Raw genomic sequence first — 57671 nt, forward strand, 5'->3', positions numbered from 1 at the left:
GGCGTTCGGTCAGGTTGCGCCCGAAAGAGGCCCGCAGGCGGTCGCGGGTGATGAGTTCGCCGTAGGTCGAAGGCGACTCGGACCTGTCCGCGCTTAAGGTCAGTCTCCAGATTTCGTCCGTCCACGTGCCCGAGACCGATCCCGAGAACGTCAGCTGGCTGTCGCTCATGCTCTGGCCCCAGTCAAAATCCACGTTCGATTCGGTCTGGCTGACTCCGCCCAGAACCTGAAATTCCAGGGTCTCGGAGGCTTTCCAGGCGAAACCGGCCAGAGCGGAGAGGACCATCTGCTCCGTCTCGCCGTCGACACGGTCGAAGCGGTAGTTCTGGGCCCCGGCCTGGCCGATGATCCGCCACAGGCCGTCGCCCAGGGCGTGGCTCCAGGTCGTGGTCAGGCCTGTGGACAGATAGTCGGTGTACCCCGAGGATTCGTACTGCATGAGCCCCGCGCTGCCCTCCACGGACACGTCGTCACGCTCGCTCACGCGCAGGGTCAGCCCCGGGGTCGCGGAGTAATGGTTGCGCGCCGCCTTTTCCGTGGTGATGCCGGATTCGTCGAACTCGCTCTCGACACTGTGGTCGCGGACCCACTTCGCGCCAAGGCGCAACTCCAACCGCTCGCTGACACCATGGGAGACGTCGGCCCCGAGCTGCGCGTTTTCGCGGCTGTAGTCCTCGTGCTCGGCGTACTGATAGGCGTCCAGGCGTCCCTGCAGCCCCAGACGCGTCACCTCGGAGCCCCCTTCGACCTTGAAGGACGGAGAGAGCAGGAATTCCAAATCCGAGTCGCCCTTGCCGAGGGTGCTGTCGTCAAAGGTCGTGCGCACCCCGATGGATGGCGTGACCACGGTTTCGCACACGCCGCTTTTCGCGGCCGGACCAAGGATGAGAATGCCGGCCAGAAACGAGGCGGCAAGGCGTTTGATACAAGGCGTCATGGGAGCGGTCAGGGGACGATGACGATGTCGCCGGGTACGAGCAGGACGTTCTGCTCCAGGCTCTTGCCGCCCGCGACGTGGTCGTAGTCAAAGGGAAGATAGCTTTGTACGCCCGCCGCGTCCGTGCGCACGACACGCACCGAACCGGTCGAGGCGTAAGGCGTCATCCCCCCGGCCATGGCCAGGGCCTGCAGCACGGACATGGGCCCGTCCATGGGAAACACGCCGGGTTTTTGCACCTTGCCGACCACGGAAACCTTTGAGCTGCGCGACTCGATGAGCATCACGGTCACGGGCGCGCCATGGATGTATTCGCCGATCCTGGTCTCAAGCTCCGTCCGCAGATCCTCGACGCTGACCCCGGCGGCCTGCATGTCCCCGACCAGGGGAAAGGAAATCTTGCCGTCCGGACGCACCAGCACCTTACGCGCCAGGCTCTCGTCGCCCCACACGGAAATTTCGAGCACGTCTCCGCTGCCCAGGGGAAAGGTCGGGCTCTGGCTGGCGTGGGCTGTGGCGCAAAACAGAAAAAAAAGAATCGAGACCCGCATGAAAAAACTCATAACTGCTCCATTAACTACAGAAATTAATAATCCATTTCAATCCAGCCAATCAGGCCGGGATTCAAGGCCATGAAAAGAATCAGGGCGCGCTGGAACGTGGGACGGGGCAAACCCTTTCCGGGAAAGAGGGAATGCGCCCAAGCCATTTCAGGCAGCCCTCAGCAACTGATTTCAGCCAGTGATCCCAAGGGATTTCTGAAGACCGCGCCGATGATCACCCCGGCCTCGTCCAGCGCCTTGCGACAGGCGGTGCAGGCCATGTGCAGAGGTTTGCCCTGATCCGAGAACTGGAAAAGAACCTCGAACTCACGACCCTCCGTGAAACTCTCGGGTTCGGTCGAATTCAGGCGCAAACCGATGCCCGTAGTCGAGATGTCGCGCAGCTGCGCCACCCGATACCGCCCCTTGCGCCCGTCCGGGTCCAGCGTGTGGACAACGGCAAAGCCGGTCAGAAGCTGCCGGGTCGCTCTGCGCCGATCCTTCGCGCTGTCATCGGCAATGGTCTGAGGGGGGGCGCTCGGGGCAGCCACGGCCTCGCCGCCGGACTTGTCCTGGTCTCGCAAATAACGGTCAAGGTCGGTGTTCAACCAGAGGAGGGGACGTTTTTGTGTCATGGAAACTCCCATGCAAATTTTCGCAATCATATGAAAGAATTGTGCCATTTACAATTCAGCAGGCCATTTCCCTGACATCCTCCCACAGCGGGAGGTTTCACGCCTTCCTCCCCCTCCCCCGATTCAGTCCGACGAAACAGGACTACCACAAAGCCGCACAGATCAAGCGCCACTTATGTCCGATCGAGTCGGACATTCATCATCTCAAGAAGTTATGAAACATCCATGACATAACAGTTATCGCACCAATACATGCTTCACATTCATTATTGTTTCGTGTAGTCGCCCATTTTTAGGGATACAATACAAAAATTTACATGTCTTACATTGACGTCATACATACATGCAACAATTTTTAATGAAATTTTAATGTCATACGCTGGCGTCATACATTCCCGACTGTTTCGATCTGCATGACAGACATATTCCAGAGGCAAAAAGTATTATGGGATCAGTACTTATCATTCATGAGCGCAGTGATATCTGTCACATGCTGAGTCCGGCCATCGAAAGCCACGGACATGAATGCTTTTCCCTTGCCTCCTGTGCCGATGCCGTTCATGTCCTTAAAAGCAACGCATTCGACATCGCCATTCTTGATATCGACATCACGGAAAATCCCGCTGAAGCAGTAGCGGCACTGGCCAAATCCGAGTGCAGGCCGCACATCCTGGTCATCACAAACGGCTGCAATCCAGTGATACTGGAAGAGGCCATCCGGGCCGGGGCATGGGACGTCATCTGCGCCCCTTTCACCCAGGACGAACTCGGCCAGGCCATCAACCGTTGCCTGCACCATCGTCGCGCCAGAATGGGGATAAAGAGCCATGGCGACATCAAGCGCGATGCCATCATCGGGACCAGCCCGTGCCTGGAGCATTGCCTGGACCACATCGCCACCGCAGCGAACAGCAACGTCAACATCCTCATTCTGGGCGAGACCGGGACCGGCAAGGAACTCTTCGCCAACGCCATCCACGAGAACAGCACCCGGGCGACGAACAGCTTCATCGTCGTGGACTGCACCAACATCCCGAGGACCCTGGCCGAGAGCCTGCTCTTCGGTCACGAGCGCGGCTCGTTCACCGGGGCTGCCGAATCGCGGGACGGCCTCTTCCGCCAGGCCGACGGGGGGACCATTTTCCTGGACGAGATCGGCGACCTGGATCTTGATGTGCAGAAGTCCCTGCTACGGGTCCTGCAGGAACGCCGCTTCCGCCCATTGAGCTCCAAAAAGGAAGTCGCCAGCAATTTCAGATTGGTTGCGGCCACCAACCGCAATCTTGAAGGCATGGTCAAGCGGGGCGAGTTCCGCAAGGACCTGTATCATCGGCTGTGCACCAACGTGATCCAACTTCCGCCTCTGCGCGAACGAAAGGAAGATATCCTGCCCATTGCAAGCTATCATGTGCGCCAGATTTGCGCCGAACTCGGCTGCGAGGAAAAGGAGATCTCCTACGAACTGCACCACGCCCTGACCCTGTACGACTGGCCTGGCAATGTGCGTGAACTGATCAACGTCCTGCACGCCACGGCGCAGAACGGCACGGGCGAATGCAGGCTCTACCCCCAGCACCTGCCCGTGGACATCCGCGCCAGGGTGATGCTCAAGCGCTCCGGCAGGCCCCAGACCGGCGGCTACCTCGTGGTCCCCGAAGTATGCGACTGCACGTCCGGCGACGGAAGCTTCCCCTGCCCGCTCCTGCCGCAGGCAGCCGCCTCGGCTTGCCGGACACCGGGCTTTGCGAGCACACACCCGCATCTGCCAGCCAGGGACGTCGCCCAACCCGGGCCGAGCGCCGACAGCGGCCTTGCAGCGCCTCCGCAAGAGCGTCCGACACCCAAAGGGCTTGTGGGTTCGCCCACGGAGCACAAACCCGGGAACGGCTTCGCGCACATCGAGGGCCCCTACATCACCCTGCCCCTGGCCCCGGAAAACGCCATTAATGCGCAACTGCTCCCTTTGCGCACAGTCCGAGAACTGGCCATGCAGGAAGTGGAGGCCGCCTACTTGAAACGTCTGGTGGCCAGCAGCCAAGGCAACTTCCAACGCGCCCTGACCATCTCCGGCCTCTCCCGCGCCCGCCTCTACGACCTGCTCAGCAAGCACAGCATGAGCATCAGCGGGAACTGACCAACACCCCCCTCTCCCCATGGTTCAATTCTTGCTCAAAGCGGCCGGGATAGTTCATTTGTCTTGTCAAATCAGACAACTGGAATTCATGCACATAGCGTCCGGCCCAGAAAGCCGGAAAACTCAGATAAGGACACGTATGCAGATCAAGATGAAGGGACTTGTGCTGGCTATGGTTTTGCTTTTGTGCGCCGGGAATGTGTGGGCGTCGCTTGTAAATATTAATTATGGGAATGTATATAACTATACATTGCAAAATTGGAAATCTATCTCAACAACACAATTTTCAATAAATTTTGGCGATTTCAGCTCATACGGATTTTGCATAGATCCAAGCACAGAAATTTCAAAAAATAACTATTCATATACATTAACTGATTTGAATGAAAATTATTTTTCTGCAGCATATCTGATGCACACATTTGCAAAAGATCAAAATGAAATTAATACTCGAAGAGAAACTGTCGGACTTCAAGCAGCGATTTGGACATCTGTCGAAAACAATAATAATTACAAACCATTATTTAACTATCTAGGACAAAAAAATTACTATAATTATTACATCAATGATATACCATCATCTTTTTCTGAAGAACTTCAGAATATATTAAAAAATGAATACAAAATATTAATCCCCTATTTAACCAGCATTGATGGCAGTGAAATCTTTAAACAAGCACTTATAGTAAAATACCCTTCCTCCTCCGTCCCCCTCCCCGGCGCGGCCATTCTGCTGGGTTCCGGATTGCTCGGGCTGGTCGGATTGCGGCGTCGGCAGATTCGCTGACAGCGTCCCGGCGTCTTGCAAAAGCAAACGGCCATCCGTGTTTAGGCGGATGGCCGTTTTTTGTTGTGAGGAGCACGTGGAACGGTGCACAGTCCTTACCAGCTCCGCACCGCTCCGGTATCGACGTGCACGAATTTGTCCTGCGGGTAAAAGCCCACGCCGCCCCTGCGGGAGGCCTTGGCCGCATCGCGCAGGTCATGCAGCGAGACGCCCGAAATGCGAATGTCCAGCGCCTTGCCTTCCATGTGCAGGCTCCGCTTGGCGACCCCGCCCCTGCTTTTCTGGCGCAGTTTCGTGTTCGTAGCCGGGCAGCGGTAGCCGGAAATGACCTGAAACGGGGCATCGCTGCCAAGGGTTTGCTTGAGCCTGAACAGGTAGTCGAAAAGCTTCGGGTCCATGCGGCAGACCTGGCCGGAATAATGGTCGCGCAGGAGATGATTGAGTTTCTTGAGCGCCTCGGGAACATACTTGTCCCCCACTGCGTATACGATGCGCAGCTTTTCGCGGGTGTGCGTGTGCTCGAAGGCCAGGCTGCGCGCTCCGGTCTGAGAAGGCAGGGCGGCCAGGGCTGCGGGGGCTGCTGAAAGCACTATGCCGGCGGCGGCCAGATTGGCCATGCGGCACAGGAAATGACGGCGTGAATGGTTCATAAATTGGTCATTGGCTGGTTTGGACAGATCTGCGCAAGGCCTGATCAAGAAGCTTGTCCTGTCCGTAAATGTCTTGAAAAAAGTGGACGCGACCACCGTTTTTGACCTGCACCGTGTTGTAGGCCAGCACGACCTGCGGGGGCTCCCGCAGGCGAAGCGTGGAAGAAACGCCTGCGCTCATCGCTTCGCGGATGCGCTCTTCGCCCCAAACCTGGTCGTGTTGCAGGACAAATTTCGCCAGCCCTACCGGGTCTTCCACTCGAATGCAACCATGGCTCAAATCGCGCCGCTGCTTTTCAAAAAGATGCGTGGTTGGCGTATGATGCAAAAAGATGCTGTCTTTGTTGGGGAATATGAACTTGATGTCGCCCAGGGCATTCCTGGGGCCAGGACGCTGCCGAATCCGCATCTGCCCACTGCGTACGGCTTCCAGATCATCCATGGACAAGGTCGTGATGATCTGGCCGTCGGCAGCGACGAATTCAAACCCCTGCCGCACGAAATAGCTCGGGTCGCGCAAAATTTTGGGCACGACCTCGGAGCGCGCGATGGACAGGGGGACGTTCCAGTAGGGGCTGAACTCGATGGACCGCATCCGGCCGTCAAAAAGCGGCGTGCGCATATTGAGAGCGCTGCCGATGATAACCCGCATCGTCGTCTGAACCTGGACCGTGCCGTTCTGAACCTCGTAGGCCTCCAGGACGTGTTCCGGGATATTGACGGCGATCATGCGCGGCGCATGCAGGAGCGGCGTCCAGCGCAGCCTCTCCATGGACAGCTCGATCTGGCGCACGCGGGCGGATGGCGTGACCCCGAGTTGCGCATATGTCTTGCGGCCGATAACGCCATCCGGCTCCAGCCCGTGCCGGACCTGAAAGTCCATGATGCCCTTCACGATATGGCCTTCATAGCGTTCGGTCATGACTGTTTCGCGCGGCAGGTCGCCAAGGGCGATGAGGCGCAGCACAACCAGCGGCATCCCGGCGTAGGATTCCCCGATTTCCAGCTTACCGTTCGGCAGCGGGGGCAGCGACGACTGCCACAACTGGCTGAAAACCGGATCCTCGGAAAGTTGGCGGTATTGGGCCAGGGCCTCTCGCAAGCGTCCATATAGAGGCACCTGCGGAGCGGCCTCGCGCACGGCCTCACGCAGACGCTTTTCCCGCACCGCCCTCTGCAGGTGGGCGAGCGGATCAAACCTGTCGGGGGCAGGCGGTGTGAAATTCTCCTGGATCTGACGCGGATCGATCTGCCCGAAATGCAGATCTCTGAAATAGCGGACCATCGCCTCCGTCAAATCCTGCTCAAGGCGCATGATGACGCCCAAAGGCAGAGCCTCGGGGCCCTGCGACGCCTCCAGCGCCTGGCCAAGGGTGACTGCTCCGTATTTTCGCGGCGAAAGCCCTTCGGTGTCGGCATCCGCCAGGATCGCGACAGCCTCAAACGCCTCCCTGCCCGGCCTGCCATCCCTGAACCAGAACAGGCTGTCGTCGGCAAAGGCCGTCGCCCAGGAACCCGTCAAAAAAAACAGGCCCAGCAGCACGATGGACACAACGCCCGGACACGGCAGTGCGTGGGCCTGAAGGCACGCAGGACAAGCACGGTTGCGACAGCTCAAATCGAATCTCTCCATATGCATGTGTGAAAATCCAATCCTTAAAAGACACAAATCCATCCCACACCGCGATTGGAATCGAAAAAATATTCCGGCCGCGAGCGCGCAAATGAATACGCCACTCATGTTCCTTATGAAGGAACATGAGTGGCGTTATAGTGCCCAGCGCTCAGTAGTTCAAGACGAAAGAAACAGGACTCCCGGTGCTGGTGTGCTAGTTGACAGAGGCCTTGAACTCGTCGCGTCTGTTCTTGGCCCAGGCTTCCTCATTGGAGCCGGGAACTGCCGGATATTCTTCGCCATAACTGATGATCGTGATACGATCGGAAGCGATGCCCATGAGAACCAGATATTCATAGGCCGCCCGCGCCCGGCGTTCGCCAAGGGCCATGTTGTACTCGTTGGTGCCGCGCTCGTCGCAATGCCCTTCGATAAGCAGGCTTAAGGCCGCATGCGTCTTCAGCAGCTCCGCCTTTTCCGCCAGGACCTGGCGGGACTGGTCCGACAGCTCGCTTCTGTCGAAGGCAAAATAGATCCGATCGGCTCCGATCTTGTCGATAGCCTGGCGCTGCAGCTCGGCCAGGCGCTGCGCTTCAAGCTGTGCGGAGCTGAGGCCGCCCGCGTCCGGGCTTGAACTTGCGGCAGAAGTGCCGGCAGGGGTGGAGCTCACTTTCTTGGAACAACCGCCGGCCATTGCAAGGCTGAACGCCAGCACAATCAATACGAACATGCTTAATTTTCTCATGAAATCCCCCTGTGGTGAAGATGTTGAAAAATATTCTCATCCATTTTTACGTGCGTATATAACACATGTGTAAAACAAAGTGTAGAATAATTATTTCAAATGATTCGCCCCTTCAAAATAATCACGCGCCAGGACATGTCCCGGCCTGTAAGAATCACTCCTCACGTGCACCAATACCCGCCGAAATCTGTCGATTAAAGAGCAACCCGTTGACCTTTATCGCGTGAAGGTTAAAAAGAATGCTCAAATGTTTCGGCCTGATCGCTGGAAACAATTTTTTTTCGCAAACCGTTAACCCCTTCGAGGACGCCGGCGTGGAACGCTTTCAATTCGATTCTTCACGGCTCCCGGCCTTGCAATGTTTCCCATCTGTGCTAAATTTAAACCATGAAATCGACCTGATATGGAAATCAACCATCTGCCAGGAGGTAGAGTGATGAGCATGTTTTCCAAAATTCTCTGTCCTGTGGATTTTTCCGAATCCAGCGCGGACATAGCCAAGACTGCCAGGGAATTCGCCCTCAAATTCAATGCTGAAATTCTTGTCGTGTACGTTGCGCCCTCGATGATCCAGTACGAGATCTTCGACCTGCCTGCCGCCTCCCTGCCGCAGCTTGTCGGGGATATTGTCAGCGGGGCGGAAAAAACCATGACCGAATTCGTGGCCAAGCATTTCCCTGATGTAAATGCGACAGGAAAGGTGGTCAGCGGCGACGCGGCCGAAGCCATCGTCACCCTGGCCCAGGCGGAAAAAGCGGACATCATCATCATGTCCACGCATGGTCGCCAGGGCCTGAACCGCCTTCTTTTCGGTTCCGTGGCCGAAAAAGTCGTCAAGACATCGGCCGTGCCCGTCATGACCATCCGTCCACAATAACAATCCTCCTCCTGCGGCCCCTGAGGGGCCGCAGGAGCCTGCCATGTCAGCCAGACTTTTTTCCTTAAGGTGCCGTTGCGGCACACTGTGTTCCGTCGTCGCCTACGCGCTGACCATGCTGTGCGTGTTCTGGGTCGTGCTGCGCGGGGCGGAAAGCATGGGCTACAACTGGCAATGGTACCGGGTTCCGCGCTTCATCCTGCTCCCGGACGGCAGCCCCGGCCCCCTGTTGCAGGGCGCGGGCATCACCCTGCTCGTTTCGGCTCTGGGCTTTGTCGGCGCGGCGGTCCTGGCCTTGGGCACGGCGCTGCTGCGCCTCTCGGGTTCCGTGGTCGGCCAGGCCGCGGCCCGCTGCTACCTGGAGTTGATCCGCAACACGCCGCTGCTGGTCCAGATCTTCTTTGTCTATTTCGTTCTCGCCCCGGCCGTGGGCCTCGGACGACTGCCGTCCGCCGTACTGGCCCTGGCCCTGTTCGAAGGGGCCTACGCTTCGGAAATCATCCGAGCCGGTATCCTGGCCATCCCGCGCGGCCAATGGGAAGGCGCGCTGAGTCTCGGCATGAGCAGGGCCAGCGTCTACATGCAGGTCATCCTGCCACAGGCGTTGCGCAACATCCTTCCCCCTCTGACCAGCCAGGCCGTATCGCTCATCAAAGACTCGGCGCTGGTCTCGACCATCGCCATTTACGACCTGACCATGCACGGGCAGGCCATTATCGCGGAGACGTTCCTGAGCTTTGAAATCTGGTCTGTCGTAGCGGCCATCTATCTTGTATTCACAGTCACTCTATCGTCGCTGGCCAGGCTGCTGGAAAAGCGTTCATCATCACCACACTTGGAGGGATCATGTACAGAATAACCGCAATCTTAATCGTGTGTCTCAGCCTCAGCGCAGGGTTCATGCCGAGGGAGAGCTCGGCTGCTGAAAAAAGCGTACTCGACCAGGTCATGGAACGAGGGGTACTGCGCGTGGGATTCGACACCTTCGTGCCCTGGGCCATGAAGGACAAAAACGGTGACTATATCGGTTTCGAGATCGACGTGGCCCGCAAGGTGGCGGCGGACATGGGCGTCGAGATAGAATTGGTGCCCACCAAATGGTCCGGCATCATCCCGGCCCTGTTGACCGGAAAATTCGACATCATCATCGGCGGCATGGGCATCCAGCCCTCCCGCAATCTCAAGGTCAACTTCAGCAGCCCGTACGAATTCTCCGGCATGTCCCTGGTCGCAAGCATTGCGGCAGCGCCGAACCTGTCGTCGCTCGACGATTTCAACAAGCCGGAAATCATCCTGTCCGCAAAGACCGGAGCCTCCTCCGTGGCCGCAGCCAAGAAACACATACCCAAAGCCACCGTGCGCATGTTCGACGACGAGGCCCAGGCCCTGCAGGAGGTCCTGAACGGCCGGGCGCATGCCATGGTCGCATCGGCCCCCTTTCCCGAACAGCAGGCGATTCGCAACAAGGACACGTTATACCTACCGCTGCAGGGTGAAACCTTTGCCCAAGAACCCATCGGCTTTGCGGTGCGCAAGGGCGACCATGACTTCCTGAACTTTTTGAACAACTGGGTGCTTGTGGCCGGAACCGAAGGCTGGTTGGCCGAAAGATATGCATACTGGTTCAAGACCATGGACTGGGAAACCCAGATCAAGTGATTCCCGCAACGCGCCAGACCCCAGGCGGCGGACTTCAGGCTGGGAAAGTTCCCAGGCCGCCCCTGACAAAACTCGACGCTGTCCTGCTCATTTTGCTTGCAGGCTGTGCCTGGTACGTTGTCTGGCGCGTAACCACCCATAATGCAAAGCCCTGGGAGTGGGCGGTGCTCGGTCAGTATCTGGTGCGCGCGGACGGGGGGCCAGGCTTGCTGCTGCAGGGCCTCTTCACCACCCTGCGCCTGACCTGCTGGTCCGCGGTCATCGCCCTTTTCCTCGGCGTATGGGCCGGGCTGGCGCGCACCAGTCCCAGCCTGTACCTGCGGCTGGTGGGCAGCACCTATGTCGAACTGTGCCGCAACCTGCCGCCCCTGGTTCTCATTTTTCTGTGTTATTTTTTTCTGGCCGACCAGATCGCCCCGACCATCGGCCTGCAGGACGCACTGCGCACGGCCCCGGACACAGTCAAGGCCGTGGCCGGAGTCCTGATCGGCCGCCTGGATCAGGTCGACGCCTTTGTCACGGCGGCCTTCACCCTTGGGCTCTACGAAGGAGCGTATGTCGCTGAAATCGTGCGCGGGGGAATCCGATCGGTGGATGCCGGGCAATGGGAGGCGGGACGTGCGCAGGGGTTCCCGCGCTTTGGGCTCATGGTCTTCATCATCATGCCCCAGGCGGTGCGGAACATGATCCCCCCGCTGGCCGGGCAGATCATCTCCACCATCAAGGACTCGGCCATCGTGTCGGTCATCTCCATCCAGGAACTGACCTTCCAGGGCATGCAGCTCATGGCCACGACCTACCTGACCATGGAAGTCTGGACCTGCGTGGCGCTCCTCTATTTCGTGCTGACCTTCTCCTGCTCCATGGGCGCGGCCCGCCTGGAACATCGGCTGCGGCGCAGCTACACGGACTGATCAGAACTCGCAACGGACGCCGGCGTAATAGCCACGTCCGTATTCGGAGCGCGGGGCCGGCACGTCTCCAGACCCGATCTGCGACACTCCGACGTGCCCGTCTGCCGCGAACACATTGAAGACATCGAGCATGAGACTCATGGTGAAAAGTTCTTCCTTCACGACGTCGAGTTCGAGCGAGACGTCCGTGACCAGGCTGCCGGAGATGATTCCCGTCTTGTAGGCGTCATGATAGAGGCCATCCTCGTCAAGCCATTTGGAACTCGACGTGGTTTTCTTCTTTTCCGCGGTGCCGTAAGGCGTCTCGTCGAATGTCCGCGCATCGTTCTTGAGCCCGGAGGTAGAGTCCCTCCAACGGGACACGCAATTGACCCGAAACCTGTCATCAAAAAAAAGCCCCATCCAGCGCAGGGTCACCACGGCGGGCGCGTTGTAGTCGTCGGGCGGAAGGGAACTGCGATCCACCAGTTCCCCCTCGTAGAAAACCCTGTCGTAATCGTACTCGTAGCCATTTGATTCCTCGTACTCGTCGATCTCGCTATCGAAAGCGCCATTGAACGTTTTGGTTCTGGATTGCGAGACTCCGAGGGACAGGGAGTGCGATCCAAAACGCTTTGTCTCGAAAGAGCGGGCCAGGGTCAGAGAAATACCGTCGTAGGTACTTTTGCCGTCATTGGTCAGTTCGTACACGTCCTCTTCCCGGGCTTTGCTGATGATCTGCTTGCGGTGGTCCCGATGCACGAATTCCAAGCCGTATTCGAACCCGGCGACATCCCCGAGTAAGCCCCCCATGAGTTCATCGGAATAGGGGGTGTCCAGTCCCTTGGCCTCGTAGCTCTGGTCATCGCTCACCTTGACCGGCGGCAGGTTGTCGGGATCGGTATTGTACCGGATGAGCAGTGACGATGACGGTCGATACCGGTCGAAGGCATAGGCCCGAAGCTGACCGCCGTAGTATCGGTTGACCCCGGCCACCACGCGCAGAGCACCGTCCCCCATGGTGTCAAGTTCCATCTTCAAGCGAGTGGAGATATCAGTATTGTGCGAGAAGTCGTCATAATCGACACGCAAGCCGGGAGTGAGGGTGAACCGGCTCCATTCCATCTCGGCCTGAACGTACCAGCCTAGCGTGTTGAGTGTCCGACGCTGATCGCTTTCGGGATACGTCGTGAAAACCTGAGTCCATTTTCCAGAGGAAGGCAGCGTCAGAATTTCCATTCGAGCTTCTTCGTTCCACATGTCCGTAGTCACGTTGCTCAGAGTAAGACCCGAAGAAAGCCCCCAACTGAGGTCTCCGGTCTTGAACGTGGACAAATCAACGTCCAACCCGGCATCGATGCCCCGGTTGACGACCTTGGCATCGCCGAGCCCTCCTCGATAGTACCAGTCCTCTTCCGGCACCCCGGTTCCGGCATACGTTTCCCGCAAGTTGCTCATGGAATCCCTGCTGTACCCGTTCCGCGAATAGGCGACTCGTCCGCCGAGCTCGCCCCATGTTCCGCCTAGCGTGGCCGACCCGGCCAGACGAAAGGCTTCGTTTTGCGTTTTCCAATCGCTGTTCTCGTACAAGGGCTTCCAGCGCTCTTCGCTATACGGCGCGTAGGTGGCGTCCAGGGTCAATTTCAAGTCATCGTCAGGCGTGAAAAGCAACTTCGTAAAAAAATTCTCGCTGCTCCGCTTCTGATCCTTGTCATAGAAAGAATCCTCAGGCGTCTCCATCTTTAGCGGTATGACCGAACGCCGCTGCGAAGCCGCCACCAAAAGAGCGACGTTATCCGTAAGAGGACCGTCCGCGCCGGCCCGAAGAGCATAGGTCCGGAAACGCGGCTGGTTGGCGGACGTGGTTGAATCCTCGTTCACGCCCCGCAAGTCGAACCACTCGCTGCGGGAATGCCCGCCCGAAAAAACCGCGTGCCAGCGGTCGATGCGCGGATCAATAAGCTCCGCCCCCACGACTCCGCCCACGAACCCGCCATACTTTGCCGGAACATTGCTGGTATAGACCGTAACGGTGTCCACCAGGCTGGAATCATAAAAAATCGTCTGGTCACCGCCATTCACGTGCAGGTCATTGGGGCCGATACCGTCGCCGTCGGCGTCCAGCCCGCTAGGATTAAGCGTGTTCGTCACGCTCATGCCGTCGATGAGAAAATTGTTTTCGTAGGGTTTGGCTCCGGCGATGGAGACGCGGGGCGGGCGGATTTCACCACCCGTCAGACTGGAGGTATCTTCGTTGGAAAACTGGACGTTGGAGAAGCCCTTGATGGCTTCGGTGATAGACCCGGTATGGGAGGGCAGGGATTGCAACTCCGCGCCTTCGATCGTCGCCTTGCCGGATTGATGTTTGTCCCCCAGCACGTTCACCGGCTCAAGCTGATAAACAACATCGCCCTGGTCAGTCAGGAGAGCCTGCCACTGGTCTGCGGAACCTTCGGAGCGGCCACTGGCATTGTGCGGACTGGTCCCGTTTCCTGACCCGTGATCGTCCCTCTCTGCAACTGATTGCGAGCCATGGGGCACCATCGGGAAGGTTCCGTCCGTCAAGTTTTCTGCCCGGGCGCTGCCCTGAATCAGCAAGAACAACAGAAAAAAAAGAGAGTACGCGCCTCCCCTTTTTTTCCTGACTTTTTTCGAAGCCTGATGGTTGCTCTTTTTTCCGACAAATGCCACGCACCTGTTGCACAGTAATTATCTGACGCAGAAAACTACCTGAAGTATGTATTACAAAAGATCAAGTACTCCATGCGAACCCTGATTTTCATACTCACATTGCTACTTATCCCGCAACCAGCGCGTGCCATCCCGGATATTCCCCTTGATGTCAGTAAGTTGGATATTTCCTTCGAGCGGGGCAGCCACAACAGCGTCATCGCCTCCGCCCAGGATTCCCAAGGCTATATTTGGCTGGCCTCCATTCGCGGCCTGCATGTGTATGACGGTCGGGCGTTCCGTCCCGTGCTCAACGAAGTATTGCAGGGAAATAACATTCGAGACATTCGGATCGACGCCAACGACGTCCTGTGGGTGGGCACCAATTCTGGCGTGCTCGCCTACCCGCTGGCAACAAAAACCCCGCGCTGGTACCAGATGGCCAAGACACCCGCAGGGTTCCCCGCCACAAGCGCCAACATCATCTACCAGGATCAGAAAGGCTCTCTCTGGGCGGGAACAGGCAACGGCGGGCTGCACCGCTACGAGCCCTCCTTCGACAAATTCGAGAGGATCGACATCATCCCCCCGGATCCGGATACTCCCTGGACGGTTTTCGACATCGCCGAGAATGCCCAGCGCGACATGTGGCTGGGCACGGGACAGGGCGTACTTCGGTTGACAGGCACCAAGGGTCTGGCCACGGCCATTCCCTTGTCCACGGGCGAATCCTACTCTGCCAAAAAAATCACCTTTGACGGCGCGGGCAACCTCTGGGTCGGCGTAGCGGGTAAAGGCCTGTGGATTCTGCCGGCGCAGGCCTCGCAAAATGAACTCGTTGCCGTGGACGAACTGAAGACGGCACGCATCCTCGATCTCTACACCGACAGCAACGGCGACGTCTGGATTGCCACAGCCCAGGGGCTGTTCCGATATGGCTTTCGCCAAGGCAGCATTTTTCACCACCCCTTCCGCATACCCGGTTCGCAGGGCAAGACACCCCGCTCCATCGCATCCTTCATGGAAACAAAAGCAGGGACGCTATGGATCGGAACGTACAATCACGGGGTGTTGCACCGTCCGCCCTATCCCGGCGCGAAGCTGCTTGAACTGAGGATCAAGGGCCAAAGCGAACCGGTGCAAAACGCCGACATCATCTGCGCAACCAGCCCGGACTCCCGCGTCTATGTCGGTCTCAAGCAAGGCGGCGTTTATCGCTCCGCGCCGCTTGACGTTAATCAGATATCCTTGTCGAACAGTATCGAGATCGAACCATTTCTCGACGCGCCGAGAGTCAACGCGCTGGTCTGGAGCACCGACAATTCCCTTCTTTGCGGCGCCAAGAATGCCCTTTTGCGTGTCACTCCCAATGGTGAGGCGGAGCATAAGCAGCTCGTTTTTAACGACCCCGATCCATCATTGTCGACTCACTCCGTTCGTCACATCGCCCTCATGGATGACGGACGCATCTGGGTCTCCAACACCAAAGAGCTCTATTCCTGGAAACCCGGCGACACCGACGTGCGCAAAGAACTGACCTTCCCCCCGCAAGCGGGAGGTGCATCGGTCATGCGGTCCGGCGCCGAGCTTTGGGTCGCTTATGGGAGCACTCTTCACAAAATCGATCCCCGCTCCGGGCACCAGCGCATGTATGCGCTGCCGGAACCGGCAAACACGGAAGAGGCCATGAGCGTCAAGAGCTTGCTCATGACACGCTCCGAGGAATTGATTGTCGGGACAACGAAAGAGCTGCTCCGCTACAACCTGCGCTCAGGAACCGCCACTCCCGTCCACACGATAGGAAACGAGCACATTCCGAACGTCCTGTCGCTCTGGGCCGACAAGGACGGAGGTACCTGGATGCATACCCAGACAAAAATCTACCATCTTCCGCCCGGATCAAACCAGGCCCGGGAGATGGCTATCGGAGCAAGACACCCCGCCTCCAGCATCACCGCGTCGCCTGCGGTTCTGGACAAGATGCTTGTCTACGGACATTCCGACGGGCTGTTGCTCGTCGATCCGCAGCAACTTTTCTCCCGTCCGCCCACGCTCCCCAAAATATCCGAGATCCGCATTTACGAGCGCAAGGTGCCCGCCACCCCTTTAGGCCGCATGCCCAAAGCCCTGGAGCTCGACCATCTTCAAAACTTCCTGTCCTTTTCTTTTTCCATGCCCGAAATCAGCGCCTTGGACGCACCCCGTTTTGTCTACAAGCTCGAAGGCGTGGACTCCGCCTGGACCGACGCCGGAACGCAGTCGTCAGTCAGCTACGCGCACTTGCAGCCGGGTCGCTACGTGTTCCATCTCAAAGACGGCTTTGACGGCCCTGTCACCGAGTCCGTGAGCATCACCATTCATCCGCCCTGGTGGCTGACGGTGTGGGCCAAGACAAGCTATGCGCTTTTCCTTGCGCTCACCTTCCTGATCTCGTCGTTGCTGCTTGCACGCCTGCAGACCGCCCGCATCCGCAAGGACATGCTCGAAAACCTGGTCATGCAGGACCCGCTGACCGGAGTGCCCAACCGACGCAAATTCCAGGAAGTGCTTGCAGCCGAAAAAAGCCGCTGCAAACGCAGCAACCACCAGATCTCGGTGCTCATGATCGACATTGATTATTTCAAGGGGTTCAACGACCGCTTCGGCCATCAAGCCGGCGACTTGGCCCTGCGCAGCGTCGCTCAGACCCTGAACGCCACGCTCAAGCGACCGGAAGATTTCGTGGGGAGATACGGGGGGGAGGAATTCGTGGTGGTATTGCCCAGCACCAATCGGAGCGGAGCGGAGCGGGTGGCTCAAAAGATTCAGCAGGCCCTTTTCTTGACCAACATTCCCTATCCGGGCTCGCCGCTTTCGGACAGAATCACGGTAAGTCTCGGCATCTCGACATTCAGTCCGCAAACCGACCTGCACATCGATTCGGGACTCTTTTCAGCGGATCAGGCCCTCTACCAGGCCAAACGCAACGGACGGAACTGTTTCTTCTACAAGGACCATTGTCTGGCCCTAACGCCCCTGCGGCAATGACAGGAAGCGGTCCATCCCGCAGACCCGGCACTCATCGCAGCCCGACACGGGGCAGGGCGGGCTGACCATCCCGTGCCTGTACTTGGTCCACTCCGAGTACAGGAACTTTCTCGAAACCCCTATGTCCAGGCGTTCCCACGGGAACACGCTGTCCCGGTCCAGCGGACGATGCAAGACCTGCCGCACCAGTTCTTCAAAGTCCCTGACGGCTGCGGCAAGTCCTGTTTGGGCAGCCCGCTCAAGGCAGGGAAAAATCTCCTCGCCGCCCCTGGCCAGGAACATCTGCACCCGGGCCTGAGCGGGATTCTCTCCCGCGAAACGCATGCCCTTGAAACGTCCGACAGCGCCCTTGAAACGCCGCATGGCCTTTTTGAACCAGTCCTCTTCCGGAATGGCTGCCCACTGCAGGGGAGTCCAGGCCTTGGGCACAAGACAGCTGACCGAGAGGGAGATGAGCTCGACCCCTTTCTTGCGGTTCCCCTGCCCGAGCCTCCTGGCTTCTTCGATGCGGCCCAGGAAAGACTCGAATTCCGCCCAATCCTCTTCATTCTCGTCCGGCCAGCCGGTGATCATGTACAGCTTCAAGGTGCCGAACTGCAGGCGGCTGATGCGCGTCACGGCCTCCAGAAAGGCTTCTTCCGAAAAATGTTTGTTCATGGCCTGACGCAGGCGGCGGCTCGCCCCTTCCAGCGCCAGGGTCACGGAACGGGTGCCGGTATGGCGAAGAAATCCGAGCAGCTCATCGGTCAAGCCATCGGCGCGAAGCGACGACAGCGAAAATTTGACCTTGCGCTCCTGCAACCAACGCAAAAAAGGAAGCAGGTCGGGCCAGTCGGTCAGGGCCGTGCCGACCAGCCCCACTTTCTGCGGAACGCACCGCGTCACGATGTTTTGCAACGTCTCCATCTCGGCATGGCGGGGAGGCTTGTAGATGCTGCCTGCCGCGCAAAAGCGGCAACCGTAAGGACAGCCCCGGTTGACTTCCAGCAGCAGCATGTCCCGGAACTGCGCTTCGGAGCTGACAAAACAGGAATAGGCGGGTTCGCGCAGATTTTTGGACCCGGAGGTGTCGACCAGCCTGCGCACGGGTTCGGGGCTTTTGCCGGGAACCAGCATTCCGGGCAACGCTGCTATGCCTTCAAGAGCCGCGGCCTTCTCCCCGCCGCTGTTCCAGATCCGGACTATCGTATCGGTAACGGCCAAAAGGCCGGCCTCGGCCTCGCCGACAAATATCCCGTCCAGCGCGGGCAGGATCGGAAAAGGATTGAGAAACGCCAAGGGACCGCCTGCCAGAATCATGGGCCAGGAGTGGCGCTCCTCGGCTCTGACGGAAATGTCCGCATTCTGCAGCAGTCTGATGACCGTGGGAAAATCGCCTTCGAAATTGAGGCTGAAAAGAACAAGGGGGAAGAGGCCCAGGTCACGTCCGGAGTCAACGGACCTGGGCCTCGGGGAAGTGGGGTCCCAGAAGAAACGTTCGACGGCCAGCTCCTCGCAACTCGCGAGCAGCCGGTAAACAACCTGCCAGCCCAGGGTGGAGAGCGCGTGCTGCGCGGCTTCCGGAAAAACCAGAGCCACGGGCAGCCGTCCTCCCCATTCCTTCAGTTGCGGGACTGTTCGGCCTAGATAGAGCTCGGACACAGTTCCCTCCACGGGCGGGCTGACACGCCTTGAATACTGATAATTCTAGTCTGCCTGCATTCTGATGAACGACGGAATTTCAAACTCCTCCTCTTCGAACAGGAACTCGGCGTCCTCGCCACCGTTCACGATCTTGCGGGGCTCATGCCGCCGCTCTTCCACGCCGGGCTGGGTCTTGGCCCTGATATAAGCGGGCACGCTCAGATCGGCGCTTTCGTTGACCGTAATCTTGCGGGTGCGCGGACGGATGAACGTCCCCTCGCTTTCAGCGCCAAGCCGGCTCGCGGCCGGGTTCGCGGCGAACGGAGTGACCTTGGTTCCTTTTTCCAGGGGGGCATTGCCGTCCTGAATGCCGGTGGCGATGACGGTGATGCGCATTTCGTCCACGCAATCCATGTCGAAGACCGTACCGAAGTAGATCTTGGCATCCTCATGAGCGGCTTCATGCACGATGCTGGCGGCTTCGCTGACTTCTTCGATGGTCAGGTCGGGTCCGCAGGTGATGTTCATGAGCACGCCGCGAGCGCCGTCGATGGTCACGTCTTCCAGCAGCGGGCTGGTGATGGCCTTCAGCGCCGCCTCGCGAGCTCTGCCGTCGCCGGAAGCGATGCCCGTGCCCATCATGGCCAGACCCATCTCTTCCATGACCGCCTTCACGTCGGCGAAGTCGAGGTTGATGAGGCCGGGGACCATGATCAGGTCGGAAATACCCTTCACGGCGTGAAAAAGGACTTCGTCGGCCTTGCCCAGCATGTCGACGAACGAGGCCTTCTTGGAGGCCAGGGTCAGCAGGCGGTCGTTGGGGATGGTGATGATGCTGTCGACGATGTCGCGCAGCTCCTTGATCCCGCGTTCGGCCTGCTGCTGGCGGCGCTTGCCTTCAAAAAAGAAAGGCTTGGTCACGACGGCCACGGTCAGCGCGCCCATGTCCTTGGCCACCTGGGCGATGACCGGAGCCGCGCCCGTGCCCGTGCCGCCGCCCATGCCGGCGGTGACGAAGACCATGTCGCAGTCGCCCAGGATGTCCCGGATCTGGGCCTGGCTCTCCAGGGCCGCGTCCCGGCCCATGTCCGGATTGGCGCCAGCGCCGAGGCCCTTGGTCAGCTTGTCGCCGAGCTGGATCTTGTATTCTGCCTGCGAATGTTTCAGGGCCTGCATGTCCGTGTTCGCGGCGATGAAGGTCACGCCTTGCATGGCGGCCTTGATCATGTTGTTCACCGCGTTGCCGCCTCCGCCACCCACTCCGATGACTTTGATCAAAGCATTGTCTTCGCGTTCAATTTCTAGGAAATCCATACTTCCCCCCACGTTTGCATTGTTCCGTTCTCCGTTTCCCCGTGCTCGTCAAACCCGTCAACTGATGTCCACGAACCATTTCTTCATCCGCGCCAGGATGGAGTGAAAGATGTTCTTGTCGCGGATGCGGATCTTGCTGTCCCGCCCGTGCTTTTCCGCGCCATAGAGCAAGAGCCCCACCGCCGTGGCGTAGGTGGGGCTGTCCACCACATCCTTGAGCCCGCCCACTCCGGCAGGCGAACCCGTCCTGGTCGGCAGGTTGAAGACCTGCTCCGCCAATTCCTGAATCCCTTCGATGCGCGAGGCGCCGCCGGTCAGCACCACTCCCGCGCCGATAAGCTTTTTGTACCCGGAGCGGATCAGCTCCTGGTCCACCAAGGCCAGAAGCTCCTCCATGCGCGGCTCGCAGATCTCGGCCAGGACCTGCCTGGTCAGCTTGCGCGGCTCGCGGCCCCCGACGCTCGGCACCTCGATGATCTCGTCCTTCTTGACCAGCTCCGCCAAGGCGCAGCCGTACTTGATCTTGATCTTCTCGGCGGCCTGGGTCGGCGTGCGCAGACCAAAGGCGATGTCGTTGGTCAGGTTGGTCCCGCCAAGGGCGATAACCCCGGTGTGCTTGATGGAGTTGCCATGAAAAATTGCAATATCCGACGTGCCGCCGCCGATGTCGACCAGGGCCACGCCGATCTCGCGTTCCTCGTCGGTCAGCACGGCCTTGGAAGAGGCGAAGGCTTCGAGCACGATGTCTTCAACGTCGAGGCCGGACTTATGACAGCTCTTGACGATGTTCTGGGCGCTGGTCACGGCGCCGGTGACGATGTGCACCTTCACCTCAAGCCGCACACCGGCCATGCCCAAGGGATCGGCGATGCCGGTCTGGTCATCGACGATGTATTCCTGGGGCAGGATGTGGATGACCTCCCGGTCCAGCGGAATGGCCACGGCCTTGGCCGCGTCGATGACTCGCTCGATGTCGCGGGCAGTCACTTCGCCGCCCTTGACGGCGATCACGCCATGGCTGTTGAAGCCCTTGATGTGGCTGCCCGCGATCCCGGCGTATACGGCCCGGATCTCGCAGCCGGCCATGAGCTCGGCTTCTTCGAGGGCCTTCTTGATGGACTGCACGGTCTGTTCAATGTTGACGACCACGCCCTTCCGAAGGCCCGTGGACGGGCTGGTGCCGATGCCGATGATATCCACCAGCGAGTCCGTCCCCACCTCACCCACAACGGTACATATCTTGGTCGTTCCGATGTCCAGACCGACAATCAATTCAGACTTGGCCATACTTCCCCTCATCTCCCGGCCCTGGCCGGCATGCTTTCCCTAGAGTGTTTGATCGGCGTGTAGCCTGATCCATGCCCGCCCGGGCATGACAAACATGAATTCGGTGCGATCCAGCTCGCCCCGGCGCCCCAAATCAGCCCAAACCTTGGTCAGGCTTTTCAGCGCGGAATCCAGATCCGCACCATCCAACTGCACGAGCACCCGTGGCTTTTCCAGAAATATGCTGAACTGATCCGCGCTGTCCTGCCGCAGCCAGGCGATCTGGCTCATGCCGAACGGCAGAGAGTTCCGGGCAACCTCATCCAGCAGGGTCCTGATTCCGTTTCCCACCTGCACGCCCTCTTCCGTTTCCAGCAGCGGAAGCGAAATGAACTTGTCCACGCTCACGGCCGCGATGGTTTGCCCGTTCACGTCCGCGTAGTAGAGTTGTTCGTCGCGGCGCGTCAGAAAGGCCGGTTCACGCTCCTTCACCTCGATGATCAGGCCGTCGGGCAGAACCCTGGTCACGGCCACGCTTTCCACCCATTCACTGGCGGCGATGCGGCGCTGCACCTCCGCGATGTTGATGCTCAAGACATTTGATCCCGTGCTGACCCCGCCCATTTCCGCAATCTCGTCGCGGCCAAGCCGCTGGGAGCCTTCGATCTGCAGATTGGCGAGCGCGAAAAACTCATGGGTCGTGACCCACCGGTAGGCAAAAAGAATTCCGAAACTGACCACGACCACCGCGGCAATGCCCAACGTCCAGCGCGTCAGGAGGAAAACCGTGCGCCCCAGGCCAAGAAGAAGTCCGCCAAGCACCGCGCCCGTGTTCACGGGTTGCTTGCGCTCCTTGCGCCGGGCTACGTTCCGGCGAATCTTCTTGCCCATGACCGCAGTGCTCACGGATTTTTCACCTCTTCGTCCAGATAACCCTGGCCGACAGTCCAAATGCTGCCCGCGCCCAGCGTCAAAAACAAATCGCCTTCCTGCAGGATCTCGCCAAGAGCGGCCTGCATGGAACCAAAATCCTCGAAAAATCGCACCGGCGTGCTCGTGACCTGCCTGATGGCCTGAGCCAGACTCTGACCGCTGACTCCGGGGATGGGCGATTCGCTGGCCGGATAAATTTCGGTCAGCAGCAGCTGATCGACCCCTGCGAACACTTTGGAAAAATCACCGAACAGGGCCTGCGTCCTGGTGAACCTGTGCGGCTGAAAAGCCACCACCAGCCGCTTGTGCGGATAACAAAGCCTGGCGGTTTCAAGGGTGGCTGCGATTTCCGTCGGATGATGGCCGTAGTCGTCAACGACCAGAACTCCGTTCCGCTCGCCCTTGTGCTCAAATCGGCGCCCCACTCCGGCGAACGCGCCCAGCCCGTGGATGATGTCCTTTTTGGGTACCCCGGCTTCCATGGCCACGCCAATAGCGGCCAGCGCGTTCAGGACATTGTGCCGGCCGGGATGGGTCAGGGTCACCTCGCCCCAGAATTCGCTCTGTCGATAGACGTTGAATCTCGACCCCGCCTCGCAGCTGATGATCTCGGCACGCAAGTCGTTTTCTTCCCCGAATCCGTAAGTCATGACCGGGCGGCGGACCCGGGACAGGATCGATTGCACGCCCTTGTCATCGCCGCAGACCACGTTCAGGCCGTAAAACGGCACGCTGTTCATGAAGTCGACAAAGCTGTCCCGGATTTCGTCCAGATCCTTGTAATAATCGAGATGGTCGGCATCGACGTTGGTGACGATGGATATTCTCGGCAAAAGGCACAGAAACGATCCGTCCGACTCGTCGGCTTCGGCGATGAGATAGCGGCCCTGGCCGAGCATGGCGTTGGAGCCGTAGGCGTTGAGACGCCCCCCGATGATCACGGTGGGATCGAGATGGGCTTCCATGAAAATCGTGGCCAAAAGCGAGGTGGTCGTGGTTTTTCCGTGGGTACCGGCCACGGCCACGCCAACTTTCAAGCGCATCAGCTCGGCCAGCATTTCCGCACGCGGGATGATCGGCACGCCGTGGGCCCTGGCTTCCTCCAGCTCGGGGTTGTCCTCGCTCACGGCCGTCGAGCGGACCACGACCTGCGCGCCCTGCACGTTTTTCCTCTCGTGTCCGGCATGGACCGTAGCTCCGAGAGTTTCCAGGCGCAGCGCCACCGGCCCCTTGACCAGATCCGAACCCGACACTTCATAGCCGAGGGTCAAGAGCACTTCGGCGATGCCGCTCATGCCTGCGCCGCCAATGCCGACCATGTGTATTTTTTTGATCTTCGACTTCATATTCACCGTCTGTCACGCCGCGCTTTACTCGACGCCAAATCCTGCAATTGAGCCACCACCCGGTCTCCGGCGTCGGGAATACCCGCTTCACGGGCGGCCCGGGCCATTCTGGCCAGATTTTCCGGCATTTGAAAAAGATCACCCACCACCGAGGACAAATTCAATTCTTCCAATTGACGCTGCTGAATGACCAGAGCCGCCCCGACCTTTTCCAGGGAGCGGGCGTTCTTGAGCTGGTGGTCGTGCGTCGCGTAGGGAAAAGGAACCAGGATGCTCGGCTTTCCCGCGACGGTGAGTTCGGCGATGGTCGTGGCCCCGGCCCGGCAGATGACCAGATCGGCGAAGCGGTAAGCCTCGTGCATGTCGCTGATGAACGGCTCCACGCGCGCAGCAGGGTATTTCTCGGCGTAAACGTCGCGGATAGCCTCGAATTCGTCCTTTCCCGTCTGATGCCAGATGCCAAGGCCCAGCTCTTTGAGCCGATCCAGTTCGCGCACCACGAAACCATTCAGGGCCGAAGCGCCCTGGCTGCCTCCCACAATCAAAATATTGCGCCCCAGCATGCGCCGTTCATCACGCAAAGAGCGAATTTCGGCACGGACGGGGTTGCCGGTGACAACGGCGTTGTCGCCGCCAAAGGCCGCGGCTTCCATATCGCCAAAGCTGACCAGGATGCGGTCGACGCGACGCGCCAGAATCCGGTTGGTCACCCCGGGTACGCTGTTCTGCTCATGAATGGCCGAGGGGATGCCCATGAGGCTTGCCGCCAGGGGGCAGGAAAATCCCGCGTATCCGCCCAGCCCCAGCACCACGTCCGGCTTGAACTCACGCAGCAGCCGCCAGGACTTGTAGAGACTGCGCCCCAGCCATACGGCCGTGGCCGCGTTCTTGATGCCGCGCCCCAGAACGCCCTGGGCAGGCAGGGCCACAAAAGGCAACCCGGCCGCCCGCGCCCATTCGCCTTCGGGTCCGCGCTCCGACCCCACGAACAGAATCTCGCAGCCTGGCACTGCGGCGCGAACAGACTCCGCCACGGCCAAAGCTGGGAAAATGTGGCCTCCGGTGCCGCCTGTGGTCAGGATCAAACGTTTCATGCCTTGACCTTCCGGGACAGGTTGAGCAGCACCCCGGTACAGAAAAAAGCGGCCAGCAGATGGCTGCCGCCATAGCTCAAAAACGGCATGGGCACGCCCTTGGGAGGAATTGCGCCCAAAACAACGCCCATGTTCAGGATTCCGCCGACAATCACGATCGCCCCCATGCCGAAGGCGGTGATGCGATCGTGCATGGAAGCCTGCCTGATACTGATCGCGAGCGTCCTCCACAGGACCACGCCGAGCAGGATGATGATGAGCGATACGCCGACAAAACCCAACTCTTCGCCGAGTACGGACATGATGAAGTCATTGTGCGCTTCGGGCAGGAAGAAAAGCTTCTGCTTGCCCTCGCCCAGCCCCTGTCCGACCCATCCGCCGGAACCCAGCCCGTAAAGCGACTGCACCAGCTGATACCCCGAGTTCTGGGCGTCCTGGAACGGATCCAGAAAGGAAAAGACCCTTCTGAACCGATACGGCGAATTGACCACCAGCAGCGCCGCCGAGACCAGGGCCAGGATGATGGCCGAGCCCAGGAAAATGATGCGTGTTCCGCCGACCAGACACATCAGAAAAAGCAGCCCCGCCAGAAACACCGCGCCGCCGAAATCCGGCTGCAGCAGCAGCAGAAAACAGAGGCTGCCGGTCACGATGATCGGCGGCAGAAAACCCACGCTGAACGTTTTGACCAGATCCTGCTTGTTGGCGAAAAAATAGGACAGATAGAAAACCAGCGCGATTTTCGCGGCCTCCAGCGGCTGAACCGAAAAAGGCCCTATCCGCAGCCAGCGGCTTGCTCCGCCCGCAGTGGTGGCGAATGGCGAAAAAACGGTCATGAGCAGAAGTCCCGCCGCCAGCAAAATCCAGAGGTAGGTGTGGCGATAGAAAAATTCCATGTTCGCGCGGGCCGCGATTGTCAGCACGACGCCCCCGGCGACCATGAACAGCACCTGCTTCCAGAACAGGGCGTACTTGTCGCCGTAAACCTTCTCGGCCATGATTCCGCTTGCGCTGAGGACCATGATGAGCCCGATGGAGGCCAGGCAAATCACCGCCCCCAAAAGGATGACGTCAAAGCTCATGAGTTGGCGGGCCGCTTCGCGCTGAGTGATCCTCATGATGCGCCCTCCACCCATTCGCGTACCGCACGCTGGAAAGTCTTGCCCCGCTCCTTGTAGTTGGCAAAAAGGTCAAAGCTGGCCGTGGCGGGAGACAGCAGCACGCACTCCCCGCTGCGGGCGTCGGCGGCGGCCCTGAACACGGCCTCTTCCAGCGTCGCATCCCAGCTGATTTCCTTGCCGCAATCACTCCAGGCCTCTTCAAAAATTTCCCGCGACTGCCCGAACAGATACACGGCGCGAACCTTCTCACGCAGAACCGGCAACACCGCTCCAAGATCACCGCCTTTGAACACGCCGCCTGCCAAGAGACGCACGGGACGGTCCTGGCTTTTGAGCGCCGCGATCATGGAGTCGATGGTCGTGGACTTGGAATCGTCGATAAAAACGATGCCGTTGTGCTCCGCCACGGCCTCGATGCGATGTGCCAGAGTGGAGAAGCCATCGATTCCGCGCTGCACATCCTCCGGGGAAAGTCCGAAATAACGGCAGGCCAGATAGGCAGCTTCCATGTTTTCGCGGTTGTGCTCGCCAGGCAATCCCGGACACGTAAAACGGGGGCTGGCCACGAAATAGACCCTGCGGCTGCGGGTGAAATCCCGTTTCTCCAGCTCATCCTTCATGGACAGTGGCACCACGGCCAGATCCTCTGCACCCATGTGCGTGAACATGGAGAGCTTTGCGCTCAGGTACTCTTCCATGGTCTCATGGTAGTCGAGATGGTTGGCCGAAAAATTGAGCAGCACGCCCACCCGGGGATGGAACGACGGAGAATTCTGCAGCTGGAAACTGGAGACTTCGAGCACCAGGATGTCGGCCTGCTCGGCGCCCAGCAGATACTCGCAAAGTGGCGTGCCGATATTTCCGCCGGTGAAGACCTTTTTGCCGTTTGCTTCCAGGATGCGGCTGATGAGCGTCGTGGTCGTGGTTTTCCCGTTGGTTCCGGTCACCGCGATGATGGGTTCGGACACGAACCAGCTCGCCAGTTCCAGCTCGGACACCACCTGCACGCCTGCAGGCAGGAGCGAGGCTACTTTCGAGCGGGCGATGCCCGGGCTCAAGACAATGAGGTCGGCCCCTTCGAAATGCGCGGGTTTGTGCTCGCCGGCGCAGACCTCAAAGCCCAGGTCGGCGGGAACCTTGGCAGCGCTGGCCTCGTTTTTCTCCAGCACACGCACAGCCGCGCCCATGCGCGCCAGAAGACGCGCCGCCGCGATGCCGGAAGCTCCCGCTCCCAGCACAACCGCGGTGTGGCCGCGAAGCTGATTATCGTGGATGAATTCGCGCATTGCCTTCCTACCTGAGCTTCAGTGTTCCCAGAGCCATGACCGCCAGCAAGAGCGACAGAATCCAGAAACGGATGATGATTTTCGACTCGTGAATGCCTTTCTTCTCGAAATGATGGTGCAACGGAGCCATGCGGAAGATCCTTTTGCCGCCGCTGACCTTGAAATATCCGACCTGCAGGATGACCGACAGGGTCTCGACCACGAAGAGGCCGCCCACGATGACAAGCAGCAGCTCCTGCTTGCACAGGATGGCGATGAACCCGAGGGTGCCGCCGATGCTCAGGCTCCCCACGTCGCCCATGAAGACCTGCGCCGGGAAGGCGTTGAACCACAGAAACCCCAGGCCCGCCCCGACCATGGCGCCGCAGATCACCGTGACCTCGCCGACCCCGGCGATGTAGGACACCTGCAGATAGTTCGCGAGATTCACGTGTCCGGCCACATAGACGAAGAGGGCGAAGCACCCGGCCGAAACCACGGCCGGGCCGATGGCCAGACCATCAAGACCGTCGGTCAGGTTCACCCCGTTGGAAGCCCCGATCATGACGAATAGTCCGAAGGGCACATAAAACCAGGTCAGGTCCGGATTGAAATTCTTGAAAAACGGCACCATGAGCTTGGTCGAATACTCCGGAAACGAGACCAGCAATGAGACCGCGCCCACGCTGACGATGAGCTGCCCCAGAAGCTTGATCCTCGGTGAGAGGCCATCGTTGTGCCTGCGCACAACCTTGATGTAGTCGTCGACAAATCCGACCGCGCCGAAACCAAGAAAGACCAGCACCGTCAGCCAGATGTACTTGTTGGTTAAATCGCTCCACAAAAAGACGCTGACCAGCATGCAGAATCCGAACAGCAAGCCGCCCATGGTCGGAGTTCCGCTCTTGGCCTGATGATCCGGGCCGCCTTCCTTGATATACTGGCCGAATTTCAGCCTACGCAGCCATCTGATACAGATGGGGCCAATGATGATGGACAAGATGAGCGCCGTCAGCATGGCATAGATGGAGCGGAACGTTATGTAGCGAAAAACGTTCAGCATGCTCACTTGGTCGCTTAAGGGGTACAGCAGATGATAGATCACGCCCAGCTCCTCTCCAGAGCAGAATAATACTGCTCCATTTTACAGCCCCGCGACCCCTTGAAGAGCATCACGCCCTGATCGCGGCGCACCGCGTTCAAGGCCTGCAGAACCTCTTCCGCCCCGGACACTTTCATAAAAATACCATTGTAATCGCCCAGTCCATCCTTGACGTCTTCCGCGTAGCGTCCCTGAAAAAAGCAGTGCGATGCGCCCGTGTCCGCGATCAGCCCGCCCAACTCGCGATGAGCGCGGACGCTGTCCCGGCCGAGCTCGAGCATGTCGCCAAGGACCAGCACCAGCCGCTTGCCTTCACCAAGGCGTTTGGCCTCGCCGATGGAGCGGGCCATGGACACCGGGTTGGCATTGTAGGTGTCGTCGATGAAAAGCCACGTTCCGACGCGGGTCTGCACGAAGCGCTGGGCCACCGGGCTGTATGCGGACAGCGCGGACTCGATGGTCGCAAAGGTCATGCCCAGCTCCATGGCCATGGCCACAACCGCAGCCAGATTCTCAGCGACATGGATGCCGGCCGACACCGTGCACCGCAGCTCCTCGTGCCCGACGCGAAAGGTGTAGGAAATTGCGCCCGCAACGTTCTCCTGCCGCAGGCATGAATAGTCGGCCCGGGCTCCGGTTCCGGAAAACGTGACCAGCTTCGGGCTGCGCTTCGTGCTCTCCTGCATGAGCTCGGGATAGTCGGCATTGACGCAGGCGAACCCGCCTTTGCGGACATGATCGAGCAAAACGGCCTTCTGCTCCGCCACTCCGGCCAGACTGCCCAGCCCTTCCAGATGACAGGCGCCGATGTTGACCAGAAGCGCCGCGTCGGGGGCCAGGATATATCCCAGCTCGTCCATGTCTCCAGGACGGCTGATGCCAAGCTCCAGAACCCAGAAATCCTCGTCGCCATCCATCTCCAGAATGGACAGGGGCAGGCCAATCTGGTTGTTCAGATTGCGAAAATTCTTGGCGGTGCGACCTGCCGCCGACAGCACCTGCGCCAGCATCTCCTTGACCGTGGTCTTGCCCGCCGATCCACTCACCCCGATAACCCTGGCGCGGGTCTTTTCCCGCCAGGCCCGGGCCAGCCGGCCCAGCGCCGATGTCGTATCCCGCACCAGCAGCACAGGTACGTCCAGATCGAGAGGTGCGCTGGCCACCACGGCGCAGGCGCCATTTTCCACTGCCTGGCGCGCGAATTCATGCCCGTCGAGCTTTTGCCCGACGATGCAGAAAAAGAGGTCGCCTTTGCGAACGGCCCGGCTATCGATGCAGACCCGGCCCACGGTCAGGTCATGGTCCTGTTCGATGCTTGAGGCCATGGCTGAGGCGATTTGCGTCAGGGTCATGTTCATGCCAGGCACTCCCGCACGACCTCGAAGTCCGAAAAATGACGCTTTTCCGTGCCGATGACCTGATAATCCTCATGGCCCTTGCCGGCGATGAGCAGGGCGTCTCCGGGCTGCATGCTCTGTACGGCCAGCGCGATGGCCTTGCGCCGATCGACCTCGCGCAGGACCAGACGCGCGCCGGCCAGGCCCGGTTCGATCTGGTCGAGGATGGACTCGGGATCCTCGGTGCGCGGGTTGTCCGAAGTGACCACGGCCACGTCGGCATGCCTCGCCACAGCGGCCCCCATGAGCGGCCTCTTGCTCGCATCGCGATCGCCGCCGCAACCGAACACCGTGATCAGACGCTTGAAACCCATGCTTTTGAGCGCCACGGATACTTTTTCCAGCGCGTCCGGAGTGTGGGCATAGTCAATAAAGATGTTCAGCTCGCGCGTGTTGGGCACCCTCTCCAGGCGTCCGGGAGCACCCAGAGCCTGACTCAGGCAAGCGCACTGCGCCGCGGTCAGCCCCAGCAGCAGCCCCGCGCCCACGGCCGAAAGCAGATTGTAGGCGTTGTGACGGCCCACCAGACTGGTGCGCAGTTCCCAGGCATTTCCGTCGTGACTGATGCCAAGGGTCATGCCCTCGGTCCCGGCGCCAAGGATCCGGCACCGCAGCTCGGCATCCTCGGAATCGAGTCCGAATCCCAGCAGATCGGGACGCATCATTTTCAGACGCCGCCCATACTCGTCGTCGACATTGACGAGGCCCCGGGCGCAACGCGCCGGGCCATCCAGAAACAGACGGCTCTTGGCCTCGAAATACCGCTCCATGTCCCCATGGTAGTCCAGGTGGTCCTGGGTCAGGTTGGAGAACACGCCCACGGCCATGGGCAACCCGGCGGTGCGTTCCTGATCCAGGGCGTGGGAGGAGACTTCCATGACCAGATCCTCCACGCCGTCGCGGACCATGCGGCCGATGATCCCGTGCAGGCTCAGGCAGTCCGGCGTGGTCATGGTCGCCGCAACCTTCGCTCCGGGCCAGGAACAGTGCACCGTGCCGATGAGACCCGTCATCAATCCATTGGCGCTGAGCAGAAAATGAATCAGATGCGCGGTCGTGGTCTTGCCGTTGGTGCCGGTCACGCCGACAATCCTCGGCAGACGGGACTCCGTCCCGCAGGCAGCGCGGGCCAGTACGCCAAGGGTCTGCGCGGGGTTCGGCACCGCGAGAGTGGAGACGCCTGCGGCCGGGGCGACAGCGACACCCTCTTTGTGCACCACGACCCGTGCGCCGCGAGCCACCGCATCCTCGATGAACCGCGCGCCGTCGACCCGCGTACCTGATAACGCAACGAAAACGTCGCCAGGCGTGACCGCACCCGAATGGGTGCGCAGCCCGGTTCCGCTTCGAAGCATTTCAAGCACGTTCTGTAGATTCATCTGGTTCATCCCTAACCCGGTTGCCCTGTCAGCCAGAGCTGACATTTCTTGTCCGCCGGCCATTTTTCGCCGGGGAGCGGCTTTTGCTTATCGATGATCACGCCCTGCCCCTTGACCACGGGAACAATCCCGCGCGCCACAAGGATCTCAAGCGCTTCGCGCACTGTCGCGCCCTGCAGATCCGGCATGAATTCCTGATCCACGCTGATATTTTCCATGCGTTGCACCGGGGCCCAAAACCGCTCCGGCGACACTTTCGCCATCTGCATCGTCTCCACCGGCTCGGCCAGCATGCCCGAAGAGTTGAGCAGCTGGACCCCTATATTGCGGACTTCGGGTGCGACCAGCACGCCGCCGTAGTGTCCGGCCTGGGGCTCATCAACCATCATGCAAACCAGATAGCGGGGCTTGTCGGCCGGAAAAATGGCCACAAACGATGCGACATATTCCCCACCATAACCACCGGTCGGACTCGCTTTCTGGGCCGTCCCGGTCTTGCCCGCGACCCTCACCCCCTCGATGCGCGCCTGGGTGCCGGTGCCGTCCTCCTGGACCACCTCTTCGAGCATGGCCATGACCATCCTGGCCACATTCGAATCAAAGATGCGTTTGCCTTCCACCGGTCTTCCGGCCTCGTGCACGAGACGCAGCGGCTGGCGGACCCCACCGTTGGCGATGCACAGATATGCATCGGCCATCTGCAGCATGGTCACGCCCAAACCCTGCCCAAAAGAAATATTGGCCAACTCGACATCTTTCCATTGATGGACGGGATTGAGCAGCCCCGCCGATTCTCCGGGCAGGGGCAGTCCGATCCTGCGTCCGAAGCCAAGCTCCTGCAAATACCGATGGAACTTGGCCGCGCCGAGCTCAAGGCCGATTTTTGCCGCGCCGATATTGCTCGAATAACGGATGATCTTGCTTACGGTCAGGTTTTCGTACTTGTGCGTATCCTTGACGCGGCGGCCTTTGACGCTCCATTTTCCGTTTTCGCAATAATACTCTTTCGTCGGGGTGCAGACCTTCTCCTGCAACGCCGCCGCGACCATGATCGGCTTCATGGTCGAACCCGGCTCGAAAATATCCACGGCCATGCGGTTCTTCCACTCGCCACGCGTCTTTTTGACCGCGTTGGGATTGAAGAACGGATAGTGCCCCCAGGCCAGGATCTCGCCGGTGGGCACCTCGACCACCAACGCCATCCCGGATTTGCCCTTGGCCCGGAGCACGCTGCGCGCCAGGGCTTCCTCGGTGGCCAGCTGGACCTGGCTGTCCAGAGTCAGGCGCAGGTCCTGGCCGTTGAACGAGCTTCTGTCCCCGCTTTCCAGCGACGACAGCCTTTTGCCGGCCGCGTCTTTTTGCACCGTGTACTTGGTGGACGAAGGCACAAGCAGGTCATTGAAACTTTTCTCCAGACCTTCGATGCCTTGCCCGTCCATGTTCACGAAGCCGAGCAACTGCCCGGCCATGTGCCCCTGCGGATACTGACGGGAATTCTCGGTTTCCAGATAGACCCCGGGGAGCATCTCGGCCTTGACCGCCTCCGCCTGCGCGTCGCTGATCTTGCGGGCCACCCACACGAAACGTTTCTTGGGACCCAGCATGGCCGCGAGGCTTTTGGGACTCATGCCCAGAATCGAACCAAGACGATGCGAGACCGCCCAGACGTCCTTGACCTCGTTGGGACGGACATAGACGGACGGAGTCGCGATGGTCTTGGCCAGCAGGAGTCCGTTGCGATCGAATATTTCACCGCGCTTTCCGGAAACGGTCTCCGAGGCCCAGTACTGACGGTTGGCCATCTTGGCGTACTCGGGCCCCTTGACCACCTGCACGAAGTAGGCCCGGGCCCAGAGCCCCAGAAGCGCCAAGGCGAAAAGAACCCCGGCAAAGAGTATCTTGCCGCGGCTTCTGTCCTTTGATGGCTTGCTTCCGGTTTTCGTCACTATTGAGCCCTACCCCGCCTATTGCTGCATGGTGCGTATCTGGTCCCGCCTGGGAGGCTGCAAACCCGCCTTTTGCGCCCGGTCGCGCAGCGTCGCCGGAGCGAGCAGATAATGCAGTTCCACCTGTAATTTTGAATGCTGGTCCTGCTTTTCCTGCAGTTCGCGTTCGAGTACTTTCAATTCATAAGCCAGATCGACCCGTTCGATATTGACCCATACCAAAGCCAATCCGAGAATAATGGTCACCAAAAACATGACTCCGATGGTCATATACCCCTGGCCGGTCTCGCTCACCGCGTCTCTCCGTCGACTCGCTCCGCCACGCGCAGCTTGGCGCTGCGACTACGGCTGTTGGCCCGCATCTCGTCCTCGGTGGGGATAAGGGGCTTGCGAAAGGGAAGCCTGAGCTTTTGCGTATGTCCGCACTGACACACGGGGTACTCCCGCGGACACAGGCAAGCGGAACTTTCCTTGCGAAAAGCCCTCTTCACAATGCGGTCTTCCAAAGAGTGGAAGGAAATGACGCAGATACGCGCTCCAGGCCGCAAATGATCAACAATCCGCTCCAGAAAAAATTCAACTTCCCGCAACTCCTGATTCACTTCCAGCCGCAGGGCCTGAAAGGTCTTGGTCGCGGGATGATTGCGCGACAATGCGCGCCGCTTGGCCGGATACGCCGCAGCCACGATGCGGGCCAACTCAAGGGTGGAGTCGATCCGGGCAGTTTCCCTGATCTTGACGATGGCGCCTGCGATGCGCCCGGCCATGGGCTCTTCGCCGTAGTCCCACAGCAGTTGACGCAGCCGCTCGAAAGAGGCTCCGTTGACGATGACCGATGCGGGTTCACCGCCTGACCCAGGGTCCATGCGCATGTCAAGAGGGCCGTCCTGCAAAAAGGAAAAGCCCCGCTCAGGGCTGTCCAGTTGCAGGGAAGACACGCCCAGATCGGCGATCACGCCGTCGAGCTTGTCCCAGCCCACTTCCCGAAGGGCCCGGGAAAAATGCTGAAACGAGGTATGGGCCAGCTGCACGTTCTCGCCGTACTGCGCCAGCCGCTCCCCAGCCTTGGCCAAGGCCTGTTCGTCCCGGTCCAGCCCCAAAAGCCGGGCCTGCCCATTGGTAAGCTCCATCAACCGGGCAGCATGTCCGCCCAGCCCAAGGGTCGCGTCCATGTAGAATCCGCCGGGACGCGGCGCGATCCAATGCATGACCTCTTCGAGCATGACCGGAATGTGATCGGAATATGCGTCCATGGCCCCTCCGATCAGAACCGCAGTTCAAATCCTTTTTCGGCCAGATCATCCATGACCTGGTCGACATTCTCCTGCAGGGCGTTGCGTCCTGCCTCAAAACGCTCCTGATCCCAAATCTCGAATTTCCGTCCCACCCCGGCCAGGACGATGTCTTTCTGCAGACCCGCGTAATTGCGCAGATGCGGTGGAATAAGAATCCGCCCCTGCTTGTCGAGGGTCACCTCGGCGGCGCCGGAGATAAAAAAGCGGTGGAAATCCCGGACCTTGCGATCGGCCATATTCAACTTTGAAAAACTCTGTTCAATGATTTCCCATTCTGGCAGTGGGTAGGCGGCGACACAATCATCGAAATTGGTCAGCACAAGCTTGCCGTCCGGAGAATTGGCGAACACCTCGTCGCGAAATTCCGGGGGCAGCATGAGCCGTCCCTTGGGATCTTGCGTACGTTGTGAATGCCCTCTGAACATGTTGTCTCCTCAGTCCTTTCCACTTTTTACCACTTTTTACCACTCTTACCCATGCATCTCTTGGGGAGTCAAGCCATTCCTCCACTTTTTACGGATTTGCTTCCTAAAAAAAACTTTGCGCTCACGCCAATCCCGCACCATCGAAAATCACTCCTACGCCCCGGACAACGCTAACCGAGGGCAGCTTTCACCCCCAACCGCGACGACCAAAAGACAACTCCTTGAAACGACATATCTTTGCCCTTATTCGCCACGCCCTTGCCAAAAAACAGGGCTTTTCTGAACAAAACATCGATACGCTCACAAACTTCATTTTGACGGCTTCATTTCCTTGACTCTCTATTTTGAGAGGCATATCCCCGGGAGTGGATACGATAACGTATAGCCTCCCAGCTTAATAACATGTAATTTTTGATATAGTTTTCAAATTTTTATCTATCATAAAATTTGAAAAACAGTATTGTCATGCAATTATTTCTGCATGATGAAACAATCATGATCTTTCTCAACGTACCATTTAAATAATGTAAAATAGAGAAAAAAAAGTGATTTCTTTCACTTTACCAGAAAAATGGAAATAGATTTATTACTGATATGCGCATTGGGAGCGACACTCATTGGCTTGGGCACAAGCCACGTATCTCCCCGCTGGTGGATCATTTCCATTCTGACAGCATCGACGTGCGCGTTTTGGACTGCCGCCAAAACCCTGTCCAGCGGTTCCGTCTGGGAATGGCACAGCGGCTGGACCCTTGGCGGTGAGCACGTATTCATGCGTCTGGATGCGATCAGCGCCTTTTTTCTGCTGCTCCTGGCCGTCGTTGGGGCCTCGGGAGCTTTTTACAGCCGGACATACTGGTCGCAAAAAAAACACCCCCGCTCCGCAAGGCAAAGCCGACTGTGGTGGAGCGCCATGCTGGCCAGCATGGGAATGGTGCTGACCCAGTCCAACGGGCTGCACTTTCTTTTTGCCTGGGAATCCTTTGCCTTAAGCGCCTATTTCCTGGTCACCCTGGAACGCGACAACCCCAAAGTCCGGGCTGCGGGCCGGCTCTACCTGGTCGCATCCCATGCCGGAACGCTGGCGCTTTTCGGTTTCTTCACGTCACTGGCCGCGCAAACGGGCAGCTGGGAACTTGGTCCCATGACATCGCAAACCTCCTTGGCCCCGCTCTTCTGGGTCGCCCTGCTGGGCTTCGGCATCAAGGCAGGCGTCTTCCCACTGCACATCTGGCTGCCCTCGGCGCACGCAAACGCCCCGAGCCATGTTTCGGCCATCATGTCCGGCGTGGCCATCAAAATGGGAATTTACGGTCTGGTTCGGTTCAGCTCCTGGCTTCCTCTGCCCGCAGGCGCGGGCTGGGTCGTGGCGGGCCTCGGCTGCGTCAGCGCGGTGCTGGGAGTCGCCTTCGCCCTGGGGCAGCATGACGTGAAGCGCCTGCTGGCCTACCACAGCGTGGAAAACATCGGCATCATACTCATCGGGCTGGGCTTCGCCATGATCGCTCTGGACCAGGGCCGCCCGGAGTGGGGACTGCTGGCACTGAGCGGCGGACTGCTGCATGTCTGGAATCACGGGCTCTTCAAGGCGCTGCTTTTCCTGGGCGCGGGAGCCGTGCTGCACTCCACCGGCACACGGGAGATGAGCCGCCTGGGGGGACTCTGGAAGACCATGCCCTGGACGGCCGCGCTCTTCACCCTCGGTGCCATGGCCATCAGCGGCCTGCCTCCGCTGAACGGATTCGTCAGCGAATGGCTCATCTTTTCCGGATTGTTCGACGCCGGCAGGCTGAGGACCGCCGCATCCCTGGGCGCGGTACCCGCCGCCATCCTGCTGGGCGTGACCGGAGCTCTGGCCCTGGCCTGTTTCGTCAAGGTCTGCGGCGTGGTCTTCCTGGGCGCTCCCCGTTCAGAGGCTGCAGCAAACGCCCGCGAATGCGGCACAGGCATGCGCGCGGCCATGGGAGTGCTGGCCTTGGGGTGCCTGATCATCGGCCTGGCTCCCGCGTTTTTCTGGCCGACGCTGCTGCGGGTTGCGGGCGTCTGGGCGCAGACGGCCCCGGACAGCGGCATTGCCAACCATCTCGCCCCCCTGGGAACAGCCCATGCGCTCCTGGCCCTGGCGATCCTGGCCACGGCAGCGGCCGCCATCGCCCTGCTACGCGGTCGGCAAACACGCCGCCAGACCTGGGATTGCGGCTACCGCGCGCCGACTGCGCGCATGCAGTACACCGCCGGTTCCTTTGCAGGCATCATCACCGCATGGTTCGGCTGGATTCTCCGGCCCTCCGTGCATGCCAGCCTGCCCGAAGACATATTTCCGGCCAGGTCCCGCCTGGAAAGCCACACCCCCGAGACGGTCCTGGAACAGGTGGTGACTCCGGCCGCCAATTCCATCCTCCGTCTTGCGGACTTTGCGCGAACGTTCCAACACGGCCGCGTCCAATCATATCTCTTGTATCTGTGCGCGGCCCTCGTCATGTTATCCATCGCCGCCATCCTTTGAACCGAGTAAACAGCCATGTCCTCAAAAAACCGGACCGCAAAAAATCCCATGTACATCAATCTTATTCAAATAGCCGAATCCTTTGGAGTTTCCGAGCACGTCATCATGGAATGGGTGCGCAAGGAAGACATGCCCCATGTCCATGACCGTGACCGCATCCTCTTCGAGCGCTCCCAAGTCATGGACTGGGCGGCCAGTCACGGGCTCGGCGGTCAGGGCGGATTCCTTTCGGAGCCTGCGCCCTCGCTGGCCAATTCCCGGGAATTGGTCACTCTTCTGCGCCGGGGAGGCATCTGGCGCGACGTGAACACGGCCGACCTTGACCGTGTGTTCGAACGCATCGTGCGCAATCTGCCCGGCCTGCCCGCGGCCGTATCGAACATGCTCGCGCAGCGCATCCTGGCCCCCGGCGGCATTACCGCTGCCCCCGTGGGCGCCGGGTTCGCCCTTCCCCATCCGGCCATGCGGGTCGCCCTGGGCGAGGCGTGCGCGCTGGTGGCGCTGATCCAGCTGAACACGGCCTGGAGCGCGGTCCAGCCCCCCGACGGCACGCCCGTCACCCGTCTGCTCTTTTTCATCTCGCCGACGCCCCGCCTGCATGTGAACATGCTCGGCCTTTTGGCGCGCAGCATCGCTTCCGGCATGCTGAATCAGGCGCTCGACAACGGCGCGGACGACGAAACGCTGCTGCGGATCTTTGCCGAATGTGCAGGCAAGGACGTCGCGCGAGCAGCTGGAGCGTCCCGATGATCGCCGCGTTCCTGGGCACTTCCGGTCTGAGCCTGCTCCTGGCCATGTGCATGGGCCGCACGTATCCGCGCATCTGGCTGGGACTCAGCGCCGTATCGGCCCTGAGCGGACTGTATGCGGCCCTGCTCGTACTGCTCACGACGCAGGCCTGGCTCTGGCACGGCGAGTTCGCCCTGGGCGGGGAAACTCCTTTTTTGCGCCTTGACGGGATCAGCGCTCTCTTTCTCGTTCTGGTCTGCCTGGTCGGCGGCCTGGGCGCGCTGTATTCCCATGAATACTGGTCCGGACAGCATCACCCTCGTTCAGCGCCGAAAGGACGCTGCTGGTGGAGTGCCCTGACGTTGAGCATGGGCCTGGTCCTGACCTGCGCCAACGGACTGCATTTTCTTTTCGCCTGGGAAGCCTTTGCCTTAAGCGCCTATTTTCTCATCACCCTGGACCACGACAGCACGGCAGGGCGCAAGGCGGGATGGCTTTATCTGGCGGCCTCCCACGCCGGAACCATGGCCCTCTTCGCCTTTTTCTCGGCGCTGGCCGCCCGCACCGGAACTTGGGAACTCGGACCGGTGCATGCCCAGGCCGGGCTGGCCCCGCTTTTCTGGCTCGTCCTGTTCGGATTCGGGGTCAAGGCGGGCATGTTTCCCCTGCACATCTGGCTGCCCTCGGCCCACGCGGGCGCCCCCAGCCACGTCTCGGCCATCATGTCCGCCGTGGCCATCAAGATGGGCGTCTACGGCATAGTGCGCTTCAGCGGCTGGCTGCCCATGCCCGCCAGCGCCGGCTGGGTGTTGCTCGGCATCGGTTGCGTGAGCGCGATCCTCGGCATCGCCTTCGCCCTGGCCCAAAACGACATCAAACGCCTGCTGGCCTACTGCTCGGTGGAAAACGTCGGCATCATCCTCATCGGCCTTGGCCTTGCCGTGCTGGCCGTTCAGCATGGTCAGCCCGTGTGGGGCAAGGCCGCCCTGGCCGGGACCTTCCTGCATATCATCAATCACGGCATCTTCAAATCCTTGATCTTTTTCGGCGCGGGGTCGGTGCTTCATGCCACAGGCACCCGGGACATGAGCCGACTGGGCGGATTGTGGAAAGTCATGCCTTGGACCGCGACCCTGTTCGCCATAGGCGCCATGGCCGTGTCCGGGCTGCCGCCCCTGAACGGATTTGTCGGCGAATGGGCGATCTACCAGGGCCTCTTGCGGGCAGTGGCCCAGAAAGGACCCGCTGTCGGAGCGCTGCCTGCGGTCATCGTGCTCGCCGGAGCCGGAGCCATGGCCCTGGCCGCCTTCGCCAAATCGGTCGGCATTGTCTTTCTCGGAGCGCCGCGAAGCAAACCCGCCGCGCACGCCGTCGAATGCGGCTGGTTCATGCGCGCGCCCATGCTGGTGCTGGTCACGATCATGATCGCCATCGGCCTGCTGCCGGGTCTTTTCTTCCGCCCGGCCATAGGCGTTGTCGCGGTCTGGGCCCCGCAATGGGCCATGACGGACCCTCTCCTTGCGACCCGGACCCTGGGTGCCACGCACACGCTCCTGCTCTGCGCCCTGCTCGCAGGCGGATTCCTGATACTGCACAAGGTCCGGGCCACCGGAACAAGGCCGGGACTCACCTGGGACTGCGGCTACGCGGCCCCGACCGCGCACATGCAGTACAGCAGCGGATCCTTTGCCGGCATCGCGCGCGGATGGTTTTCCTGGCTGCTTCAGCCCGAAATGGCGATTCAGCGGGTGCGGGGCTTTTTTCCAGGCAAAGCCCGGGTTCTGGAGCGCATTCCGGAAACGGTCCTGGAGAAAATCATCGGCCCGGGCGCGCAGGCAATCTCCTTCGCGGCCGACGGCGCCCGAAGAATGCAGCACGGACGCCTACATCTCTATATTCTGTATGTTTTCCTCGGAGTCACGGCTCTGGGACTCATGGTTCTTCTGGGAGGGATATAATGCCCCTGTACATTGACATTGCACTGCGCCTCCTGTGCTGGCTACTCCTTGCTCCGCTTCTCCCGGGCATCATCAACAAGGTCAAAGCCTGGGTGGCCGGGCGGCAAGGACCGCCCGTACTGCAATTGTATTACGATCTGGCGCGGCTGTGGCGCAAAGGCGTGGTCTTAAGCACCCTGGCCTCGCCCGGTTTCATCATTGCCCCGGCCGTAGCCTGGACCGCCGTGGTCACGGCGGCCCTGCTGCTGCCCCTGGCCGGTGCGGGCACGGCGTTCTCCTTTGACGGGGACGTTCTGCTGCTGGTCTACCTGCTGGCCCTGGCCCGCTTCTGCACGGCCTGGGGAGCGATGGAGACGGGCTCCGCCTTCGAGGGCATGGGCGCGGCCCGTGAGGTCAGCTTCGCCGTCCTGGCCGAAATCGGCATCATCACCGCGATCCTGACCCTGGTCGTACAATCGGGCAGCATCGCCCTCTCATCCATGTTCGAGCCTCTTTCGGGCCCGGGCGCGGCGCTTCTGGCGGTGGGACTTTTCATCATCCTGCTGGCCGAGAACTGCCGGGTCCCTTTTGACGACCCGAATACCCACCTCGAACTGACCATGATCCACGAAGTCATGGTCCTGGATCACAGCGGTCCGCCCCTGGCCATGATCCTGCACGGGGCGGCGGTCAAACTGCTGCTCTTCGCCGTCTTTCTGGCGCAGGCGGTGCTGCCGCTCTCGGAACTGCCGCTCCTGGCCTCGGTCACGGCTCTGGCGTTAAGCGTGCTGCTGGTCACCGTGGCCGTGGGGCTGATTGAATCCCTGACCGCGCGCCTGGCTTTTAAAAGAGTCCCGCTGCTCCTGACTATCGGCTTTCTGTTCTGCCTTTTCCCTCTGCTTTTGACCTGGATGGGTGATTTATGAACGATACGCTGAACCTTCTGATCGGCCTGGCCATGGGTTTCAACCTTCTGGCGCTGGGCACCAGCCGCCTGCCCGTCCTGATCCGGGCAGTGGCCATACAGGGCGTGCTGCTGGGCCTTTTGCCCCTGGTGCTTGAAGCGCACGCCCTGGACTGGCGCCTCGTCCTCATTACCCTGGCCACCGTGGCCGGCAAGGGCGTGCTCATTCCCTTCATGCTCATCCGCGCCATGCGCGCCGCCAACATTGCCCGGGAGCTTGAGCCCTACATCGGCTACATCCCGTCCCTGCTCCTCGGCGCGGCCGGAACCATCGCCGCCGTGGCCCTGACCCGCTACCTGCCGCTTTTGCCCGAACACGCCGGAAACCTGCATGTTCCAGGGGCCATGGCTCTCATTCTGACCGGCTTCATCCTGCTCATCGGACGGACCAAGGCCATCTCCCAGGTCTGCGGCTACCTGATCCTGGAAAACGGCATTTATCTCGCGGGCCTGCTGCTCATCAGGTCCACCCCGATCTTGGTGGAATTCGGCATCCTGCTCGACGTCACCGTCGGCATCTTCGTCATCGGCATCATCGTTGACCGCATCCAAAGGGCCTTCGATTCTCTGGACACCCGCAAACTCACGGCGCTGCACGAATGAACGCATACCTGCTCATCATCATCCCTCTGGTCGGGGCTCTGCTGGCCGCACTCTGGCCGTACACGAAAAGCCGCCCCTATTTCCTGCCCGCGGTCGGACTGGCCCACACCATCCTGTGTTTTCTGCTCCTGGCAAAGCCTGTAGCCGTGGACCCGGCGGCCTGGCTGGCCTTTGATCCTCTGGCGCGCGCCATTTTGCCCGGCGTGTCCCTGCTTTTCCTGCTCTGCGGCTGCTATGCGGTGAGCTATCTGCGGCTCAAGGATCAGGACAACCGGGTCTTCGTCCCGGCCCTGCTGCTGGTCCTTGGGCTCTTGAGCGCCGGGCATCAGGCCAGACATCTGGGCATATTGTGGATTGCGACCGAGGCCGTGACCCTGGCCTGCGTGCCTCTCATCCACTTCAACGGCACCCCGAAATCCTTCGAGGCAACCTGGAAATACCTGCTCGTTGGCGGCACGGGCATCGCGCTGTCCCTTTTAGGCTCCATTTGCCTTGGCTATGCGTCCCTGCATGGAGGCGGGAGCGGAGACATCACCTTTGCGGCGCTGCTTGAGCACGGACCAAGCCTCTCCCGCGTCTGGGTCCTGACCGCCTGGGTGCTGCTCCTGGTCGGCTACGGCACCAAGATGGGCCTGGCGCCCATGCACACCTGGAAACCCGACGCCTACGGGGAAAGCCCGGGCATCGTCGGCGCGCTGCTGGCCGGCGGGGTCACGTCCGTGGCCTTCATGGCCCTCTTGCGCATCAAATCCGTGGTCGACGCCGCCGGAGAAGGCGTTGTCGCCAGCCGCACCCTGCTCGCCATCGGCCTCTTCTCGACGCTGGTAGCGGCGCTTTTCCTGCTGCGCACCCGCGACTTCAAACGCATGCTCGCCTACTCCAGCATCGAACACATGGGCATCCTGTGCATCGCCACCTCCTTTGGCGGAGCCGGTGTCTGGGCGGCCCTTTTCCACGTCTGGAACAACGGTCTGACCAAGGGCGCGCTCTTCCTGAGCGCGGGAAACCTGCAACGGGTCGCGGACTCGTCCTCCATCGACGAAGTGCGCGGGATGTCCAAAATCATGCCACGTACCTCCATTCTTTTTGTGGTGGGCATGTTCGCCATCACCGCCTGCCCGCCCTTCGGACCGTTCTTCAGCGAACTGCTTGTCATCCGCACCGGCCTTAGCGCGGGACACGGATGGGCCATCGGCCTCTTTCTGACCTGCCTGCTGCTGGCCTTTTTCGGAATCTCGCGCATCGTTTTCGCCGTTGTCGACGGCCGTCCGCGGCTTTATAAACCGACCGCCGCACTACGCAAGGAATCGGCCGGGCTGATCCTGCCCCCGCTCATCCTGCTGGCCGCGTCGCTCTGGCTCGGACTTTTCACGCCGGACATCCTGAGGGATGCCTGGTCCGCCGCAGTCCTTCAACTCTCCCCAATGCCATGAACAAAATCGCTCCATTTTTCTCATTCACCAACGCGTCCAGAATCTCGTGGGCCTCGGTTCCGGTCTTTTCGGTTACCAAGCTCGTCCGCCTGACGGGCGAAATGCTTGAATCCGGAGCACGCCTGTGCTCGTGGTTCGGCGTGCCCGATCATGACGGCACGATCCTGGTCGCCGTACTGGCGCTGGATTCCGAAAGCATCCTGGGCGTGGCCCGTAGCGAACCCATCAGCGGCTCGTACCCGTCCCTCACCCCAAAACACCCCCAGGCTCATCTCTTCGAGCGCGAAGTCTGGGAACAGCACGGACTGGTTCCTGTCGGGCACCCGTGGCTCAAGCCCGTGCGCCACACATTCGAGAACGCCCCGGCCAACGCCCCGTTCTTCCGGGTCGAAGGCGGGGAGGTGCACGAGGTGGCCGTGGGACCGGTGCATGCCGGAGTCATCGAACCCGGGCATTTCCGCTTTCAGTGCGCTGGCGAAGAAGTTCTGCATCTGGAGATCGCGCTTGGCTACCAGCACCGGGGCATCGAGGACGCCTTGCAGAATGGTCCGCACCCGGCGACCATGAATCAGATTGAGACAGTCGCCGGCGACACGACCATTGCCCATGCCACGGCCCACGCATCGGTCCTGGAAGCTCTTGGCGGAGTGGAGACGCCCCTGCGGGCGCAGTGGCTGCGCGCCATGGCCCTGGAGCTCGAACGCCTGGCCAACCACACCGGCGACATGGGCGCCCTGGCCATGGATGTGGCCTTTTTGCCCACCTCGGCGGCATGCGGAAAAATCAGGGGGGATTTTCTGAACCTGACGGCGCTCTTGTGCGGCAACCGCTTTGGGCGGGGACTGATCCGCCCCGGCGGATGCAGGCATGATCTGGAAGAAGAGCGGCTGAAAACCCTGACCGAAAGGCTCAAAGCCCACATGGCCGACGTGGAACAGGCCATGGCCTGGTTCTGGGACGCGGCCTCGGTGCGGGTGCGTTTCCGCAATGTCGGCGTCGTGCATCCTTCCCAGGCCACCGACATCGGGCTGGTCGGTCCGGCGGCGCGGGCCTGCGGACTGGTTCGCGACGTGCGCTTCGACCATCCGGCGGGCTGGCACCGCTTCTCCCACTCACCGGTTGCGGTCTGGCCCAGCGGGGACATTTTCGCCCGCGCCCGGGTACGCTCCCTGGAAATCCAGCGTTCCGGCCGTTACCTCTTCGACCAACTGGCAGCGCCCGTGGACGGAGACATCACGGCCGCCCTGCCCGCTCCGCAGCCGGAGTCCTTGGCCGTGGCCCTGGTCGAAGGCTGGCGCGGCGAGGTCTGCCACGTCGCCCTGACCGACTATTTCGGCCGTTTTCGCAGCTACAAGATCACGGACCCGTCCTTCCACAACTGGACCGGACTGGCCCTGTCTCTGCGCGGCACGGCGGTCTCGGACTTTCCCATCTGCAACAAGAGCTTCAACCTGTCCTACTGCGGCTTTGACCTCTAAGGGGAACGCGCATGTATATATTCGACACCCTCATGAACCGGATGCGGCGCGGCTGCCAGACCATGCCGTACCCCAAAGGCCCGGCCCCGGCCCTGCCCGACCGCCATGGCGGAGCCTTGCGCCTGGACGCCTCCCTCTGCCCCGAAGGCTGCGCCCAGTGCCAAGGCGTCTGCCCCACCGGGGCCATCACCCTAGAGCCGGGCCGGAGAGCGCGCCTTGATCTGGGCCGCTGCCTGTTCTGCGGGGACTGCGTGGCGGCTTGTCCGCATGGAGCCATCACCACGACAAATGATCACCGTTTGGCCACGCGCCGCCGCGAGGACCTGATTCTTGGCGAAACGGGTGCGGAAGAATTGCGGTTGGCCGCTGCCCTGGACAAAAAGATGAAAAGTCTGCTCGGCCGGTCCCTGCGCCTGCGGCAGGTCAGCGCGGGCGGATGCGGCGCCTGCGAGGCTGACATCAACGTGCTCGGCACCATCGGCTGGGACCTGGGGCGTTTCGGCATCCAGTACGTGGCCTCGCCGCGCCATGCCGACGGCGTGCTCATCACCGGCCCCGTGACCAAAGGCATGGAGCTGGCCCTGCAGAAAACCTGGGCGGCCGTGCCCGAACCGCGCATCGCCATCGCGCTCGGGGCCTGCGCCATCAGCGGCGGCCCCTTTATCGGCCATCCCCAGCATAACGGCGGGGCGGACCCCATCATCCCCATCGACCTCTACATCCCCGGCTGCCCCCCGCATCCGCTGACCATCCTGGACGGCTTTCTGCGCCTGCTGGGACGGCTGCCCAAACACAACCTGTAGCAGGCCGCCCAAAAACGGCGATCTGCTGCGTCAGCGAAAAAATCCAGACCGCTTATGTATGCCAAATACACCGCGCGACCTGGATTTTTTCGCTTCCTTGCATCTCACCATTTTTGAACGGCCTGCGGATACTGACTGAAAAATTTGTAAGCCACCCAGAACGGGGGGCTGGCCAGTTCGCAGCCTGGGGCAAACGCAGGGCGCAAAAAAGGGCCGGAATCGCTTCCGGCCCTTTTATCATTCTGGGATCTGAACGGCTTAGTACATGCCGCCCATGCCGCCCATGCCGCCACCGGGCATGGCCGGGGCAGCCTCTTCCTTGGGCTTCTCGGCGATGGCGCACTCGGTGGTCAGCAGCAGGGACGCTACGGAAGCGGCATTCTGCAGGGCGATGCGGGTCACCTTCTTGGGATCGATGACGCCGGACTTGAGCAGATCTTCGTACTCGCCGGAAGCGGCGTTGTAACCGAAGTCTTCCTTGCCGTTGCGGACCTTGTCGATAACCACTGCGCCTTCAACACCTGCGTTGCCGCAGATCTGACGGATGGGCTCTTCGATGGCGCGACGGATAACCTGTACGCCTGCGGCCTCGTCGTCATCGGCGGGCTTGACGGAATCCAGGGCGGACTGGCAGCGCACCAGGGCGACGCCGCCGCCAGGCACGATGCCTTCTTCGACGGCAGCGCGGGTGGCGTTCAGGGCGTCTTCCACGCGGGCCTTCTTTTCCTTCATTTCAGTCTCGGTGGCCGCGCCAACGTTGATCACGGCAACGCCGCCAACGATCTTGGCCAGACGCTCCTGCAGCTTTTCGCGATCGTAATCGGAGGAGGTCTCCTCGATTTCGTTGCGGATCTGCTTCACGCGGGCCTTGATGGCTTCGGCTTCGCCGGAACCGTCAACGATGGTGGTGTTTTCCTTGTCGATGACAACGCGCTTGGCGGAACCGAGCTGGTTCAGGGCGATGCTTTCGAGCTTGACGCCCAGATCATCGGAAACAACTTCGCCACCGGTCAGGATGGCGATATCCTGCAGCATGGCCTTGCGACGCTCGCCAAAGCCGGGAGCCTTGACGGCCACGACCTGCAGGGTGCCACGCAGCTTGTTGACGACCAGAGTGGCCAGAGCTTCGCCTTCGATGTCTTCAGCGATGATGACCAGGGGCTTGCCCATCTTGGCGGCCTGCTCCAGAACGGGGAGCAGTTCCTTCATGTTGGAGATCTTCTTCTCGTTGATCAGAATCAGCGGAGAATCCATTTCGCAGACCATCTTGTCGGGGTTGGTCACGAAGTAGGGGGACAGGTAGCCGCGGTCGAACTGCATGCCTTCGACGACGTCCAGGTTGGTCTCCAGACCCTTGGCTTCTTCAACAGTGATGACGCCTTCTTTGCCGACTTTGCCCATGGCTTCGGCGATGATGTTCCCGATGGTGGCGTCGTTGTTGGCGGAAATGGTGCCGACCTGGGCAATTTCCTTCTGATCGCGGGTGGGCTTGGCCAGCTTGTCCAGGCTCGCGATGACGGCTTCGACAGCCTTGTCGATGCCGCGCTTGATGGACATGGGGTTACGACCGGCGGCAACCAGCTTGATGCCTTCGGTGAAAATGGCCTGGGCCAGGATGGTGGCGGTGGTGGTGCCGTCGCCGGCGATGTCGGAAGTCTTGGAGGCGACTTCCTTGACCATCTGGGCGCCCATGTTCTCGAACTTGTCTTCCAGTTCGATTTCCTTGGCCACGGTCACGCCGTCCTTGGTGATGATCGGGGAACCGAAAGATTTTTCGATGACGACGTTGCGGCCCTTGGGTCCGAGGGTGACCTTGACGGCATTGGCCAGGGTGTCCACGCCGATTTTCAGTTTTTCACGGGCCTTGGCATCAAACTTGATAATTTTAGCAGCCATGTGTGCGTCTCCTTGAATTCTTAAAAAATTAGGCTTCGATTACAGCGAGGATGTCGTCTTCACGCATGATGAGCAGTTCGTCACCATCGATCTTGATTTCAGTGCCGGCGTACTTGTTGAAGATCACCTTGTCGCCGGTCTTGACGCCCATGGGGATCTGCTTTCCGTCATCGGCGACCTTGCCGGGACCGGCGGCAACCACTTCACCCTTGATGGGCTTTTCCTTTGCGGAATCGGGGATGATGATGCCGCCTTTGGTTACCTGCTCCTCTTCGAGACGCTTGACCAGAATACGGTCGTGCAGTGGTCTGAGTTTCATGTTTTTTCCTCCAAGATGTTTAAGAATTTCTTCCGTGTAGATATTTTTTTTGGCGCTCGGCAATGGGGAGTGCCAAATCGCGGAACTGAAAACGCAGCAGCAGTTCCGCACGAGACAGAGGCCCAAATAATCCCTGGCGCAGTGAAGTCAAGGGCAAGGCCCAAAAAAAAATTCACTCCTCGCCAAATCGGGCGGCTTGTGATTCGAGTCAAGGCAGGCTATGCATTTCGCCTCACAACCGCCACCACCGCCCACTTTGGGACTGACCGCACGACCGCGACAAGGACATTTTCATGCTCGACATTAAATTTATCAGATCAAACCCGGACGAGGTCAAAGACGGCTTGCGCAAACGCCGCAGCAAGCTGGACCTTGAGCAGTTTCTGGCCATCGACCAAAAAAGGCGCGACCTGCTGCTGGAGGTCGAAGACCTCAAAGCCCGCCGCAACCAGGCCTCGGGTGAAATGGCCCGCATGAAAAAGGCCGGCGAAAACGCCGACGCCCTTTTGCTCGAGCTTGGGGGCATGTCCACGCGCATAAAAGCCCTGGATGAAGAACTCAAAGACATCGACCAGCAGACCGCCGACTGGGTGATGTCCATCCCCAATGTTCCGCATTCCTCCGTCCCCGAGGGCGTGGACGAGGCGGACAACCGGGAAGTCCGCAGCTGGGGCGAAAAACCGGCCATGCCTTTCAGCCCCAAAGAGCATTGGGAACTTGGCACGGCCCTGAACGGACTCGATTTCGAGACCGCCGCCAAGATCACGGGCAGCCGCTTCGTGATTTTAAAAGGCTGGGCCGCCAAGATGGAGCGGGCGCTGATCAGCTTCATGCTCGACGTGCAGACCATGCAGAACGGCTACGACGAGGTCATGCCCCCGGTCATCGTCAACCGCGAAAGCCTGATGGGCACGGGGCAGCTCCCGAAATTCGAGGAAGACCTCTTTCACCTCGAAAACACCAACTACTATCTCATCCCCACGGCCGAAGTCCCGGTGACCAACATCTACCGCGACACAACCCTGGCGCAGTCCGCGCTGCCCATCGCCCACTGTGCCTACACGGCCTGCTTCCGCTCCGAAGCCGGCTCCTACGGCAAGGACACCAAGGGCATGATCCGCCAGCACCAGTTCGACAAGGTGGAGCTGGTCCGCTTCGTCCACCCCGATACATCATATGATGAACTGGAAAAGCTCCTTGGCCACGCCGAGAGCATCCTGCAAAAACTGGGGCTGCACTACCGCGTGGTCACGCTCTGCGCCGGAGACCTGGGCTTCTCCTCGGCCAAGACCTACGACATCGAGGTCTGGCTGCCCGGCCAGGATAAATACCGGGAAATATCGTCCTGCTCCAACTTCGAGGATTTTCAGGCCCGCCGCGCGGGCATCCGCTTCAAGCCGACAGATTCCAAGAAGAGCCGGCTGGTCCACACCCTGAACGGATCAGGCCTGGCCGTGGGCCGGACCATGGTCGCCATCCTGGAGAATTACCAGCAGGCCGACGGGTCCGTCATCGTGCCAGAAGTCCTGCGCCCTTACATGAATGGGCTGGATAAAATTGAATTGAAAAAAGCCTGACTTTCCGGCTTGACAAGGTGGATACCCCCCTATAGAAGCGTCTTCTCTTTACGGGCCGTTAACTCAGACGGTAGAGTATCTGCCTTTTAAGCAGAGAGTCGAAGGTTCGATCCCTTCACGGCCCACCAAAATGCGTCCCCATCGTCTAGTGGCCTAGGACGGCGGCCTCTCACGCCGCTAACAGGGGTTCAAACCCCCTTGGGGACGCCACTTTTTTTCTTTGACGCGAAACTTGCGTCCCCATCGTCTAGCTCGGTCCAGGACACCGGCCTTTCACGCCGATAACAGGGGTTCAAATCCCCTTGGGGACGCCACTTTTTTCTGTTTTTGTTTTTTTGCTGGGTGATCGTTCAACGGTAGGACAGCGGACTCTGACTCCGTCAATCTTAGTTCGAATCTAAGTCACCCAGCCACCTGTCCCCATCGTCTAGCTCGGTCCAGGACACCGGCCTTTCACGCCGATAACAGGGGTTCAAATCCCCTTGGGGACGCCAGCGGAAATCAAGGCCGCGCATTGAAAAATGCGCGGCCTTTTTCTTTGGCGAGCGCTCCATCCCCACCGTTCATCCCCCTTCCCATCGCTCCACCTGTCTTTACGGTCCTGCGCAAGCAGTCCCTAGGGCGGATCCGTTTCAAATTTCCCCTTTCGCGAGCGGAAAAGGTAGGTTACATATTTTTACATCCAGCGGAGTCGCCATGACCGGCACGACTCCGGGCAAAGCCCTTGGTGCTCTTGGTGCCCTTGATGCGGTTGGTGCCCTTGGTGCGGCTGGTGCCCTTGATGCGGTTGGTGCCAGGCGCTCTTTTCACCCGGCACGCGTTAACAACCTCGCCATACACGCCACCGCGCATATTCGGAGGCTTCATGTTCGATCGCCTGTTGCATGGCTCCATCAAAAAAAAGCTCGCCATCCTCTTTCTCATGGCGGCGCTCCCCGCCATCGTCATCATTGTCTTTGCCGGGCTGGACAACCGGCGCCGGGCGGTCTCCAACGCCGAACAGGAATTGCAGGCTTTTTCCCGCCATCTGGCTGAAACCCAGATACAGACCACTCTGGCCACAAAAGCGTTCCTTGAAGGCCTGGCCATGCTGCCCGAAGTGCGCCAGGTCGACACAGAGGCATGCAATCGTCTCTTCGCCAACCTGCTCAAAATAAATCCGGGCTACGCCGCCCTCCACCTGGTTGACCCAAGCGGTAATCTTGTAGCATCCGGCAACGCGCGCAAACCTGCGAACTTCGCCCACACGAGGCATTTCAAGGACGCGCTCTCCACAACGGCCTTCGCCGCCGGCGAATATATCCTCGGCGTGACCCTGCACATTCCGGTCTTCACCTTCGGGTATCCCGTCCTGAACGACCGGGGCGAAACCAAGGGTATCCTCCTGACCTCGATCCGCCTCGACACGTATGGGGACTTGTTCAAGCACACCCGCTTTCCGGAAAATTCTTTCGTCGGAGTCTGCGACAGGAACGGGCTGCGGCTCTTCCGTTATCCCGAAAACTCCGCAAGCGGCCTTGGCGAACCAATCAAACCCTCGGTCTTTGCGCACGCCGTATCCGGGCCTTCGGAAGGATTGCTCCTGGAAACAGGCACGGACGGCGTCACGCGCATCCTCGCATTCCAGAAGCTGCGCCTAGCCCCGGACGCTCCCCCCTACATGTACTTCTTTGTCGGCGCGCCCAGCGCCATGTTCTACGCCAACGCGAAAAGCGGGATGCTGCGCGATTTCATCATCCTGTTTCTGACCATCGGCCTGACCATGCTGAGCGGCTGGTTTCTTGGCGGCAGGACGGTTGGAATGCGGCTTGAAGAATTGGCCAAGGCCTCAAAACAGATCGGCGAAGGCGATCTCTCGGTCAGAGTGGCGGCTGCGCCCGAAATCACCGAGGTTGACGTGCTCTCCAGCGCATTCAACAAAATGGCCGAATCCCTGACGCTCGACATTGCCAGGCGCACGCAGGCCGAAAAGGCCCTGCTGGAAAGCGAATCCCGGTTTCGCAAACTCTTTGAACAGGTCCCGGCAATCGCCGTTCAAGGCTACGGGATGGACGGCATCGCGCGTTACTGGAACCAGGCCTCGGAAAATCTTTACGGATACAGCGCGGACGAAGCGATCGGGGCAAAACTGACCGACCTGATCATCCCGCCTGAAATGCGCACGGACGTCGAAGCCGCCATGCGTTCCATGGGAGAAACAAAAATCCCCATCCCTGCCAGCGAACTGACTCTCATGCGCAAGGACGGCTCCCGGGTCGTGGTCTTTTCCAGCCATGCCATCGTCGAGAAGGCGGGAGGCGAACCGGAGCTCTTTTGCGTCGACATCGACCTGACCAGCAGAAAAGAGGCCGAGGAGGCCCTGCTCAAGCTTAAAGATGCCGCGGAAGCCGCCAACCAGGCCAAGAGCGAATTTCTGGCCAACATGAGCCACGAGATCCGCACCCCTATCAACGGGGTCATGGGCATGCTCCAGCTTCTGGAAACCACCCCCCTTGATGCCGAGCAGGCCAGCTACATCCACATGGCCGCAGAGGCCGCCAACCGCCTGACCAGACTCCTGACGGACATTCTCGATCTCTCCAGGGTGGAGGCGGGCAAGATGGAGATCCGCGAAGCTCCCTTCCACATCCAGGACATCATCGATTCCGTGACCGGACTTTTCGCCGTCACGGCCAGAAACAAAGGCCTGATTCTGGAATGCAGGCTTGCCCCGGACATGCCCGGAATTTTGCTCGGGGATGAAATGCGGATACGCCAGGTGCTCTTCAATCTGGTGGGCAACGCCCTCAAATTCACGGAACGCGGCAGGGTCGAGATGGATATCTCGGCTCTGTCCGCAAAGGACGAAGACACCTGCCGCGTGCATTTGTGCGTCACGGACACGGGCATCGGCATCGCCGAAGACAGGCTTGGCGAGATCTTCGAACCGTTCAGGCAGGTCGAAAATTCCTTCACCCGCAATTACCAGGGCGCAGGCCTGGGGCTGTCCATCGTGCACAGGCTGGTCGCCCTCATGGCTGGAACCATCAGCATAGAGAGCGCTCCGGGCGAAGGCACGAGCGTGCATGTCGTCCTGCCCTTGCGGGCGCTCAAGGTCGATGCGTCAAACCTCGTGAGCGCATCGACCGGCGACAGCGATGCCTGCTTACGAGTGCTTCTGGTCGAGGACGACCCGTCCAATCGAATTCCCACCCAAAAGCTGCTGGAGAAGGCCGGACATACGGTCATCCTGGCCGAAAACGGGCGGCAGGCCCTTGACCTGCTGGAGGCAAACGACATCGACTGCATACTCATGGACGTGCAGATGCCCGTCATGAGCGGAGTCGAGGCGACACGCATCATCCGCGGCTCCACCACGCTGGGCGCGAAAAGGGACATCCCCATCATCGCCCTGACCGCCTATGCCATGGCCGGTGACAAGGAAGCTTTTCTGGCCGCCGGAATGAACGGATATGTCGCCAAGCCGGCGACCCTTGAAGAAATGACGCAGGCCATGCGAAAAGCCATGGGCGTTGAGCCGGCGGGCGATGCCGCGTCTGCGGGGCATCCGGACTCCACTTTTGATTTGCCCTAACCGGGCTTCATATCTATGAAGCGACCCATGGCAAAAAAACTTTTCACATCCCTGCGCTCCCGGGCGATTGTCACGCTTACTGCGATTTTCATGGCCATGGGCGTCGGTTGCGTACTCATAGTCGGGCTGATCATCATCGACCGCCTCGACACCTTCGAGCGCGACCTGGCCGCCGCCAATATACGTCGTGCGCGGAACTCGCTGCAGCAAGACATGCAACGTGTCGACAACCTGCTCAAAGACTGGGCGTGGTGGGACGACACCTATCAATTCATGTCTACAGCCTCGGAGGAGTATGCGGAAAGCAACATCACTCCGGACGTGTTCCTCAACCAGGGCCTCAGCGTCATCGTTTTCGTGACAAAGGAAGGGGAGATCCTGCATGCCTCGCAGATGTCCCGCGACGGAGATGCGCTCCAAGCCCCCAGCAAGGCCCTGCTCAGCTATGTCAAAAGAATCAGCCTCTCCTCGCCCCCCGAAGATCTTTTCAGCGGCGCCCCCGCGCTGGTGAACGTCGACGGCTCATTATGGATCGCCGCAAACCGCGCGGTGCTGACATCCCAGCAGACCGGGCCGGCGCGCGGCCGGCTGTGGATGATCCAGAAAATCGACGCTGCCTACGTTGAAAAGCTGACCCTGCGCACGGAACTCGCGCTGCAAATCCACGTCACCGAAGACGGAACGCTGCCGCAAGCCATGCGCGTGCTGGAAACCGATCCTCCGGCGTCAGGCGAAGCCCTCGTTGTTCCCGAGCGCGCCCTCATCTGGAGCGCCCTGCTTCTTTCCGACGCTGCAGGCGGCCCGCCCGTAGCCATCATCGCCAATGCCCCCAGGGAACTGACCATCCTGGCCCGCTCGACAATGAAAACCAGCCTCGCGGTGCTCATTGTGTTCGGAGCGATCGGCTTCTTCAGCGGCTTCGCCTTTCTCGAAAAAAACATCCTGTCCCGTCTGTCGCTGCTGAGCTCGCGCGTCAAAAACGATGCTCCGGACGCGCAATTTTGCAGGCTGGATCAAAAATGCGACGAAATAGACCAGCTCTCGAATCTGGTGGACACAGCATTCGAGTCCATCCGTGAGAACGAGCGCTTTCTCAAGGAAATCCTGGGCGCGATCAAGGTCGGCGTCATGCTCATCCGCAAGGAAGACAAGGTCATCGTCAGCGCCAACCCATATGCGAGCGCCCTGGCCGGTCGGTCCGAAAAGGACATTGTGGGCAAGGTCTGCCATCAGTTCACCTGCGGCGCTGAAATCGGGAAATGCCCGGTCTGTGATTTCGGGCAGAACCTCGACAATTACAAATGCGAGTTTCTCGGCGGTGACGGTGAACGGATCGATATCCTCAAATCCGTGACCATCATCACCCGAAACGATCAGGAATATCTGCTTGAAACATTCTGGGACATCCGTGAGATCGAACGCACGCGGCGCCTCCTGGAGGAATCCGAGGAGCGTTATCGCGCGATTTTCTTAAACACCGGCACGCCAGGAATCCTCATCAACGAGGATACGTCCATCGACGTCGCCAACACGGAATTTCTCCACCTGGCCGGGGTCACACAGGACGACATGCGCCAGAGCCCCTCCTGGACGCGCTTTTTCCATACGGATGACGTGCAAAGGATGCTTCGTTACCACGCGCAAAGACGCCAGGACGAAGCCATTGCGCCCAGAACCTACGAAGCGCGGCTGATGGACTCCTCGGGAGAGCTGCATCATGTCAAGCTCACCGTGGCCATGATCCCGCGCACCCAGCAATCCATTGCGTTCCTGCTCGACATCACCGACATCAAGAACGCCGAATGGAAGCTGCATGAACTCGCCTACACGGATGCTCTGACCGGCCTGCCCAACCGCCTCAGCGCCATGGAGAGGCTGGACCGCACGGTGCAGGCCCTGTCCCCTGAAACCGGAAGCCTCGCCGTCTTCCTGCTCGACCTCGACGACTTCAAGGTCATCAACGACTCCTGGGGACATGCCGTGGGCGACGTCGTACTCATGGAGGCGGGGCAGCGGCTTGTTTCCATCCTCAAGACATCCGAGCTGGTGGGCCGCCTCGGCGGCGACGAGTTCATCATCGTATCCGATGCCAACAACTCCAAGGACGAGTACGCCCAGCTGGCCCAAAAACTCATCGACGTCCTTTCCGCGCCATTCCAGTTCGGAGATTCTGAAACATATCTCAGCGTGAGCGTCGGCGTAGCCATCTTCCCCGAAGACGGGAACACGGCCGGACAACTGATCCGGTGCGCGGATCTGGCCATGTATCAGGCCAAATCCCTCGGCAAGAACATCTACCGGTTCCATTCTCCGGAGCTGACTTTAAAAGCCCAGCGCCGGATGGAAATCGAGAGGGAGTTGCGCCTGGCCCTGGACTCCGGAGAAATTGTCGCCTTCTTCCAGCCGGTCATCGACCTCGAAACCCAGAAAATTGTTGGGGCCGAAGCCCTGGCGCGTTGGTGCAAACGGGACGGCACCCTTATCTCTCCAGTGGATTTCATACCCGTGGCAGAGCAGACAAGCCTCATCACCGACATCGACTTCAGCGTCCTGTCGCAGGCCTGCCACCAGGCCCGGGGCTGGGATGAAGCCGGATTGGGGCGGCTGCGCATCTCCTGCAATATCTCCGCGCGGCATTTCCAACGCGGAAACCTGCCCGGGGAAGTGAAGCGCGTCCTTGAGGCCAGCAAGCTGCCCCCAAGTCAGCTGACCCTTGAAGTCACCGAAACGGTATACATGGAAAACATCGAGCAGGTGCGCAGCATACTCGAGTCCATAGACGCCATGGGCGTTTCGAGCGCCCTCGACGACTTTGGGACCGGCTACTCATCCTTGTCGTACGTGCGGTCCCTTTCCTTCGATGTTTTGAAGATCGACAAGTCCTTCGTGAAAAACCTGCCGGAAGAGTCCTCGCTCGCACTCATTCGCGCCATGCTCGGCATCGCCATCAGCCTGGAGATAATCCCCTTGGCCGAAGGCATAGAAACCCGGGAACAATTCCTGCTGCTCAAATCACTGGGCTGCAAGCTTGGACAGGGCTACCTGTTTTCACCTCCGGTGCCCGCCGCGCAGTTTCAAGAACTGCTCAAAAAACAGAACACAACATGATTGCAACAATGCAGGAGCGAATATTTCGTAAGCACAGGCATGAAATAATGTCTGCAACTTTTGACGCCAAGCCCTGAATTGGATATATATCAGGTTCATAGGCAAGCGTTTCCCGGCAACCAGCACCCAAAAAACGGAGAAGTTCATGGACCCCACCCAGCTTATCCCGCACGCCCTCCCCATCCCGGTGGAATGGGGCTGGTTTTACTTCTTTCAGGTCCTTACGTTCATCCTGCACATTCTGGTCATGAACATCATGCTCGGCGCTTCCGTCATCGCCCTGGTCCACCATCTGCGCGGCAAGGCCGACACGGAAGCTCTGACCAAATCGATTTCCACCAAGCTGCCCTTCACCATCGCCTTCGCCGTCAACTTCGGCGTTGCGCCCCTGCTCTTCATGCAGGTTTTATACGGGCAATTCCTCTACACCAGCAGCGTGCTCATGGCCGTGTATTGGCTGGGTATCGTAGGGCTGGTCATCGTCGCGTACGCAAGCGCCTACATCTATGATTTCCGCTATGTGCCGCTGGGCAGCCTGCGCACGATCTTCATCGCCGTGACCACCCTGTGCCTCCTGGTCACCGCCTTCATCTTCACCAACAACATGACCTTCATGCTCAGCCCTGCCAGCTGGGCAACATACTTCGACAATCCATGGGGTACGCTGCTCAACCTGAGCGATCCGACCGTGCTACCGCGCTACCTGCACTTTGTCGCGTCATCCATTGCAGTGGCGGGTCTGGCGCTGGCCATTTTTTACAGAATAAAAGTCAAGAACGACCCCGCAGCGCAGCGTTGGGTCCGGCACGGCATGAACTGGTACGCCTACACGACCATGGTGCAGATGGCGCTCGGCCTGTGGTTCCTCTCCGCCCTGCCCGAACCCGTCAAACACCTCCTGCTGGGCGGATCCCTGCCCCACACCCTGATCTTCGCGTTCAGCGCGAGCCTGGGCATCTTCAGCATCAGCAACGCGCTGAGATACAATGTCGGCACGTCGACGGCCCTGTCGCTGACCACCGTAATCCTCATGATCCTGCTGCGCGACATGGTCCGGGACGCCTATCTGACCCCGTATTTTCAGGTCAATGACCGCGTCGTCACCGGCCAGTATCTCCCGCTTGCCCTTTTCATCCTGATCCTGGCGGCCGGTCTGTGCGTCGTAGCCTGGATGCTCCGCACCGCCGCCACGGACTCGGAGGTGCGCTCATGAACTTTCCAATCTGGGAACTCCACTGGGCCGGCGGCGGTCTGCTCATCGCGCTCATCGCCGTATTTCATGTCTATATCGCCCATTTTGCCGTGGGTGGCGGCCTCTTTCTCGTTCTCACCGAACATCTGGGATATCGCAGGCAGTCCCCGGCAATCCTTGATTACACAAAGCGCCACACCAAGTTCTTCCTGCTCGTGACCATGGTCCTGGGCGGAATCACCGGGGTGGGCATCTGGTTCATCATCTCGCTGGTCGCGCCTGCGGCCACGAGCCAGCTCATCCACACCTTTGTCTTTGCCTGGGCCATCGAATGGGTCTTTTTCCTGTGCGAAATCGTATCGTTGTTCATCTATTTCTACACCTTCGGAAAAATGGGGCGGCGCAACCATCTCACCATGGGCTGGCTCTATTTCTTCTTCGGCTGGATGTCGCTGTTCATGATCAACGGCATCATCGGCTTCATGTTGACCCCCGGCGACTGGTTGGAGACAAAAGACTTCTGGGACGGACTCTTCAACCCCTCCTTCTGGCCGGCACTGGCATTCAGGACGTTCATCGCCCTGATTCTGGCCGGACTTTACGGCTTCGTCACCGCCACCTGGGAAAAGGATCCCAAGACCCGCGAAACCCTGGTCCGCTACTGCGCGACATGGCTGCTGGCTCCCTTCGCCTTCCTGCTCCTGTCGGGGTGGTGGTATGTGCACGTGCTGCCCGAAGGGCCGCAGGCCATGGTCCTGGGCGCAAACCCGGAAATCGCCCCGTACCTACAGGGCTTTCTGTGGATATCAGTCGTTCTCTTTGCCGGCGGACTGATCATGGCCGTGCGCATGCCTGCCGCGATCAAGCGCCCCATG

The 57671-nt window shown here is 60.1% G+C and carries 45 protein-coding genes and 5 tRNA genes (2 of these 50 running past the window's edge); 25 read left to right on the forward strand and 25 right to left on the reverse strand.

Annotated features, from left to right (window positions below):
- The 3 genes from DBAC_RS12920 to DBAC_RS12930 form a co-directional block, all read right to left on the reverse strand.
- On the reverse strand, positions 1-937 hold the 5' portion of the coding sequence (locus DBAC_RS12920) for an outer membrane beta-barrel protein (protein ID WP_015774751.1). Its footprint begins 233 nt before the window's first position; only the first 937 of its 1170 coding nucleotides appear in the window; the start codon lies at positions 935-937; its stop codon lies beyond the left edge, outside the window.
- 8 nt (positions 938-945) lie between these two features.
- Positions 946-1500, reverse strand: coding sequence for a polysaccharide biosynthesis/export family protein (locus tag DBAC_RS12925; protein WP_015774752.1), 555 nt, complete (start codon positions 1498-1500; stop codon positions 946-948).
- 158 nt (positions 1501-1658) lie between these two features.
- Positions 1659-2114 carry a PilZ domain-containing protein gene (locus DBAC_RS12930; protein WP_015774754.1) on the reverse strand — a complete coding sequence of 152 codons (456 nt, stop codon included), beginning with the start codon at positions 2112-2114 and terminating at the stop codon, positions 1659-1661.
- A gap of 445 nt (positions 2115-2559) precedes the next feature.
- On the opposite strand from DBAC_RS12930, the gene DBAC_RS12935 reads away from it, so the two are divergent.
- Together DBAC_RS12935 and DBAC_RS19135 are read left to right on the forward strand one after the other, a co-directional pair.
- Positions 2560-4248: a sigma-54-dependent transcriptional regulator gene (locus DBAC_RS12935; RefSeq protein WP_015774755.1), complete on the forward strand. Its 1689-nt coding sequence runs from the start codon at positions 2560-2562 to the stop codon at positions 4246-4248.
- A 139-nt stretch (positions 4249-4387) separates the two neighbouring features.
- Complete coding sequence (locus DBAC_RS19135; RefSeq protein ID WP_015774756.1) at positions 4388-5035, forward strand: hypothetical protein; 648 nt, start codon at positions 4388-4390, stop codon at positions 5033-5035.
- Positions 5036-5130: 95 nt separating this feature from the next.
- Here DBAC_RS19135 and mepK read toward each other — a convergent pair whose 3' ends face one another.
- From mepK to pal, 3 genes are all read right to left on the reverse strand, one after another.
- Positions 5131-5685, reverse strand: a complete 555-nt coding sequence (mepK, locus tag DBAC_RS12940) for a peptidoglycan L,D-endopeptidase MepK (protein WP_015774757.1) — start codon at positions 5683-5685, stop codon at positions 5131-5133.
- A 7-nt stretch (positions 5686-5692) separates the two neighbouring features.
- Positions 5693-7324, reverse strand: a complete 1632-nt coding sequence (locus DBAC_RS12945; protein WP_015774758.1) for a L,D-transpeptidase family protein — start codon at positions 7322-7324, stop codon at positions 5693-5695.
- A 190-nt stretch (positions 7325-7514) separates the two neighbouring features.
- Complete coding sequence (gene pal, locus DBAC_RS12950; protein WP_228644888.1) at positions 7515-8030, reverse strand: peptidoglycan-associated lipoprotein Pal; 516 nt, start codon at positions 8028-8030, stop codon at positions 7515-7517.
- A 451-nt stretch (positions 8031-8481) separates the two neighbouring features.
- On the opposite strand from pal, the gene DBAC_RS12955 reads away from it, so the two are divergent.
- The 4 genes from DBAC_RS12955 to DBAC_RS12970 are packed head-to-tail and all read left to right on the forward strand — an operon-like array spanning position 8482 to position 11495.
- On the forward strand, positions 8482-8922 hold the full coding sequence (locus DBAC_RS12955; RefSeq protein ID WP_015774761.1) for a universal stress protein: 441 nt from the start codon (positions 8482-8484) through the stop codon (positions 8920-8922).
- Positions 8923-8965: 43 nt separating this feature from the next.
- On the forward strand, positions 8966-9781 hold the full coding sequence (locus tag DBAC_RS12960; protein WP_015774762.1) for an amino acid ABC transporter permease: 816 nt from the start codon (positions 8966-8968) through the stop codon (positions 9779-9781).
- Positions 9769-10581 (forward strand): transporter substrate-binding domain-containing protein, encoded by an 813-nt coding sequence (locus DBAC_RS12965; RefSeq protein ID WP_015774763.1) that lies wholly within the window; start codon positions 9769-9771, stop codon positions 10579-10581. The genes DBAC_RS12960 and DBAC_RS12965 overlap by 13 nt, the downstream gene beginning before the upstream one ends.
- The gene (locus DBAC_RS12970; protein WP_228644890.1) at positions 10578-11495 is read left to right on the forward strand and encodes an amino acid ABC transporter permease; all 918 of its coding nucleotides are present in this window, start codon (positions 10578-10580) and stop codon (positions 11493-11495) included. Before DBAC_RS12965 ends, DBAC_RS12970 begins: the two co-directional genes overlap by 4 nt.
- Here the strand turns inward: DBAC_RS12970 and DBAC_RS12975 are convergent, their stop codons facing one another.
- Positions 11496-14039: a TonB-dependent receptor gene (locus DBAC_RS12975; protein ID WP_143890941.1), complete on the reverse strand. Its 2544-nt coding sequence runs from the start codon at positions 14037-14039 to the stop codon at positions 11496-11498.
- 198 nt (positions 14040-14237) lie between these two features.
- On the opposite strand from DBAC_RS12975, the gene DBAC_RS12980 reads away from it, so the two are divergent.
- Positions 14238-17171, forward strand: a complete 2934-nt coding sequence (locus tag DBAC_RS12980; RefSeq protein WP_015774766.1) for a ligand-binding sensor domain-containing diguanylate cyclase — start codon at positions 14238-14240, stop codon at positions 17169-17171.
- On the opposite strand, the gene DBAC_RS12985 is transcribed toward DBAC_RS12980, so the two are convergent.
- From DBAC_RS12985 to mraZ, 15 genes are read right to left on the reverse strand one after another with little or no spacing between them, the layout of a single operon-like run.
- On the reverse strand, positions 17151-18812 hold the full coding sequence (locus tag DBAC_RS12985) for a radical SAM protein (RefSeq protein ID WP_015774767.1): 1662 nt from the start codon (positions 18810-18812) through the stop codon (positions 17151-17153). The two genes, DBAC_RS12980 and DBAC_RS12985, sit on opposite strands and share 21 nt — an antisense overlap.
- Positions 18813-18857: 45 nt before the next feature.
- Positions 18858-20108, reverse strand: coding sequence for a cell division protein FtsZ (gene ftsZ, locus DBAC_RS12990; RefSeq protein ID WP_015774768.1), 1251 nt, complete (start codon positions 20106-20108; stop codon positions 18858-18860).
- A gap of 57 nt (positions 20109-20165) precedes the next feature.
- Entirely contained in the window at positions 20166-21395 is a 1230-nt protein-coding gene (gene ftsA / locus DBAC_RS12995; RefSeq protein ID WP_015774769.1) for a cell division protein FtsA, read from the reverse strand.
- 39 nt (positions 21396-21434) lie between these two features.
- On the reverse strand, positions 21435-22280 hold the full coding sequence (locus DBAC_RS13000) for a cell division protein FtsQ/DivIB (RefSeq protein WP_143890943.1): 846 nt from the start codon (positions 22278-22280) through the stop codon (positions 21435-21437).
- Positions 22277-23653, reverse strand: a complete 1377-nt coding sequence (gene murC / locus DBAC_RS13005) for a UDP-N-acetylmuramate--L-alanine ligase (RefSeq protein WP_015774771.1) — start codon at positions 23651-23653, stop codon at positions 22277-22279. Before murC ends, DBAC_RS13000 begins: the two co-directional genes overlap by 4 nt.
- Positions 23654-23655: 2 nt before the next feature.
- Positions 23656-24747, reverse strand: coding sequence for an undecaprenyldiphospho-muramoylpentapeptide beta-N-acetylglucosaminyltransferase (murG, locus tag DBAC_RS13010; protein WP_015774772.1), 1092 nt, complete (start codon positions 24745-24747; stop codon positions 23656-23658).
- Positions 24744-25865 carry a putative lipid II flippase FtsW gene (gene ftsW, locus DBAC_RS13015; protein ID WP_015774773.1) on the reverse strand — a complete coding sequence of 374 codons (1122 nt, stop codon included), beginning with the start codon at positions 25863-25865 and terminating at the stop codon, positions 24744-24746. The genes murG and ftsW overlap by 4 nt, the downstream gene beginning before the upstream one ends.
- Positions 25862-27154 carry a UDP-N-acetylmuramoyl-L-alanine--D-glutamate ligase gene (gene murD / locus DBAC_RS13020; protein ID WP_015774774.1) on the reverse strand — a complete coding sequence of 431 codons (1293 nt, stop codon included), beginning with the start codon at positions 27152-27154 and terminating at the stop codon, positions 25862-25864. Before murD ends, ftsW begins: the two co-directional genes overlap by 4 nt.
- Before the next feature lie 7 nt (positions 27155-27161).
- Complete coding sequence (mraY, locus tag DBAC_RS13025) at positions 27162-28238, reverse strand: phospho-N-acetylmuramoyl-pentapeptide-transferase (RefSeq protein WP_015774775.1); 1077 nt, start codon at positions 28236-28238, stop codon at positions 27162-27164.
- On the reverse strand, positions 28235-29593 hold the full coding sequence (locus DBAC_RS13030; RefSeq protein WP_015774776.1) for a UDP-N-acetylmuramoyl-tripeptide--D-alanyl-D-alanine ligase: 1359 nt from the start codon (positions 29591-29593) through the stop codon (positions 28235-28237). The genes mraY and DBAC_RS13030 overlap by 4 nt, the downstream gene beginning before the upstream one ends.
- Positions 29590-31011, reverse strand: coding sequence for a UDP-N-acetylmuramoyl-L-alanyl-D-glutamate--2,6-diaminopimelate ligase (locus DBAC_RS13035; RefSeq protein WP_228644892.1), 1422 nt, complete (start codon positions 31009-31011; stop codon positions 29590-29592). Before DBAC_RS13035 ends, DBAC_RS13030 begins: the two co-directional genes overlap by 4 nt.
- A gap of 11 nt (positions 31012-31022) precedes the next feature.
- A complete protein-coding gene (locus DBAC_RS13040) occupies positions 31023-32957 on the reverse strand; it encodes a penicillin-binding transpeptidase domain-containing protein (protein ID WP_015774778.1) in 1935 nt (644 codons plus the stop codon).
- 18 nt (positions 32958-32975) lie between these two features.
- A complete protein-coding gene (locus DBAC_RS13045; RefSeq protein WP_015774779.1) occupies positions 32976-33251 on the reverse strand; it encodes a hypothetical protein in 276 nt (91 codons plus the stop codon).
- Positions 33248-34210 carry a 16S rRNA (cytosine(1402)-N(4))-methyltransferase RsmH gene (gene rsmH, locus DBAC_RS13050; protein WP_015774780.1) on the reverse strand — a complete coding sequence of 321 codons (963 nt, stop codon included), beginning with the start codon at positions 34208-34210 and terminating at the stop codon, positions 33248-33250. The genes DBAC_RS13045 and rsmH overlap by 4 nt, the downstream gene beginning before the upstream one ends.
- Positions 34211-34221: 11 nt before the next feature.
- On the reverse strand, positions 34222-34677 hold the full coding sequence (gene mraZ, locus DBAC_RS13055) for a division/cell wall cluster transcriptional repressor MraZ (RefSeq protein WP_015774781.1): 456 nt from the start codon (positions 34675-34677) through the stop codon (positions 34222-34224).
- 622 nt (positions 34678-35299) lie between these two features.
- Between mraZ and DBAC_RS13060 the strand changes: the two genes are divergently transcribed.
- The 8 genes from DBAC_RS13060 to DBAC_RS13095 are packed head-to-tail and all read left to right on the forward strand — an operon-like array spanning position 35300 to position 45130.
- Entirely contained in the window at positions 35300-37183 is a 1884-nt protein-coding gene (locus tag DBAC_RS13060) for a proton-conducting transporter transmembrane domain-containing protein (protein WP_228644894.1), read from the forward strand.
- 48 nt (positions 37184-37231) lie between these two features.
- Positions 37232-37933, forward strand: coding sequence for a PTS sugar transporter subunit IIA (locus DBAC_RS13065; protein WP_015774783.1), 702 nt, complete (start codon positions 37232-37234; stop codon positions 37931-37933).
- Positions 37930-39870, forward strand: a complete 1941-nt coding sequence (locus tag DBAC_RS13070; RefSeq protein ID WP_015774784.1) for a proton-conducting transporter transmembrane domain-containing protein — start codon at positions 37930-37932, stop codon at positions 39868-39870. Before DBAC_RS13065 ends, DBAC_RS13070 begins: the two co-directional genes overlap by 4 nt.
- Positions 39870-40775: a respiratory chain complex I subunit 1 family protein gene (locus DBAC_RS13075; RefSeq protein ID WP_015774785.1), complete on the forward strand. Its 906-nt coding sequence runs from the start codon at positions 39870-39872 to the stop codon at positions 40773-40775. The genes DBAC_RS13070 and DBAC_RS13075 overlap by 1 nt, the downstream gene beginning before the upstream one ends.
- Positions 40772-41416, forward strand: a complete 645-nt coding sequence (locus DBAC_RS13080) for a hydrogenase (protein WP_015774786.1) — start codon at positions 40772-40774, stop codon at positions 41414-41416. The genes DBAC_RS13075 and DBAC_RS13080 overlap by 4 nt, the downstream gene beginning before the upstream one ends.
- Positions 41413-42849 (forward strand): complex I subunit 5 family protein, encoded by a 1437-nt coding sequence (locus DBAC_RS13085; RefSeq protein WP_015774787.1) that lies wholly within the window; start codon positions 41413-41415, stop codon positions 42847-42849. The genes DBAC_RS13080 and DBAC_RS13085 overlap by 4 nt, the downstream gene beginning before the upstream one ends.
- Positions 42846-44327, forward strand: a complete 1482-nt coding sequence (locus tag DBAC_RS13090; protein WP_015774788.1) for a hydrogenase large subunit — start codon at positions 42846-42848, stop codon at positions 44325-44327. The genes DBAC_RS13085 and DBAC_RS13090 overlap by 4 nt, the downstream gene beginning before the upstream one ends.
- 11 nt (positions 44328-44338) lie before the next feature.
- Entirely contained in the window at positions 44339-45130 is a 792-nt protein-coding gene (locus tag DBAC_RS13095) for an NADH-quinone oxidoreductase subunit B family protein (RefSeq protein ID WP_015774789.1), read from the forward strand.
- A 258-nt stretch (positions 45131-45388) separates the two neighbouring features.
- Here the strand turns inward: DBAC_RS13095 and groL are convergent, their stop codons facing one another.
- Both groL and groES read right to left on the reverse strand, forming a co-directional pair.
- Entirely contained in the window at positions 45389-47026 is a 1638-nt protein-coding gene (gene groL, locus DBAC_RS13100) for a chaperonin GroEL (protein ID WP_015774790.1), read from the reverse strand.
- A gap of 28 nt (positions 47027-47054) precedes the next feature.
- Positions 47055-47345, reverse strand: a complete 291-nt coding sequence (gene groES, locus DBAC_RS13105) for a co-chaperone GroES (RefSeq protein WP_015774791.1) — start codon at positions 47343-47345, stop codon at positions 47055-47057.
- Between the two features lie 293 nt (positions 47346-47638).
- Here groES and serS point away from each other — a divergent pair, with 293 nt between their 5' ends.
- From serS to DBAC_RS13135, 6 genes are all read left to right on the forward strand, one after another.
- Positions 47639-48922, forward strand: a complete 1284-nt coding sequence (gene serS, locus DBAC_RS13110; RefSeq protein ID WP_015774792.1) for a serine--tRNA ligase — start codon at positions 47639-47641, stop codon at positions 48920-48922.
- 52 nt (positions 48923-48974) lie between these two features.
- Positions 48975-49050, forward strand: a tRNA-Lys gene (locus tag DBAC_RS13115).
- Between the two features lie 6 nt (positions 49051-49056).
- Positions 49057-49132 (forward strand) — tRNA-Glu (locus DBAC_RS13120).
- Positions 49133-49158: 26 nt separating this feature from the next.
- Positions 49159-49236 (forward strand) — tRNA-Glu (locus DBAC_RS13125).
- A gap of 25 nt (positions 49237-49261) precedes the next feature.
- Positions 49262-49335: transfer RNA gene (locus tag DBAC_RS13130), tRNA-Gln, on the forward strand.
- Between the two features lie 3 nt (positions 49336-49338).
- Positions 49339-49416 (forward strand) — tRNA-Glu (locus DBAC_RS13135).
- Between the two features lie 172 nt (positions 49417-49588).
- Here the strand turns inward: DBAC_RS13135 and DBAC_RS19390 are convergent.
- A complete protein-coding gene (locus DBAC_RS19390) occupies positions 49589-49789 on the reverse strand; it encodes a hypothetical protein (RefSeq protein ID WP_015774793.1) in 201 nt (66 codons plus the stop codon).
- Here DBAC_RS19390 and DBAC_RS18045 point away from each other — a divergent pair.
- From DBAC_RS18045 to DBAC_RS13160, 4 genes are all read left to right on the forward strand, one after another.
- Positions 49788-52496 carry an ATP-binding protein gene (locus tag DBAC_RS18045; protein ID WP_015774794.1) on the forward strand — a complete coding sequence of 903 codons (2709 nt, stop codon included), beginning with the start codon at positions 49788-49790 and terminating at the stop codon, positions 52494-52496. The genes DBAC_RS19390 and DBAC_RS18045 overlap by 2 nt on opposite strands.
- 27 nt (positions 52497-52523) lie before the next feature.
- Positions 52524-55604: an EAL domain-containing protein gene (locus DBAC_RS13150; RefSeq protein WP_167320942.1), complete on the forward strand. Its 3081-nt coding sequence runs from the start codon at positions 52524-52526 to the stop codon at positions 55602-55604.
- 145 nt (positions 55605-55749) lie between these two features.
- Positions 55750-56817, forward strand: coding sequence for a hypothetical protein (locus DBAC_RS13155; protein WP_015774796.1), 1068 nt, complete (start codon positions 55750-55752; stop codon positions 56815-56817).
- Positions 56814-57671 carry the start of a cytochrome ubiquinol oxidase subunit I gene (locus DBAC_RS13160; RefSeq protein WP_015774797.1) on the forward strand. It continues 1788 nt past the right edge of the window, so only the first 858 of its 2646 coding nucleotides appear in the window; its start codon is at positions 56814-56816; the stop codon falls past the right edge of the window. The genes DBAC_RS13155 and DBAC_RS13160 overlap by 4 nt, the downstream gene beginning before the upstream one ends.

The organism is Desulfomicrobium baculatum DSM 4028 (genome assembly GCF_000023225.1).
Lineage (GTDB): Bacteria > Desulfobacterota > Desulfovibrionia > Desulfovibrionales > Desulfomicrobiaceae > Desulfomicrobium > Desulfomicrobium baculatum.

Bases quoted from the DNA above. Each gene is read 5' to 3' on its own strand.
- DBAC_RS12925 (WP_015774752.1), bottom strand. From the start codon at position 1,500: ATGAGTTTTTTCATGCGGGTCTCGATTCTTTTTTTTCTGTTTTGCGCC.
- DBAC_RS12930 (WP_015774754.1), bottom strand. From the start codon at position 2,114: ATGACACAAAAACGTCCCCTCCTCTGGTTGAACACCGACCTTGACCGT.
- DBAC_RS12935 (WP_015774755.1), top strand. From the start codon at position 2,560: ATGGGATCAGTACTTATCATTCATGAGCGCAGTGATATCTGTCACATG.
- DBAC_RS19135 (WP_015774756.1), top strand. From the start codon at position 4,388: ATGCAGATCAAGATGAAGGGACTTGTGCTGGCTATGGTTTTGCTTTTG.
- mepK (WP_015774757.1), bottom strand. From the start codon at position 5,685: ATGAACCATTCACGCCGTCATTTCCTGTGCCGCATGGCCAATCTGGCC.
- DBAC_RS12945 (WP_015774758.1), bottom strand. From the start codon at position 7,324: ATGCATATGGAGAGATTCGATTTGAGCTGTCGCAACCGTGCTTGTCCT.
- pal (WP_228644888.1), bottom strand. From the start codon at position 8,030: ATGTTCGTATTGATTGTGCTGGCGTTCAGCCTTGCAATGGCCGGCGGT.
- DBAC_RS12955 (WP_015774761.1), top strand. From the start codon at position 8,482: ATGAGCATGTTTTCCAAAATTCTCTGTCCTGTGGATTTTTCCGAATCC.
- DBAC_RS12960 (WP_015774762.1), top strand. From the start codon at position 8,966: ATGTCAGCCAGACTTTTTTCCTTAAGGTGCCGTTGCGGCACACTGTGT.
- DBAC_RS12965 (WP_015774763.1), top strand. From the start codon at position 9,769: ATGTACAGAATAACCGCAATCTTAATCGTGTGTCTCAGCCTCAGCGCA.
- DBAC_RS12980 (WP_015774766.1), top strand. From the start codon at position 14,238: ATGCGAACCCTGATTTTCATACTCACATTGCTACTTATCCCGCAACCA.
- ftsZ (WP_015774768.1), bottom strand. From the start codon at position 20,108: ATGGATTTCCTAGAAATTGAACGCGAAGACAATGCTTTGATCAAAGTC.
- ftsA (WP_015774769.1), bottom strand. From the start codon at position 21,395: ATGGCCAAGTCTGAATTGATTGTCGGTCTGGACATCGGAACGACCAAG.
- murC (WP_015774771.1), bottom strand. From the start codon at position 23,653: ATGAAGTCGAAGATCAAAAAAATACACATGGTCGGCATTGGCGGCGCA.
- murG (WP_015774772.1), bottom strand. From the start codon at position 24,747: ATGAAACGTTTGATCCTGACCACAGGCGGCACCGGAGGCCACATTTTC.
- ftsW (WP_015774773.1), bottom strand. From the start codon at position 25,865: ATGAGGATCACTCAGCGCGAAGCGGCCCGCCAACTCATGAGCTTTGAC.
- murD (WP_015774774.1), bottom strand. From the start codon at position 27,154: ATGCGCGAATTCATCCACGATAATCAGCTTCGCGGCCACACCGCGGTT.
- DBAC_RS13030 (WP_015774776.1), bottom strand. From the start codon at position 29,593: ATGAACATGACCCTGACGCAAATCGCCTCAGCCATGGCCTCAAGCATC.
- DBAC_RS13035 (WP_228644892.1), bottom strand. From the start codon at position 31,011: ATGAATCTACAGAACGTGCTTGAAATGCTTCGAAGCGGAACCGGGCTG.
- rsmH (WP_015774780.1), bottom strand. From the start codon at position 34,210: ATGGACGCATATTCCGATCACATTCCGGTCATGCTCGAAGAGGTCATG.
- mraZ (WP_015774781.1), bottom strand. From the start codon at position 34,677: ATGTTCAGAGGGCATTCACAACGTACGCAAGATCCCAAGGGACGGCTC.
- DBAC_RS13065 (WP_015774783.1), top strand. From the start codon at position 37,232: ATGTACATCAATCTTATTCAAATAGCCGAATCCTTTGGAGTTTCCGAG.
- DBAC_RS13070 (WP_015774784.1), top strand. From the start codon at position 37,930: ATGATCGCCGCGTTCCTGGGCACTTCCGGTCTGAGCCTGCTCCTGGCC.
- DBAC_RS13075 (WP_015774785.1), top strand. From the start codon at position 39,870: ATGCCCCTGTACATTGACATTGCACTGCGCCTCCTGTGCTGGCTACTC.
- DBAC_RS13080 (WP_015774786.1), top strand. From the start codon at position 40,772: ATGAACGATACGCTGAACCTTCTGATCGGCCTGGCCATGGGTTTCAAC.
- DBAC_RS13085 (WP_015774787.1), top strand. From the start codon at position 41,413: ATGAACGCATACCTGCTCATCATCATCCCTCTGGTCGGGGCTCTGCTG.
- DBAC_RS13090 (WP_015774788.1), top strand. From the start codon at position 42,846: ATGAACAAAATCGCTCCATTTTTCTCATTCACCAACGCGTCCAGAATC.
- DBAC_RS13095 (WP_015774789.1), top strand. From the start codon at position 44,339: ATGTATATATTCGACACCCTCATGAACCGGATGCGGCGCGGCTGCCAG.
- groL (WP_015774790.1), bottom strand. From the start codon at position 47,026: ATGGCTGCTAAAATTATCAAGTTTGATGCCAAGGCCCGTGAAAAACTG.
- groES (WP_015774791.1), bottom strand. From the start codon at position 47,345: ATGAAACTCAGACCACTGCACGACCGTATTCTGGTCAAGCGTCTCGAA.
- serS (WP_015774792.1), top strand. From the start codon at position 47,639: ATGCTCGACATTAAATTTATCAGATCAAACCCGGACGAGGTCAAAGAC.
- DBAC_RS18045 (WP_015774794.1), top strand. From the start codon at position 49,788: ATGTTCGATCGCCTGTTGCATGGCTCCATCAAAAAAAAGCTCGCCATC.
- DBAC_RS19390 (WP_015774793.1), bottom strand. From the start codon at position 49,789: ATGAAGCCTCCGAATATGCGCGGTGGCGTGTATGGCGAGGTTGTTAAC.
- DBAC_RS13150 (WP_167320942.1), top strand. From the start codon at position 52,524: ATGGCAAAAAAACTTTTCACATCCCTGCGCTCCCGGGCGATTGTCACG.
- DBAC_RS13155 (WP_015774796.1), top strand. From the start codon at position 55,750: ATGGACCCCACCCAGCTTATCCCGCACGCCCTCCCCATCCCGGTGGAA.